The organism is Flagellimonas sp. 389 (genome assembly GCF_018449435.1).
Classification (GTDB): Bacteria; Bacteroidota; Bacteroidia; order Flavobacteriales; family Flavobacteriaceae; genus Flagellimonas.
This window is the reverse complement of record NZ_JAHCMU010000024.1, coordinates 1-57,671: the sequence shown is the minus strand read 5'-3', so window position 1 is coordinate 57,671 and position 57,671 is coordinate 1. Positions and strand designations below refer to the sequence as shown.

At 38.5% G+C, this 57,671-nt stretch carries 52 protein-coding genes (1 of these 52 running past the window's edge); 15 read left to right on the top strand and 37 right to left on the bottom strand.

The window, feature by feature from the left end:
* The 12 genes from KIM67_RS17710 to KIM67_RS17655 all read right to left on the bottom strand — a co-directional run.
* Nucleotides 1–725: the beginning of a serine hydrolase gene (locus KIM67_RS17710; RefSeq protein WP_213832890.1), read on the bottom strand. It extends 994 nt beyond the left edge of the window; 725 of the gene's 1,719 nt are visible here — the first part of the coding sequence; it begins with the start codon at nucleotides 723–725; the stop codon falls past the left edge of the window.
* Nucleotides 722–1,141, bottom strand: coding sequence for a nuclear transport factor 2 family protein (locus KIM67_RS17705; RefSeq protein WP_250149314.1), 420 nt, complete (start codon nucleotides 1,139–1,141; stop codon nucleotides 722–724). The genes KIM67_RS17710 and KIM67_RS17705 overlap by 4 nt, the downstream gene beginning before the upstream one ends.
* Nucleotides 1,138–1,944 carry a type 1 glutamine amidotransferase domain-containing protein gene (locus tag KIM67_RS17700; RefSeq protein ID WP_213832889.1) on the bottom strand — a complete coding sequence of 269 codons (807 nt, stop codon included), beginning with the start codon at nucleotides 1,942–1,944 and terminating at the stop codon, nucleotides 1,138–1,140. The genes KIM67_RS17705 and KIM67_RS17700 overlap by 4 nt, the downstream gene beginning before the upstream one ends.
* A gap of 84 nt (nucleotides 1,945–2,028) precedes the next feature.
* Complete coding sequence (locus tag KIM67_RS17695; RefSeq protein ID WP_213832888.1) at nucleotides 2,029–3,075, bottom strand: AraC family transcriptional regulator; 1,047 nt, start codon at nucleotides 3,073–3,075, stop codon at nucleotides 2,029–2,031.
* Nucleotides 3,076–3,170: 95 nt separating this feature from the next.
* The gene (locus KIM67_RS17690; protein WP_213832887.1) at nucleotides 3,171–3,950 is read right to left on the bottom strand and encodes a leishmanolysin-related zinc metalloendopeptidase; all 780 of its coding nucleotides are present in this window, start codon (nucleotides 3,948–3,950) and stop codon (nucleotides 3,171–3,173) included.
* A 415-nt stretch (nucleotides 3,951–4,365) separates the two neighbouring features.
* Nucleotides 4,366–5,229, bottom strand: a complete 864-nt coding sequence (locus tag KIM67_RS17685; RefSeq protein ID WP_097046264.1) for an RNA polymerase sigma factor RpoD/SigA — start codon at nucleotides 5,227–5,229, stop codon at nucleotides 4,366–4,368.
* Nucleotides 5,230–5,396: 167 nt separating this feature from the next.
* Nucleotides 5,397–7,619, bottom strand: a complete 2,223-nt coding sequence (locus KIM67_RS17680; RefSeq protein ID WP_213832886.1) for a polyribonucleotide nucleotidyltransferase — start codon at nucleotides 7,617–7,619, stop codon at nucleotides 5,397–5,399.
* 219 nt (nucleotides 7,620–7,838) lie between these two features.
* Complete coding sequence (rpsO, locus tag KIM67_RS17675; RefSeq protein ID WP_213832885.1) at nucleotides 7,839–8,108, bottom strand: 30S ribosomal protein S15; 270 nt, start codon at nucleotides 8,106–8,108, stop codon at nucleotides 7,839–7,841.
* Nucleotides 8,109–8,225: 117 nt separating this feature from the next.
* Nucleotides 8,226–8,714, bottom strand: a complete 489-nt coding sequence (locus KIM67_RS17670; RefSeq protein WP_213832884.1) for a hypothetical protein — start codon at nucleotides 8,712–8,714, stop codon at nucleotides 8,226–8,228.
* An 8-nt stretch (nucleotides 8,715–8,722) separates the two neighbouring features.
* Nucleotides 8,723–9,583 (bottom strand): acetyl-CoA carboxylase, carboxyltransferase subunit beta, encoded by an 861-nt coding sequence (gene accD / locus KIM67_RS17665; RefSeq protein ID WP_213832883.1) that lies wholly within the window; start codon nucleotides 9,581–9,583, stop codon nucleotides 8,723–8,725.
* Nucleotides 9,584–9,619: 36 nt separating this feature from the next.
* A complete protein-coding gene (gene fbaA / locus KIM67_RS17660; protein ID WP_213832882.1) occupies nucleotides 9,620–10,687 on the bottom strand; it encodes a class II fructose-bisphosphate aldolase in 1,068 nt (355 codons plus the stop codon).
* A gap of 55 nt (nucleotides 10,688–10,742) precedes the next feature.
* Entirely contained in the window at nucleotides 10,743–13,271 is a 2,529-nt protein-coding gene (locus KIM67_RS17655; protein WP_250149313.1) for a BamA/TamA family outer membrane protein, read from the bottom strand.
* A gap of 81 nt (nucleotides 13,272–13,352) precedes the next feature.
* Here KIM67_RS17655 and KIM67_RS17650 point away from each other — a divergent pair, with 81 nt between their 5' ends.
* Nucleotides 13,353–14,072, top strand: coding sequence for an RNA methyltransferase (locus KIM67_RS17650; RefSeq protein WP_213832880.1), 720 nt, complete (start codon nucleotides 13,353–13,355; stop codon nucleotides 14,070–14,072).
* 42 nt (nucleotides 14,073–14,114) lie between these two features.
* Here the strand turns inward: KIM67_RS17650 and KIM67_RS17645 are convergent, their stop codons facing one another.
* Together KIM67_RS17645 and ubiE are read right to left on the bottom strand one after the other, a co-directional pair.
* Nucleotides 14,115–14,813, bottom strand: coding sequence for a porin family protein (locus KIM67_RS17645; RefSeq protein WP_213832879.1), 699 nt, complete (start codon nucleotides 14,811–14,813; stop codon nucleotides 14,115–14,117).
* Nucleotides 14,814–14,817: 4 nt separating this feature from the next.
* Nucleotides 14,818–15,546: a bifunctional demethylmenaquinone methyltransferase/2-methoxy-6-polyprenyl-1,4-benzoquinol methylase UbiE gene (gene ubiE / locus KIM67_RS17640; protein WP_213832878.1), complete on the bottom strand. Its 729-nt coding sequence runs from the start codon at nucleotides 15,544–15,546 to the stop codon at nucleotides 14,818–14,820.
* 196 nt (nucleotides 15,547–15,742) lie between these two features.
* Here ubiE and trkA point away from each other — a divergent pair, with 196 nt between their 5' ends.
* Both trkA and KIM67_RS17630 read left to right on the top strand, forming a co-directional pair.
* On the top strand, nucleotides 15,743–17,092 hold the full coding sequence (trkA, locus tag KIM67_RS17635) for a Trk system potassium transporter TrkA (protein WP_213832877.1): 1,350 nt from the start codon (nucleotides 15,743–15,745) through the stop codon (nucleotides 17,090–17,092).
* Nucleotides 17,092–18,582, top strand: a complete 1,491-nt coding sequence (locus KIM67_RS17630) for a TrkH family potassium uptake protein (RefSeq protein WP_213832876.1) — start codon at nucleotides 17,092–17,094, stop codon at nucleotides 18,580–18,582. The genes trkA and KIM67_RS17630 overlap by 1 nt, the downstream gene beginning before the upstream one ends.
* A gap of 55 nt (nucleotides 18,583–18,637) precedes the next feature.
* Here the strand turns inward: KIM67_RS17630 and KIM67_RS17625 are convergent, their stop codons facing one another.
* Nucleotides 18,638–19,828, bottom strand: a complete 1,191-nt coding sequence (locus KIM67_RS17625; protein ID WP_213832875.1) for a pyridoxal phosphate-dependent aminotransferase — start codon at nucleotides 19,826–19,828, stop codon at nucleotides 18,638–18,640.
* A gap of 13 nt (nucleotides 19,829–19,841) precedes the next feature.
* Entirely contained in the window at nucleotides 19,842–20,945 is a 1,104-nt protein-coding gene (locus KIM67_RS17620) for an acyl-CoA desaturase (protein WP_213832874.1), read from the bottom strand.
* 114 nt (nucleotides 20,946–21,059) lie between these two features.
* Between KIM67_RS17620 and rsmG the strand changes: the two genes are divergently transcribed.
* Nucleotides 21,060–21,686 (top strand): 16S rRNA (guanine(527)-N(7))-methyltransferase RsmG, encoded by a 627-nt coding sequence (gene rsmG / locus KIM67_RS17615; protein WP_213832873.1) that lies wholly within the window; start codon nucleotides 21,060–21,062, stop codon nucleotides 21,684–21,686.
* Between the two features lie 35 nt (nucleotides 21,687–21,721).
* Here rsmG and KIM67_RS17610 read toward each other — a convergent pair whose 3' ends face one another.
* The 4 genes from KIM67_RS17610 to KIM67_RS17595 are packed head-to-tail and all read right to left on the bottom strand — an operon-like array spanning nucleotide 21,722 to nucleotide 28,940.
* Nucleotides 21,722–23,176, bottom strand: coding sequence for an alpha-amylase (locus KIM67_RS17610; protein WP_213832872.1), 1,455 nt, complete (start codon nucleotides 23,174–23,176; stop codon nucleotides 21,722–21,724).
* Nucleotides 23,177–23,183: 7 nt separating this feature from the next.
* On the bottom strand, nucleotides 23,184–24,332 hold the full coding sequence (locus KIM67_RS17605; protein ID WP_213832871.1) for a SusE domain-containing protein: 1,149 nt from the start codon (nucleotides 24,330–24,332) through the stop codon (nucleotides 23,184–23,186).
* Nucleotides 24,333–24,350: 18 nt separating this feature from the next.
* Nucleotides 24,351–25,964 (bottom strand): RagB/SusD family nutrient uptake outer membrane protein, encoded by a 1,614-nt coding sequence (locus KIM67_RS17600; protein WP_213832870.1) that lies wholly within the window; start codon nucleotides 25,962–25,964, stop codon nucleotides 24,351–24,353.
* 18 nt (nucleotides 25,965–25,982) lie between these two features.
* A complete protein-coding gene (locus KIM67_RS17595; protein WP_213832869.1) occupies nucleotides 25,983–28,940 on the bottom strand; it encodes a SusC/RagA family TonB-linked outer membrane protein in 2,958 nt (985 codons plus the stop codon).
* A gap of 224 nt (nucleotides 28,941–29,164) precedes the next feature.
* Between KIM67_RS17595 and KIM67_RS17590 the strand changes: the two genes are divergently transcribed.
* Together KIM67_RS17590 and KIM67_RS17585 are read left to right on the top strand one after the other, a co-directional pair.
* Nucleotides 29,165–30,214: a LacI family DNA-binding transcriptional regulator gene (locus KIM67_RS17590; protein WP_213832868.1), complete on the top strand. Its 1,050-nt coding sequence runs from the start codon at nucleotides 29,165–29,167 to the stop codon at nucleotides 30,212–30,214.
* 56 nt (nucleotides 30,215–30,270) lie between these two features.
* Nucleotides 30,271–32,109: a glycoside hydrolase family 13 protein gene (locus KIM67_RS17585; RefSeq protein WP_213832867.1), complete on the top strand. Its 1,839-nt coding sequence runs from the start codon at nucleotides 30,271–30,273 to the stop codon at nucleotides 32,107–32,109.
* A gap of 383 nt (nucleotides 32,110–32,492) precedes the next feature.
* Here KIM67_RS17585 and KIM67_RS17580 read toward each other — a convergent pair whose 3' ends face one another.
* From KIM67_RS17580 to KIM67_RS17555, 6 genes are all read right to left on the bottom strand, one after another.
* Entirely contained in the window at nucleotides 32,493–33,539 is a 1,047-nt protein-coding gene (locus KIM67_RS17580; protein ID WP_213832866.1) for a DJ-1/PfpI family protein, read from the bottom strand.
* Between the two features lie 83 nt (nucleotides 33,540–33,622).
* Nucleotides 33,623–34,612 (bottom strand): GlxA family transcriptional regulator, encoded by a 990-nt coding sequence (locus tag KIM67_RS17575; protein ID WP_213832865.1) that lies wholly within the window; start codon nucleotides 34,610–34,612, stop codon nucleotides 33,623–33,625.
* Nucleotides 34,613–34,681: 69 nt separating this feature from the next.
* On the bottom strand, nucleotides 34,682–36,310 hold the full coding sequence (gene pruA, locus KIM67_RS17570) for an L-glutamate gamma-semialdehyde dehydrogenase (RefSeq protein WP_213832864.1): 1,629 nt from the start codon (nucleotides 36,308–36,310) through the stop codon (nucleotides 34,682–34,684).
* Nucleotides 36,311–36,382: 72 nt separating this feature from the next.
* The gene (apaG, locus tag KIM67_RS17565) at nucleotides 36,383–36,769 is read right to left on the bottom strand and encodes a Co2+/Mg2+ efflux protein ApaG (protein ID WP_213832863.1); all 387 of its coding nucleotides are present in this window, start codon (nucleotides 36,767–36,769) and stop codon (nucleotides 36,383–36,385) included.
* Nucleotides 36,770–36,772: 3 nt separating this feature from the next.
* Entirely contained in the window at nucleotides 36,773–37,960 is a 1,188-nt protein-coding gene (locus tag KIM67_RS17560) for a DUF3667 domain-containing protein (protein WP_213832862.1), read from the bottom strand.
* A 29-nt stretch (nucleotides 37,961–37,989) separates the two neighbouring features.
* Nucleotides 37,990–39,234, bottom strand: a complete 1,245-nt coding sequence (locus tag KIM67_RS17555) for a DUF5103 domain-containing protein (RefSeq protein WP_213832861.1) — start codon at nucleotides 39,232–39,234, stop codon at nucleotides 37,990–37,992.
* Nucleotides 39,235–39,383: 149 nt separating this feature from the next.
* On the opposite strand from KIM67_RS17555, the gene KIM67_RS17550 reads away from it, so the two are divergent.
* The 8 genes from KIM67_RS17550 to KIM67_RS17515 all read left to right on the top strand — a co-directional run bounded on the left by KIM67_RS17550 (nucleotide 39,384) and on the right by KIM67_RS17515 (nucleotide 46,924).
* On the top strand, nucleotides 39,384–40,736 hold the full coding sequence (locus tag KIM67_RS17550; RefSeq protein WP_213832860.1) for a Na(+)-translocating NADH-quinone reductase subunit A: 1,353 nt from the start codon (nucleotides 39,384–39,386) through the stop codon (nucleotides 40,734–40,736).
* A gap of 2 nt (nucleotides 40,737–40,738) precedes the next feature.
* Nucleotides 40,739–41,998, top strand: a complete 1,260-nt coding sequence (locus KIM67_RS17545; protein WP_213832859.1) for an NADH:ubiquinone reductase (Na(+)-transporting) subunit B — start codon at nucleotides 40,739–40,741, stop codon at nucleotides 41,996–41,998.
* Nucleotide 41,999: 1 nt separating this feature from the next.
* Nucleotides 42,000–42,752, top strand: a complete 753-nt coding sequence (locus KIM67_RS17540) for a Na(+)-translocating NADH-quinone reductase subunit C (RefSeq protein WP_213832858.1) — start codon at nucleotides 42,000–42,002, stop codon at nucleotides 42,750–42,752.
* A 1-nt stretch (nucleotide 42,753) separates the two neighbouring features.
* Nucleotides 42,754–43,401 carry an NADH:ubiquinone reductase (Na(+)-transporting) subunit D gene (locus KIM67_RS17535; protein ID WP_163416274.1) on the top strand — a complete coding sequence of 216 codons (648 nt, stop codon included), beginning with the start codon at nucleotides 42,754–42,756 and terminating at the stop codon, nucleotides 43,399–43,401.
* Between the two features lie 12 nt (nucleotides 43,402–43,413).
* Nucleotides 43,414–44,154 carry an NADH:ubiquinone reductase (Na(+)-transporting) subunit E gene (gene nqrE, locus KIM67_RS17530; protein WP_213832857.1) on the top strand — a complete coding sequence of 247 codons (741 nt, stop codon included), beginning with the start codon at nucleotides 43,414–43,416 and terminating at the stop codon, nucleotides 44,152–44,154.
* Nucleotides 44,155–44,156: 2 nt separating this feature from the next.
* Nucleotides 44,157–45,464 carry an NADH:ubiquinone reductase (Na(+)-transporting) subunit F gene (gene nqrF / locus KIM67_RS17525; protein WP_213832897.1) on the top strand — a complete coding sequence of 436 codons (1,308 nt, stop codon included), beginning with the start codon at nucleotides 44,157–44,159 and terminating at the stop codon, nucleotides 45,462–45,464.
* Nucleotides 45,465–45,554: 90 nt separating this feature from the next.
* Complete coding sequence (locus tag KIM67_RS17520) at nucleotides 45,555–45,914, top strand: Na(+)-translocating NADH-quinone reductase subunit F (protein WP_213832856.1); 360 nt, start codon at nucleotides 45,555–45,557, stop codon at nucleotides 45,912–45,914.
* The gene (locus KIM67_RS17515; RefSeq protein WP_213832855.1) at nucleotides 45,914–46,924 is read left to right on the top strand and encodes an FAD:protein FMN transferase; all 1,011 of its coding nucleotides are present in this window, start codon (nucleotides 45,914–45,916) and stop codon (nucleotides 46,922–46,924) included. Before KIM67_RS17520 ends, KIM67_RS17515 begins: the two co-directional genes overlap by 1 nt.
* Here KIM67_RS17515 and KIM67_RS17510 read toward each other — a convergent pair whose 3' ends face one another.
* Genes KIM67_RS17510 through gpmI form a run of 5 tightly spaced genes read right to left on the bottom strand, consistent with a single transcriptional unit; the run spans nucleotide 46,925 to nucleotide 52,637 of the window.
* A complete protein-coding gene (locus KIM67_RS17510; protein ID WP_213832854.1) occupies nucleotides 46,925–47,689 on the bottom strand; it encodes a class I SAM-dependent methyltransferase in 765 nt (254 codons plus the stop codon).
* A 24-nt stretch (nucleotides 47,690–47,713) separates the two neighbouring features.
* The gene (locus tag KIM67_RS17505; RefSeq protein WP_213832853.1) at nucleotides 47,714–48,091 is read right to left on the bottom strand and encodes a GxxExxY protein; all 378 of its coding nucleotides are present in this window, start codon (nucleotides 48,089–48,091) and stop codon (nucleotides 47,714–47,716) included.
* Nucleotides 48,092–48,102: 11 nt separating this feature from the next.
* Nucleotides 48,103–48,918, bottom strand: a complete 816-nt coding sequence (gene map / locus KIM67_RS17500) for a type I methionyl aminopeptidase (protein WP_213832852.1) — start codon at nucleotides 48,916–48,918, stop codon at nucleotides 48,103–48,105.
* A 57-nt stretch (nucleotides 48,919–48,975) separates the two neighbouring features.
* Nucleotides 48,976–51,108, bottom strand: a complete 2,133-nt coding sequence (locus KIM67_RS17495) for a glycoside hydrolase family 97 protein (RefSeq protein WP_213832851.1) — start codon at nucleotides 51,106–51,108, stop codon at nucleotides 48,976–48,978.
* 11 nt (nucleotides 51,109–51,119) lie between these two features.
* Complete coding sequence (gpmI, locus tag KIM67_RS17490; RefSeq protein WP_213832850.1) at nucleotides 51,120–52,637, bottom strand: 2,3-bisphosphoglycerate-independent phosphoglycerate mutase; 1,518 nt, start codon at nucleotides 52,635–52,637, stop codon at nucleotides 51,120–51,122.
* 210 nt (nucleotides 52,638–52,847) lie between these two features.
* On the opposite strand from gpmI, the gene KIM67_RS17485 reads away from it, so the two are divergent.
* Nucleotides 52,848–53,240 carry an ankyrin repeat domain-containing protein gene (locus KIM67_RS17485; protein ID WP_213832849.1) on the top strand — a complete coding sequence of 131 codons (393 nt, stop codon included), beginning with the start codon at nucleotides 52,848–52,850 and terminating at the stop codon, nucleotides 53,238–53,240.
* A gap of 96 nt (nucleotides 53,241–53,336) precedes the next feature.
* On the opposite strand, the gene KIM67_RS17480 is transcribed toward KIM67_RS17485, so the two are convergent.
* The 6 genes from KIM67_RS17480 to KIM67_RS17455 form a co-directional block, all read right to left on the bottom strand.
* Nucleotides 53,337–53,504, bottom strand: a complete 168-nt coding sequence (locus KIM67_RS17480) for a DUF6747 family protein (protein ID WP_213832848.1) — start codon at nucleotides 53,502–53,504, stop codon at nucleotides 53,337–53,339.
* A gap of 115 nt (nucleotides 53,505–53,619) precedes the next feature.
* Entirely contained in the window at nucleotides 53,620–54,384 is a 765-nt protein-coding gene (locus KIM67_RS17475; protein ID WP_213832847.1) for a M48 family metalloprotease, read from the bottom strand.
* Between the two features lie 41 nt (nucleotides 54,385–54,425).
* Entirely contained in the window at nucleotides 54,426–55,160 is a 735-nt protein-coding gene (locus KIM67_RS17470; protein ID WP_213832846.1) for a M15 family metallopeptidase, read from the bottom strand.
* 78 nt (nucleotides 55,161–55,238) lie between these two features.
* Nucleotides 55,239–56,411, bottom strand: a complete 1,173-nt coding sequence (locus KIM67_RS17465) for a gliding motility-associated C-terminal domain-containing protein (protein ID WP_250149310.1) — start codon at nucleotides 56,409–56,411, stop codon at nucleotides 55,239–55,241.
* A gap of 3 nt (nucleotides 56,412–56,414) precedes the next feature.
* Nucleotides 56,415–57,065 (bottom strand): hypothetical protein, encoded by a 651-nt coding sequence (locus KIM67_RS17460; protein ID WP_213832845.1) that lies wholly within the window; start codon nucleotides 57,063–57,065, stop codon nucleotides 56,415–56,417.
* A 9-nt stretch (nucleotides 57,066–57,074) separates the two neighbouring features.
* Nucleotides 57,075–57,671: hypothetical protein (locus KIM67_RS17455; protein WP_213832844.1), on the bottom strand; the 597-nt coding region annotated here is incomplete at its 5' end.

The window sequence follows — 57,671 nt, the reverse complement described above, 5'->3', positions numbered from 1 at the left end:
TTTTTGAGGGTATCTCCATCGGTTTGATACGAATGCGCTAAATTGGGTATAATGCTATTGTAATCTTCAACAAATTTGCTATTGTTCATTTGTAAAGGGTCGAAGATGTGCTTTTTGGAAAAGACTGTCAACGATTCACCCGAAGCTTTGGCAATAACTTCAGCTAAGAGCGTGAGTTCTGTTTTGGAAGTTAGGTATGAGAATTTTTTGCCGGGTTTAAAGTTTAGCGTTTTTTGGGTACTTATCAGGTGCATTGCATCCTTATGGGTAAAAACATCGTCTTCTTCTTTGCCTAAAAGTAATTTTAATACTTCATAATCATTTAAGCCGCTGGAATGGTTTACCAAGTGACCAATGGTAAGTTCGTGCTGGTACTTTGGTAGCGTAGGTATGTATTTTTGAATGGGGTCATCCATCTTTAACTTTTCCATTTTTTCTAGCAGAAGAATGGATAGCACCGTAAATTGTCTGGATAGATGATCAATTTGAAACTTGGTTTTGGGGTCGATAACCCTATTGGTTTCTATGTCTGCAATTCCGAAACCTTTTAAGTACTGTATTTCGTTTCCATAGATCAATCCTGCGGACATTCCAGGTTTGTTGGGATTGTCCCATTCATTGAAAATACCGTCAATGCTTTGTTCGTCTATTGAGGACAGTTGTGCAGACCCCGTAACTATGCTTAGGATAAAGAATAGTATATTAAGTGTTTTTTGAAGCTTCATTCTGGATAGTTTTTAAAAGTGAACGACTTATGTATTATTTTCCATTTGCCCTGTATTTTCAGTAACATTAGATAATCGGTATAAATTCGTTTTGGACCGGGCATTAAGATTTCAATTTTTGCCACTGCAGCATTTCCTTCGTAATCAATAGAGAGCACTTTACCAATTCGATTACTTTTTTTGCCGGGTTTAATATTGCCTATATATTGCTTTCCAGACCAGATTTGGAGGGAGTCATTTTTAATAAAATACAGATTAAAATCTTTGTCAAAAGCGCTTCGTAATCTATCTGGCTCTCCGTTTTCGGTACCTTCAATATAGTCGTATAGCACCTTATTTATGTCTTCAATCTCAGATTGGGAATAGGTAAAAAACATTCCTGTTAATAACAGGATTATTGTGATGGCTTTTTTCATTTTACATTGTTTTTTAAAGCGTTAACTATTTTTTTGGCTACGGATGCTGTAGCTGTAGGATCTTGTCCAGTGATCAATCTGCTATCAGCAATCGAATAATTATCCCAGCCTTCTTTAGAATACATGAAATCACCTCCTCTTTTTTTTATCATCTGCTCAATGGAAAAAGGAAATTGCTTGTAGTATGCAGCATCCATATTCTCGAACGAATCGGGGAAACCGTTAACTTTCTTTCCCTCATAAATGAACTTTCCATCAGAGGTTTTTAGATTTACAAGTCCTGCCGTACCGTGGCAAATAGCAGAGACTATTCCATTATTTTTCTCATAGATTTCCAATGTAATTTTTTGAATTGCTTCGTTCTCCGGTACACCAAACATGGCAGCTCCACCACCGCCATAATAAACGGCCACATAGTCAGAAGCTTCTATTTCATTCGGTTTTTTTGTGTGCTTCAAAAGTTTCATAAATTCAAAGTCATACAGGTATTTCTTTTGGATGGAGTCCGAAGTATTAAGGTAGCCTATTGGAATTGCCCCTCCTTCCGGACTCAGAAAATCTATACCATATCCTTCCTTCTTTAGAACATCGAAGGCCAAGACTATTTCTGCAAAATGATTCGATGCGTTTATATCGGTATCCCCATAGGTATGTTGATTGGACACTATGAATAATATGCTATCCTTTTGTAAGGTTATATTTTGAACCTCCTCTGTGTCTGAAGATTTTTCCTCTTTGGCAACTTTTGAATTACAACCAATTACAACTGCTAAGAGGTAGATGAACAAAAAAGTATTTTTCATTGCCGATTTATTTTTCAGCAAATTGCACGCACTTTTTCAAAAACTGATTTTACATTATAAAATAGGAGTTCGGATTTATAAATGTTAACCCTGCAATTGCGCTTTGTACTTGGCGGGCGTGGTACCCATTATTTTTTTAAAGGAAGTGTAAAATGTTGATTTTGAATTAAATCCGCATTCGTATCCAATGCTTTCCAGCGTTAAGTGCTCGCTCTCAGTTAACATCTGCAGAGCTTTTTCAATACGATATTCATTTATGAAAAGGGGAAAGCTTTTTCCGGCATTATCATTTAAAAGTTGGGATAATTGATGAACGGAGATTTGTAGTTTTTGGGCAACATCGGAAGATTTTAAGTTGGCGTTTTTGTAGAGCTCATTTTCTGCCATAAGGGTATCCAACCTTTCAAATAGATTCTCCGCTTGCGAGGCTTCAATTTTTTTATCTACATATTTTTGAGGTTGTATAAAAAAGACAGTATTCTTTTTTCGATTTAAAAATAGGAGTAGTGAGAGTAAATAAAAAAGAAAGGAGAATGTAAGTGCACCAGCTAAATAATGTGTAAAACTTGTAAAATAATATGCTGAACAAATAATAATGTTGCCTCCAAAAACGCTTAAAACCCATATTTCAAATGAGCTAGCTTTACTTGGATTATTTATTACGGTTTTTAAAGTGTTCCTCAATACCCAACCAGAGGCAACTATATAAATAAACCATTGCGTGTATATGCTATAGATTATATAAGGCCTCCAAAGATCTATATTCGTCTTAAAAGGATACAAATAACCTACAATACCAATTAGTGGTAAAAGAATTAAAATATGATACTTCCAGGTTTTGGCAATATGGCTATTGACTTCTATTACTGATTTTGTATAAAAAAAAAGAAAAGGGCCGATAAAGAAACAGGCTGAGAGTCCTAATTGCAGATAGATGAAAGCCAAATCTGGTTTAAAATAGAATACAACGGATTTTCCAATCCGAACGCTCATCATCAACAATAAAAAACCCAAGAACTTGGTTGCAATACGTTTTGGTTTGGCAAACCAAATAAAATACATGCTCAAAACCAAGCCATTGAATGCCCCTAATGCGCTAAAAAAGAAAAGAAGGGTATTGCTTAACTCCATAGCTTATTTGATTATTCTTCCTAAAAATAAACAATTTAGATAAAGCCATAGAGCAATGCCGGCAACGTTATTGATTAATCCAAACGAATTAGAAGTTAGTTGATAAAAGCTGTCTCCGGTAGTATGATAGGGTCACATCTTAAAATAGTATGGCTACACATTTTACATTGATTATTTTCACTTAATTCCTTTAATGTCAATTGTGTGGGGTCTGGTAACGAATACTCGTCAGCGGAGCTATATGCTACAGTATATCCCATATCCTCGAAAGCAGCTATGGACATTCTGCTTATGGGGTTGACTCCATCATTAATAAAACCGGTCATAAGCTCATTGTCGAATGTTCGTTCTCTCCAGTGCCCGTCCCTTGTTCCTTGTCCACCAGTATTTGCAACAGGTACCGAATCTAGACTATCATCGCCAATCAAAGTTCTATATTCCCGAATGGCGTTTGTTCCCGTAAACGTTGGGTCTTCTGAACCTTCTCCTGAAATTAGGTTTAAAAACTGTGATGACCAAAGTGTACCAAAACCAAGTACATGACCCATTTCATGAATAATAACATCCTCTAAACTATTTTCGGCTTCTAAACGTGCCAAATCGGCAGTATCAAATCGCATGATTCCTGTTGCAGGCAAAAAACTCCCAGATCTTAGTTGCGTTGGTCCTGCTTGACCTAATATTCCAGAGGTCCCATCTATATTAGTGCCCTGCGCATCAATACGTACATTCTCAATAACATCACCATTGGCAAGCTGTACGGGCTGTAAATCTCCTGTAATCATTTCTGCCCATCGTTTGGCAGCATCATCAAAAATAGTCTGTTGACTTTCGGTCAAACCTCCTAAAAATCGTACTTCTATGTTAAAACTCATATCCCTTATCTTTAAATTATTATGCAACGCTTATACTATGTACGCAAGAAATTGATGGTTGGACAGAAGTTTGAAAAACTTTAACAAGAACGACTTTAGAGTGTAAAGTTTTTATACAACTTGTCAATGGAAATGGCTCAAGTATTTGGTTAAAAGAAAACATTTCATGAAAATTAGATTAAAAACCTATTGGATTTAATGCTTTCTGTTCTTTCAATTATAATCTAAATATACTGATAAACAGGTGTTTAATAAATATTATAAATGAAAAAACTCCGGTAATCAGCCGGAGTTTATTCATCAATCAAAAAACGAACAGTCATGATAAACTGTTGTAGGATTACAAATTACAACTTTCTTGCCAAAAAACAAATTTAAGGTTTGTTTAACTGTAATTTGTGAGATAATATTAGGGTTATCCCAAGTAAGTTTTTAATATTTTACTTCTAGAAGTGTGTTTTAGCCTTCTGATTGCTTTTTCCTTAATTTGACGAACTCGTTCTCTTGTTAGATCAAAAGTCTCACCAATTTCTTCCAAAGTCATCGAATGCTGTCCTGCCAATCCGAAATACAAGCGAATAACATCCGCTTCTCTTGGTGTTAAGGTTTCTAAAGCGCGCTCAATCTCTGTTCGCAAAGACTCGTGCAATAAATCTTTATCTGGGTTTGGAGATTCTCCACTACGTAATACATCATATAAGTTGGAATCCTCACCGTCAATAAGAGGCGCATCCATGGATACGTGACGCCCCGAGTTTTTTAACGATTGCTTTACGTCCTCAACGGTCATATCCAACTCTTTGGCAATTTCTTCTGCGGATGGGATACGCTCGTGTGCTTGCTCTAGAAAAGCAAAAGTTTTGTTTATTTTATTGATAGAACCAATCTTGTTCAACGGCAACCTAACAATACGGGATTGCTCTGCCAATGCCTGAAGTATGGATTGACGAATCCACCAAACGGCATAGGATATAAACTTAAATCCACGGGTCTCGTCAAAACGTTGTGCTGCCTTGATCAAACCTAGGTTTCCTTCATTAATTAAATCTGGAAGTGTTAGTCCTTGGTTTTGATATTGCTTTGCTACAGAAACCACGAACCTGAGGTTGGCTTTAGTTAATTTTTCCAAGGCTACTTGGTCTCCCGCTTTAATTCGCTGTGCCAATTCTACTTCTTCATCGGCAGTGATTAAATCTACTTTACCAATTTCCTGTAAATATTTGTCCAACGAAGCGGTTTCCCTATTGGTAACCTGTTTTGTAATTTTTAACTGTCTCATCTAAATTTTCCCTTCTTTTTTTATTTGTGAACCGAAGCTCATTAGATTATACGTAGGAAAATGTAAAAAGTTACAATTTGATAAAATTTATTTGGATTTTTTTGTAAAACAAAAAACCTCAGAGAAAAATCCCTGAGGCTTTTAGGTAATCAGTAAACTACTGTAGATTAGTCCCTTCTTGGTTTTCTATCACGATTTCCACCACGACGATCACCACCACCTCTGCGGTCACCTTTATCATTTCTTGGTGGACGTTCAACATAGCCTTCAGGTTTTGGAAGCAAAGCTTTTCTAGAAACCTTTTCTTTTCTTGTTCTTGGGTCAAGTCCAAAGTACTTCACATCAAAAACATCACCCATATTGACTACGTCGGAAACTTTTTCGGTACGTTCCCATGCTAGTTCGGATACATGAAGCAACACTTCATTACCAGGTGCTTCAACATACTCAACTACAGCACCGAAGTCTAGCATCTTGATAACTTTAACTTCGTAAACGCTACCAACTTCTGGTTTGAACATTAAGGCTTCTATTTTGGCGATAACCGCATCAATGCCTTCTTGTCCCGTACCCAAAATTTCCACGATACCTTCTTCAGTGTCAGGATCTTCGTTGATTACAATAGTAGTGTTAGTTTCTTTTTGCAATTCTTGAATCACTTTTCCACCAGAACCAATTACGGCACCAATATATTCTCCTGGAATAACTTTAGTGACAATTTTTGGGGCATAAGACTTAACATCTTCTCTTGGTGCTTCAATAGTATCTGTCAACTTTTCAAGGATATGCAGTCTACCATCTTTAGCTTGCATTAAGGCTTTGACCAAAATTTCATAGGAAAGTCCTTTTACCTTGATGTCCATTTGACAAGCAGTAATTCCATCAGCTGTACCGGTTACTTTAAAATCCATATCCCCTAAGTGATCTTCATCACCCAAAATATCGGATAGGACCGCATACTTTCCAGAATCGGTATCAGTAATCAATCCCATGGCTATACCAGAGACTGGTTTTTTCAATTGAACACCGGCATCCATCAAAGCCATTGTACCAGAACATACTGTTGCCATTGAAGAAGAACCGTTGGATTCCAATACTTCGGAGACAACTCTTACAGTATATGGACAATCTTCAGGAATCATTCCCTTTAAGGCGCGTTGTGCCAAGTTTCCGTGACCTACTTCTCTACGGGATGTACCACGAATTGGTCTAGCTTCACCAGTTGAAAAAGGAGGGAAGTTATAGTGTAGATAGAAAGTTTCTTCGCCCTCATAAGATGGCATATCTATTTGATTGGCCTCTCTTGATGTACCTAAAGTAACCGTAGCCAATGCCTGAGTTTCTCCTCTTGTAAAGATTGAAGAACCGTGAACCGAAGGTAAATAATCGATCTCGCACCAAATTGGTCGAATCTCATCCGTTTTTCTACCATCTAATCGAAGTCCTTCGTTGAGGGTTAAATCCCTAACGGCAGCTTTTTCCGCTTTGTAGAAGTATTTGGATACTAAATCTCCAAAATCTTCCAATTCCTCTTCAGAAAATGTGGCTTTTATTTCTTCTTTAATAGCATCAAAAGCAGCGCTACGCTCATGTTTGGCAGAACCTGCTTTTGCAACTGCATAAACTTTATCATACGTAAGGTCATATACCTTTTTGGCAAGATCTTCATCTTCACGCTCTGGATCATACTCTCGAACATCTTTCTTCCCAAAAGCCTCGGCCAATCGTATTTGGGCAGCACATTGTACTTTAATGGCTTCGTGTGCAAATTTGATGGCCTCTGTCATTTCTTCTTCTGAGATTTCATCCATCTCTCCTTCAACCATCATCACAGAATCTGCAGAAGCACCGATCATCATGTCAATGTCGGATTCTTTTAGCTGTGCTCTGGTTGGATTGATGACAAATTCGCCATTTACACGACCAACTCTAGCTTCAGAAATTGCGCATTCAAATGGAAAATCTGAAAGTTGAATAGCTGCAGAGGCGGCCAAACCAGCCATTGCATCGGGCATTACATCTTCATCGTGCGACATTAATTGAATCATCACCTGTGTTTCAGAATGATAATCCTTTGGGAAAAGTGGACGAAGAACACGGTCGACCAAACGCATGGTCAATACTTCACCATCACTTGGTCTTGCTTCTCGCTTAAAAAAACCGCCGGGATAACGCCCAGCAGCAGCAAATTTTTCTCGGTAATCTACCGTTAATGGTAAAAAATCCACATCTGCTTGTTTGTAGTTGGATACAACTGTACATAATAACATACACTTGCCAGATTGGACAACAACAGAGCCATGGGCCTGTTTTGCCAATTTTCCGGTTTCGATAGAAATCTCTCTACCGTCACCGAGGTCTATGACCTCTTTAAAAGTTTTTGGAATCATAAAAAATATCTTACCCGTTCATAGTTTGCACGGGTTATTAAACATTTGGTCTACCGCCATCCGGACGGTCGGGTTGTGTTGTTGTTGTGTGTGCCTTTGGCACTGACCAATGAAAAACTGTAGGCAGCTTTTTGTATTTACCTAATACATTAGGGTTTTGCAATTGCTAAAACAAGTTTAGCCAAAATAAAAGGGGAAGCCAAAGCCTCCCCTAGTTTTTTATTTTCTGATACCTAGTTCTTTAATCAAAGAACGGTATTTTTCAATATCTTTTTTCTTTAGGTAATCTAAGAGAGCACGTCTTTTACCTACCATTTTTACCAAAGAACGTTCTGTATTGTAGTCCTTGTGGTTTCTTTTTAAATGTGTTGTTAAATGGTTGATGCGGTGTGTAAACAATGCCACCTGACCCTCTGTGGAACCTGTGTTGTTCTCGGAGCCTCCGTGTTTCTTAAAGATGTCGGCTTTTACTTCTTTCGTTAAATACATTCCAATATTTATTTAAATGATTTTTATGTATGCGATTGTCTTTCAATCAGCGTGCAAAGATAAGTCTTTTTTTAAAATAATTTTTCTAAAATTAAATTAGAGCGAATCGGCTATATCTTAAAAAGCACAACCAGTTGGAAGAGGCTCTATTTTATCTAAGTCTTCGGCGAATATTCCAAGTTCAAATTCTTTAAACCCTTCTTTTACCGAGCCCTTCATGACATTTTTACCATATCCTGAGTTGTTCATGTGAGCCCGTACATAGACCGTTATATTATCTAGGATTGCAACTGCACTGCCAGAACGTGAAAAAGGTTGTTCGTTTACATGGCTATGGGCCAGAATTCTGCGATAAATTAGATTTCCATCCAAATCAACAACTTCCCACCAATCTGCATATTGGTTACATCCTTTATCTGGACTTGAAATGGTGACACTGAATGTGTAGTCATTTTCATTTCCAGTAACATTGACTTCAGTTACAAGTGCAACGTCTTCATTAGTTGAATCGCTTGAAGTTTCTTCTGATTCCGGATTACTGTTATTGGACGAACAACAGAAAAAAAGAATACAAATGAGTGTTAACTGAATTGAAAAGAATCTCATCTTTTTAACTAAGATCTCACAGGTAGGTTCTGAATCAAATCAATATATAAATTGACGTTCTTTTTTAAATCCCTACGATGGGTTATAAAATCTAAAAATCCATGTTCTTTTACAAACTCTGATGTTTGGAAACCATCTGGCAAATCTTTTCCCACCGTGTCCTTTACAACCCTTGGCCCGGCAAAACCTATCAATGCACCAGGTTCAGAAATATTAATATCTCCTAGCATAGCATAAGAAGCAGTGGTTCCTCCCGTTGTTGGATCTGTACATAAGGAAATGTAAGGTACTTTGGCTTCGGCCAATTGTGCTAATTTGGCAGAGGTCTTTGCCAATTGCATAAGGGATAAAGCAGCTTCCATCATACGGGCTCCACCCGATTTTGAAATCATTAAAAAAGGAGCTTTTTTCTTTTTGGCATAATCAATGGCTCTAGCAATCTTTTCACCAACGACACTGCCCATAGAACCTCCGATAAAGCTGAAATCCATGCAAGCAATAACAATTTCTTTTCCCATGGATTTTCCCACTGCAGTTCTGATAGCATCTTTTAATCCTGTTTTCTGCTGTGCAGCTTTCAAACGTTCGGAATATTTTTTTGTATCTACAAATTTCAAAGGGTCCTTGGATGATAATTTCTCATCAAGTTCCCTAAATTTGTTATTGTCAAAAAGGATTTCAAAATATTCTTTACTGCCAATGCGAACATGGTAATCATCTTCTGGGCTTACATAGAAGTTTTTGGCTAAATCTTCAGATTCAACAATTTTTCCTGTGGGGGATTTGTACCATAACCCCTTTGGGGTGTCTTTTTTCTCCTCCGTAGCTGTTTGTATTCCTTTTTCTTTTCTTTTAAACCAAGACGACATAAAATCAAATTTAAGTTAAACGGCTTTTTCGGAAGCTTATAGGGTGTTTATGTTATTTAAATCTTCAAATGCCTTTTTCAAGCGCGCAACAAATGCCTGCTCCCCAGAGCGCAACCATACTCTTGGGTCATAAAACTTTTTATTAGGTTGGTCATCTCCATCTGGATTGCCTATTTGTGCTTGAAGGTATGCAGACTTATCCTGAACGTAATCCCTAACTCCTGAAAGGAATGCGTATTGGAGGTCGGTATCGATATTCATTTTAATAACGCCATACCCAATGGCCTCACGGATTTCTTCAACCGTTGAACCTGACCCGCCATGAAATACAAAATCAATATGATTATGCGCTACTCCATATTTATTGGAGATAAATTCTTGTGAATTCTTAAGGATTTTTGGTGTCAGTTTCACATTCCCTGGTTTGTAAACACCATGTACATTTCCAAATGCTGCGGCTACGGTAAATCTTGGACTTACTTTTGAAAGCTCTTCATACGCATAAGCTACTTCTTCTGGTTGGGTATATAATTTGGAATCATCAACATCTGTATTATCAACACCATCTTCTTCACCTCCTGTTACACCAAGCTCAATTTCGAGGGTCATACCCATCTTGCTCATGCGTTCCAAATAGCCTTTACAGATTTCTATATTTTCCTCAATGGGCTCTTCGGAAAGATCAATCATATGGGAACTGAACAATGACTTGCCCGTTGCTGCATAATGTGCTTCACTGGCGTCCAAAAGGCCATCAATCCAAGGCAGTAATTTTTTAGCACAATGATCGGTATGTAATATTACTGTTGCACCATAAGCTTCTGCCAGTTGATGAACATGTTTTGCTCCCGCAACTGCTCCCAAAACAGCTGCTCTTTGGTTTTCGTTGGATAATCCTTTACCGGCATTGAACTGCGCACCTCCGTTAGAAAATTGAACTATTACAGGAGAGTTGAGTTCCGCTGCGGTTTCCAATACGGAATTTATAGTGTTAGAGCCTATTACATTGACCGCGGGCAGGGCATAACCATTTTCTTTGGCATGGTTGAAAATTGCTTGTACCTCATCTCCGGTGGCAACGCCTGGCTTTATATTGTGGGACATAATTTTTTCGTTAGTTAGGGTTAAATTAAGCTACAAAAGTAATAAAATATTTCCGCTAGAAAGGATAATTAATACCTATATTATAGACTGCATTCCCAAGGTTATAACCTTTGAACCAACGTCTTGACCATTCTTCTGCTGGATTGTAGGTTTTGAACCCGACATCTAACCTAAAAACAAAATAAGTAAAGTCATAACGAAGGCCTAAACCTGTGCCCAAGGCAATATCGGCCAGAGATGTAACATCTGTAAAAACCGCATCTGGATTATCCTCGTTATCAAAAACGTTCCAAATATTACCGGCATCAGCAAATAATGCTCCTTTTACATCTCCCGCTATAGGGAAACGGTATTCCAAATTAAAGGCAATCTTTAAATTTGCTTCATTAAAATCATTGATATTGCTTGTACTGCCCGGACCTAGTTCGTAGGCATTCCAAGCTCTATTGTCATTGGAGCCACCAGCAAAATAACTTCTTAAAAAAGGAATACTTTCTGAGTTTCCATATGGAACCGCGAGACCAAAGAAACTTCTAAAGGCCAATACCTTGGAGTCATCAATATCCCAGTGTTTAATAAAGTCGAATTCGGTTTTAAAATACTGGGAAAACGGAACGCCAAAAACTAAGAGCTGGTCATTATCATTTTTATTATAAGGGACTATATCTTCCAAAAGTGATAGTAGGTTGCCAGCACTCTCAAGCTTTACTCTTAATTGATAAAAATTATTATCATTTATATCAGTTTTACTGTTTTTGGTAAAGGAATAATTACTGGCAAAGATTAAATTGTTTTCGGTTAACCTTTGTCGGCGTTCACCGATGCTATTTACCTCACTGAGCTGTTCAGCAGTGGTGGGAATTTCATTGTTCAATACTGCTTCAACAAAACTATTTGCACCATTTGGAATACTAAGCTGCAGTGGGTCATTAATATCATTGGATTCTTCATAAAATGAGGCATATTGAGGGTCATCTTGAAACTCGTCCGCTATTTCATCTAGGTTACTGAAGGTATTTTGATATACATTGTAAAAGTTATCTGGATTTACATTTCGTATAAACTCTACATTCAATAGTTCTATGTTGTGCTTTAAACTATTTGTGGGCGACCAATTGTAAGAGAGAATCGAGTTAAGGGATTGCTTGTCCAACCCAATGTTTCTCTGAAAATTGGTACCTACGGATAGTCGGCTCTGGGGCAACATGTAGTAGGGAATTATTTTTTTGGTCTTTAAGGGAAACCATATTCTTGGAAAAGTGATGTTGATATCTCCTCCCAGTTCCGAAGTAAAGGTCTCATCTGATAAAGAGGCATCACTCAATAGGCCAATGGACCCCCTTGCCGAAATACTTAGGGTTTCTGCTCCTCCAAAAACGTTTCTTGAGGTTAATGATGAACTAAATGCAGTCCCTACTCGCTGTATGTTGGAATGGGTTACATCAAAATCAAAGCTCAAAGAAAACTTGGGTCTTGGTGCCAGATAAATGTTGGTGGTCAATTGTGATTTCGTAGAATCGGGTATAAACTCAATATTTGGATATTTGAACGTATTCAAATTCGTAATCTGCCTGTAAGTTCTTATTCTATCCAAGTCCCTATAAACACTATCTTTTTCAAAAAAAACAGCATCGGTCAATGCCTTAGGTTTGTATCTTAATTTATTAGCGTAGTATATGGTGTAGTTCTCATAGGTCGTGAACTTGAGTGAATCTGTCGCTCCACCGATTAAATAGTCGGCATAAATATTAATGTTTTTGAGCCTATGAACCCGGTAGGTCTCAGTACTGTCCGTATCATTTGCGCCTCTTGGTTTCTGAATATTTAATTGTACATCCATTAACTGATCGTCCGCCAGCAGCGAAGTATCCCTTAAAATATTATAATTGATGGAACTTTCTTGAAAATTATACACACCAGAGTTTCTAAAAAGTGTGGTCAAACGTTCCCTTTCCAAGTTGAAGTTTCCCAAATCAAATTGTTCTCCTTTTTTAACAAACGATTCTTCTGGGGCTATTTGATAAATGGAATCCAGTTCTGGAGATGTAATATTTTTGATAATAGTATCTATCAAAAAAGGTTTTTCCAAGGAAATCTTATAATCAACTTCGGCTCTTTTTTTCCTTTTTCCCTCGACAATGTCATAGCTTGCCGAGTTATTGAAATATCCCTTACTGTCATAGTAAGCCTCTAAACGTTCCGTAGTTTTTTTTGTTAAGGATGTATCTATGGTAACAGGAGGCTCTCCAATTCTTTTTAAAAAATCACTGGCCCCTTTTACAACAAAGGATTCCATTAATCGGTTTACTTGTTTTTTAGAAAGTAGGCGGTTTAACCTTTTTTCCCGTTTTTCTTTTCTGTGCAGCCAATTTTGAAAAGAGGAATCGGGATTTTCCTTGGCAAGATTATAGAGGTTCAATCGTAGGGGATAGCCTAATAGATCGCTATTTGGCTTTTGCGCAACAAGGCTTCTAATATCATCGTCACTAACTTTTTCTTCATCGGCATAAATGGAGTTTTTAGTCAGTAGCAGTTCATCGTCGCCAACTTTTTTAAGGGTATTACAACCAATGACGGTAAACATAAACAACAATAACCCTATTTTTGCCCAGTTACACAATGGACCAAAAAAAATCCTCATAGAAGCCAAAAATACACGATTTAGATGGTTACCAAAAACCAAATTAAACTAGTTGCTAGCTTACAGCAAAAAAAGTACCGAAGTCAGCATAAATTGTTCGTAGTTGAGGGGGCAAAGACAGTGACCGAGCTTTTAGACGCAGGTTTTGAGCCTTTCAAGTTATTTGCTGAAGATTCACAAAATATAAAAAGCTTGGGGCCTGTTGAGATGGTTTCAAAAACCGTTTTAAAACAGATGAGCAGTTTGGTCAATCCAAATGGTATATTGGGCGTGTTCCATATTCCAGATGGCAGACAGATTGATACAGATGATTGGACAGTTGCTCTGGATACTGTTCGTGACCCAGGAAATTTAGGGACTATTATTCGGTTATGCGACTGGTTTGGTATAAGGCAGCTCATATGTTCTTTGGATACAGTGGATTGCTACAATCCCAAAGTGCTGCAAGCTACTATGGGTTCCATTGCAAGAGTTGAGATTGCTTATTTGGATTTGCCCAAATTTTTAAATGAAACAATGCTTCCTGTATATGGAACATTTATGGATGGTGAAGCCATTTATACTAAACAGCTACCACCGAAAGGGATTTTGGTTATGGGAAATGAAGGGAATGGAATTTCAGAGGAAATCAACGCTATTATAAAGGAAAGAATTACAATACCTCAATTTGGGGAAAACACTACCGAAAGTTTAAATGTTGCCACTGCAACCGCTATTTTTTTAAATGAAATAAGGAGAAGTTAATTCAATAAAAACATAAGAGTGATTGCCACTTTATTATTGGGATTACTCGAACGTGAAATTGATGAAGATGCCTCGAGTGCGCATGGCATCTATGTTTCCTGTCCACGGACTGTTGGGGTCATTGTCCGGCACAAGTTCATCTGAAAGTGCAAATACTCCGCGTATGGACGGTGAAAATTTAAAATACTCAGTATAAATATCGATTCCAAAACCAAGTTCGTATCCGTATACATTTTGCTTCATTCTAAATTCACCACTGCTATTATCATCTAAACTATCCTCTTTGCTTCCCAGGTTCATTGAGGTGTAAACACCACCAATCACAAAAGGTTTCCAGTTCCCAAATCGCTTTGCACTGACCTTTAATAGCAATGGAAATCTAATATAGGTGGATTTAACTTCACGAATTGCATCTGCTTCGGAAGTGAATCCGGGAAAACCCAAGTTTCTGCCAGTGTAAAGTAGGCCTGGTTCAAAACGGACATCTAAAAACTCATTTATTCGCATTTCACCGATTAGTCCAACATTAAATCCAAGACTTTTATCGACCAAAACATCTTGGCCTATGTCGTTCTGGAATTCAAATTGAAAATCATACTGATTGAAACCTAAATAGTACCCCCAGTTTAGAAATTTTAAATCTTCGTTTTGAAGATTAAGAATGGGGTCTTTATTAAATTGTGCGTTGGCATTGTTGCACATTAATACAAGTAGGCCTAATAGAATGAGGACGTTTTTCATCAAATTATTTTGTAGCGACATATATAGATGCCACCCCAAATGTCTGGGGTCTGTTCTCTATACCTATAAACCCAATTTTAGCCAAAATATTGTTGAACTCTTGTCCATGAGGGAAAACAGATGCTGATTCGCTCAAATAGTCATAAGCGGACCTATCCCTAGAGAAGAGTCTTCCTATGCCCGTAAGGATATATTTTGAGTAGAGACCATATCCTTGCTTAAAGGGAGTTCTCGTTGGAACAGAGGTTTCTAGAATGACCAAACTACCTTCAGGTTTTAATACTCTATAGATTTCTGACAATCCCCGTTCAAGATTTTCAAAATTGCGTACCCCAAAAGCTACCGTAACGGCATCAAACGAGTTATCTTCAAAAGAAAGGTTTTCACTGTCACCGACCACCATTTCCACAATGTCCTTAAGCTTTTTTTTCGCTACCTTATGCTTGCCTACTTCCAACATTCCGGGAGAAATATCCAAACCGACTATTCTTTCGGCACCCGTAGCTTTCATGGCGATTGCCAAATCACCGGTTCCTGTTGCAATGTCCAAAATAGTCTTTGGAGCTTTATCTTTCAAAATGGCTACTACCCGTTTTCTCCATTTAAGGTCAATCCCCAAAGATATTACTCGATTAAGGCCATCATAATTTTTGGAAATAGCATCGAACATCTTCTTTACCTGTTCCTTCTTTCCAAGCTCAGAATCTTTATAGGGCGTAACTTTTTCGGACATGCACTTAATTTGCTGGCAAATATACAACTTAGGTATATTGGAGATGTACAAAAATAATTATGTAATTTTACCAAATATCACAGGAAAGCTTTTCCGTATTATGCTATGTATTCGTCTTTTAGGACAAGGTCACTATTCTTTTGTACCATCTGAACACTACAAATTGAATTTATTTAGAAACATCTTATTTTAATCAATGAAGATTATAATTGCTGGAGCAGGTGAGGTAGGTTTTCATTTGGCGAAGCTTCTGTCGTATGAAGCGCAAGAGATTACTTTGATAGATACCGATAAGGAAAGTCTTTCCTATGCGGACAATCATTTGGATATAAAGGTATTGCGAGGAGATGCAACCTCTATTGAGGTCTTGCGCGATGCCAAGGTGGAGACCTCTAGTTTGGTCATTGGTGTTACAGCGTCCGAAACGACCAATCTAACGCTATGTTTGTTGGCAAAACAGTTGGGAAGTAAAAAAACCATCGCCAGAATTTCCAATACCGAATTCATGGATAACCGGGAACTCATTAAGTTTGATGAATTGGGTATAGATGAGTTGATTTCTCCTGAAGAATTGGCAGCAACAGAAATACAACTATTGTTGAACCAGTCTGCTTTTAATGATACTTATGAATTTGAGAATGGTCTATTGACCATGGTTGGGGTATTCTTGCCAAAATCGGCACCGTTTGTTGGCAAAATGGTAAAAGAAGCTGCCAAAATTTTTCCCGAGCTTCATTTTATGCCCATAGCATTGCAGCGAATGGGGACTCAGTATACCTTAATTCCAAGGGGAGATACCGTTTTTAAAGAAGGAGATCAAGTGTATTTTATCACCTCGGCAGGAGGTGTGGATGAACTCTACAAGCTTACGGGGATGGAAAAGAAGGATATCAAGAATGTCATGATCCTTGGTGGGAGTAAGGTAGGTTTCAAAACGGCCCGTGACCTTTGCAGTAAAAAATTCAACGTCAAACTCATAGAAAAGAATAAAGAGAAAGCATTCGATATAGCAGATGAGCTTCCATACGCTTTGGTCATTAACGGTGATGGACGAAATGTTGAGCTTTTGGAAGAAGAAAGTTTAGAGTCCATGGATGCCTTTATAGCAGTTACGGGAAATTCCGAAACCAATATCATGTCCTGTCTTGTAGCTAAATCCAAGAATATAAAAAAGACCATAGCGTTAGTGGAGAATATGGACTATTTTCAACTTTCCCACTCTATTGGGGTTGATACACTTATTAATAAAAAACTACTGGCCGCAAATAATATATTTAGATACATAAGAAGAGGTCAGGTACTGGCATTGACACGATTAAGTAATCTGAATGCAGAGATACTAGAGTTCGAAGTTAATGCTACCTCCTTGGTGAACGGAGAGATTATCCGTGAACTTGATTTTCCTAGGGAAGCAAGCATTGGCGGTGTAATTAGGGATGGAAAAGGAATTATTGCACTAGGTGATTTTAAAATTATGAAAGGTGATCGCGTGGTTGTCTGCTGTCTTCCAAAAGCCATTCCACGTATCGAAAAGCTATTCTTATAATGCGACTTAATACCCGAATTATTGTTCATATTATGGGGTTGTTGATGCTTTGCAATGGCTCCTTTATGTTATTGGCGGCTTTTGTAAGTGGCATTTATAAAGACGGTGCAACATTGGACATTACTCTTGCTGCGGTAGTGACTATGCTAGTTGGCGTCATGGCCATGTTCTATACCAGAGACCATAAAAAAGAGGTCAAGCGAAAAGAAGGGTATATCGTAGTGACTTTTGGATGGATAATTATGTCCATTTCTGGAGCGTTACCTTATCTTTTTTCAGGTACCATTCCTTCGGTAACCGATGCATTTTTTGAAACTATATCTGGTTATACTACAACAGGGGCATCCATATTAGATGATATTGAGGCCATGCCAGAGGGCATTCTTTTATGGCGAAGCCTTACCCATTGGATCGGGGGAATGGGTATTATCGTTTTGGCCATCGCCATTCTCCCGCTTTTAGGAATTGGAGGTATGCAGTTGTTTTCTGCTGAAGCGCCAGGACCTGGAGGGGATAAATTGCACCCAAGAATTACAGATACTGCAAAACGGTTATGGCTTATTTATTTTGGGTACACCGTAGCCGAAACTATTCTGTTAAAGTTGGCCGGTATGTCCTTTTTTGATGCTATAAACCACTCATTGGCCACACTGTCCACTGGTGGGTTTTCTACAAAAAATACCAGTTTGGCTTATTGGAACGATCAACCTATGGTCCAGTACATAACAATCTTATTTATGTTCTTGGCAGGAAGTAATTTTGTCCTTAGTTATTTTGCCTTCACGGGAAAAGTACAGCGAATCATCAAGGATGAAGAGTTTAAGTACTATGCCGGTTTTATCATATTATTCACGATTATTGCTGCCGTGGTTGTATATTTTAAGGCCAATGTTCCGGTATCTGATTTTCATCCGATGGTTTTTGGGCCAGCAGAAAGTGCATTTAGGCATGCGCTTTTTCAAGTTATTGCGGTAGTTACGACCACAGGATTTGTTACGGCTGATTTTACCAGTTGGACACCTTTTTTAACCATTTTTTTCTTTGGATTAATGTTTTTGGGAGGTTCCGCGGGTTCCACTGCAGGTGGGATAAAAGTGATGCGACATTTACTGATTATAAAAAATGGCCTCTTGGAGTTCAAGAGAACCCTCCACACGAACGCAATTATACCTGTACGTTATAATGAGAAGACAGTTTCGGAACATATTGTGTACAACATTATTGCATTTTTTGTACTCTACATGTTACTTTTTATCATTGGGTCTTTAATATTAGGTTCTATGGGTCTGGATTTTGTATCTGCAATAGGAGGCTCTGCCTCTTCCTTGGGCAATGTAGGCCCAGCTTTGGGGACCTTAAACCCGGTAAGTAATTATAACAGTCTGCCCGATGCCGGTAAATGGTGGTGTGGATTTTTAATGCTGCTAGGTAGGTTGGAACTTTTTACCGTACTAATTATTTTAACACCATACTTTTGGAAAAAGGTGTAAAAAAATAACCCTTCAATTAAAACTTAACTGAAGGGTATTCTACTTTTTTATAATCTTATTCTACTGAATCGGAAATTCTAGAAATAGCTTCCCTAATATGTTCTTCGCTTGCTGCATAGGAAATACGAATACTGTTGCCATTACCAAAGGCATCACCGGTGACCGTTGCTACATTGGCTTCTTCCAATAAATACATGGCAAAGTCAGATGCATTGTTTATTGTTTTGCCATTAAATGTTTTTCCAAAGAAAGCGGTAACATCGGGGTAAACGTAAAAAGCACCTTCCGGTTCATTGCATTTAAAACCGTCTATATTGTTCAACAATTCTAAAATAAGTTTTCTGCGATTTTTAAACTCATCCACCATATATTGAACACGACTTGGAGATTCCAATAGCGCAGTGATTACGGCACGTTGCGCAATACAATTGGCACCGCTTGTAACTTGACCTTGTAACTTGTTACATGCTCTTGCTATATAGCTGGGAGCTCCAATATAACCTATTCGCCATCCGGTCATCGCGAAAGCTTTTGCAACACCATTTATGGTAACGGTACGGTCGTACATATCTTCAAAAGCAGCCATAGATGCATGTGTAGTTACACCGTAATTGATGTGCTCATAGATCTCATCACTGACCACTATAATTTTAGGATATTTTTTCAGGACATCGGCCAAACCTCTCAATTCTTCTTTGCTATAGATAGAGCCGCTTGGGTTGCATGGTGAACTGTACCACAGCATTTTGGTTTTTGGTGTGATTGCCGCCTCCAATTGCTCAGGTGTCATTTTAAAGTTATTGTCGATGGACGTTTTAACTTCAATGGGAACACCGTCGGAAAGTTTAACGATATCGCTGTAGCTTACCCAGTATGGACAGGGCAAAATTACTTCATCCCCTTGATTTAAGCAGGCCTGTGCTACATTGTACAGCGCTTGCTTTGCGCCAGTGGAAACAACGATTTGTGCGCGTTCATAATTTAGACCATTATCTCTTTTGAACTTTGTGATAATGGCATCCTTCAACTCCACATAACCATCTACGGGAGTGTAAGAGTTGTAACCATCTTTTACGGCTTGTATTGCAGCGTCCTTTATATAATCAGGAGTATTAAAGTCAGGCTCGCCTAGACTTAGGCCAATAATATCTTTTCCAGATGCTCTAAGTTCTCTGGCTTTTGCAGCCATTTCAAGGGTTGCTGAAGGAACAAGGTTATTTATTCTTTCAGAAAGTTGGTCGCTCATTGGTTTTGCTGTTTTATTGGTATTGTAGTGCTGGGTTTTTGCCTAGTTCCTTTAAATGTTTGAAGTGTGAAATGATGGCCTTTCTGGTAGTTTTGTACTCGTGGTACGGCAAATTAAACTCCTTGGCAGTCTGCTTTACAATCTTGGAAATATTGGTATAGTGAATATGACTGATATTAGGGAAAATATGATGCTCTACTTGATGGTTCAAACCACCTGTGAACCAATTCACAATCCTATTTTTAGTGCCAAAATTTACCGTTGTTGCCAATTGATGAATGGCCCACGTATTTTTCATGGTTCCGTGTTCATCAGGTAGGGGAGTCTCTGCATGGTCAACAATATGTGCCAACTGAAATACAACACTCAATATGACACCAGCAACATAATGCATAATGAAAAACCCAAGTAATACTTGCCACCAAGCAATATCTACAAATATGAGTGGCAGTACGATCCAAACGGTAATGTAAATTACTTTTGTAATAACCAGCGTACTCCAATTTATAACCGGGTTGGGAAGTTTTCCGTAGGATAGCTTTCTTTTCATATACCGATACATTTGTTGAAAATCGGTTGTGATGGCCCAATTAAAGGTCAATAGCCCATAAAGGAATATGGAATAAAAGTGCTGGAATTTATGGTGTTTTTGCCATTCTGCATGCTTGGAGAAACGCAGTATTCTACCCGCTTCCATGTCTTCGTCATGTTCATGGATATTCGTGTACGTATGGTGCAGTACGTTATGCTGCACCTGCCAGTTGTAGACATTGCCCGCCAAAATATAAATACTGCCTCCCATTAATTTGTTGACCCATTTTTTGTTGGAATATGACCCGTGATTGCCATCGTGCATTACATTCATTCCAACACCGGCCATACCTACGCCCATAGTGATGGACAATAATAAATAACCCCAAAAAGGAAGGTTCAAGGTCAACATTAAGAAGTATGGAGCTAAGAAAACGGCGAACATCACGATAGTTTTAAGGTGAAGTTTCCAATTTCCTGTTTTCTTTATCTTATTATCACTAAAATACTGGTTTACTCTCTTGTTAAGTGTTCTAAAAAATTGTGCTGAATCTTTTCTTGAAAATCGGATGGTATCCTTTTCCATATTTTAATTTTTTACAAAGGTAGTTAAATACATTTCTCAAGTTGGTCTCCTTACCCTGAAAACGATGTTAAGGTCACTAAAAGTATTAATTTTGTTGAAATTAACAACTTGTACATGAATGTAGATTTGGTCTTCAATTATTTTACGAGCCTCACCAATGTCCAAAAAGAGCATTTAATTGGTTTAGAGGCTTTATATCAAGATTGGAACAAAAAAATAAATGTAGTATCAAGAAAAGATATTGATGAATTGTATCTACGGCATGTATTGCATTCCTTGGGTATCGCAAAAATTCAACAGTTTAACGAAGGTGCTTCAGTTTTGGATGTAGGTACCGGGGGAGGTTTTCCGGGAATTCCTTTGGCGATTCTATTTCCCGAAACCCAATTTACGCTAGTAGATGCCATAGGGAAAAAAATAAAAGTAGTACAGGAGGTTATAGATGGTCTCCAACTTAAAAATGTTACGGCAATCCACACACGGGTCGAGGATTTGGACGGTAAGTTCGATTTTATTGTGAGCAGGGCGGTTGCGGCCATGCCAACTTTTGTACGTTGGACAAAAGGGAAGATAAAAAAAGAGTCTGCCCATGAACGGAAAAACGGGATCCTTTATTTAAAGGGTGGGGATTTGACCGAAGAGTTAAAGGATTACCGAACCGTACAGGTTTTTGATTTGAACGAGTATTTTAAAGAGGATTTCTTTGAAACAAAAAAAGTAGTGTACTTGCCCTTAAAATAAGGACAAGTACGTTCCACTCCTAAGCTAACTCAAACTTATTTTATAGACCAGACGGCATAACCGTTTGCTGGGGCTTTTAAGGTAGCCACACCATCGATATCAACCGATACAGAGGTCGTAACACCTCCTGTGTAATCATGCAATTCAGTATCAAGCCAATGTGTTGGGACCTGCCTGTTCAATTCAAGTCCATTTGTATTAATGTACAATACCAGTCCAGGATTGTCACCGTTTCCTTTTCTTGATGCTATATACTCATCTTCATCTGCATAAAGTACCTCAACATCGCCTGTGGCGATACTACGGTTTATCAAGATAAGTTGTTGTAGTTTCTGCTTGAATTCCTCATTCTCATAATCCAGATAAAAAATTGTAGGATACCCTGGATGGGTAAGAATGTAAGAATATGCGTAAAGTTTGTATTCTTCTTCTATAACTGGCTCCCTATCCGTGTCGTGATTGGCTACGAATGTTACCGCATCTTCCGGATTCGTTTTCCAAAGCATATCGCCATTTTGTAAAATGGTAAGATCGTTTTGGCTGAAGGCATCCCGCATTTGGAAAAGGCATGGAAAATCGAATGCGTTCACTCCCGCTGCTGCGACCCATTCTCTTACCAAGTTGGCATTTCCATCGAAAAATTCCCCTACGGACCATCCGCCAACTTCGCTTACCCAAGCGTCTACGTATTCCGCGCTAAAACTTTTTACGTAGTCAAAACGCCAGCCGTCAAAACCAACGGTGTTTTTGTAGTACTTGGCTACGGAATTATCAAATTTCCATAACCAGTTTTGTACATTTTCCCGAACATGGGATAAATCCTGTTCTTCAAAAAATAGTGCTTCTTCATCGCTTTCACGAACACTATTTGGATGGAAATCCTCATAGTTTCTATTGAACAGTCCAGAGGCATTTCCGTTCTCTTCGTTAAAAAGTGTATAGGTATCCTTATCCCTGTATGGATTGTATTCCAGACCACCACCGCTATTATGACCCATAACGATATCGGCAATTACTTCGATATCGTTCTCATGCGCTTTTGCAATGAGATTGTCTAACTCTTCACGGGAACCAAACCTAGTCTCTAGCGTTCCATGTTGAAAGTACTCGCCTAAGTCGTAATAATCGGATGGATCATACCCCATAGAAAATTCGCCAGCTTGTCCTTTAGATACTGGGGGCAACCAGATTCTGTCAATACCTGCGGCAGCCCACTCATCTGTTTTATCGGCAATAAGGTCCCACCATTCAAAACGTGGTTCCACATCCCAATAAAACGCTTGCATCATAACACCATTTCCATTAAGGAAGGCCGTTAAGTCCTGACCTTCTGACACCTCTTCATTATTGTTTACTGCTTCATCTACCAACCCATTAGGTTGATCGAACGAATCTGAACATGAAAACAATAAAACACAGTATGCAGTTAGAATCCCTTTAATAAAAATATGCGTTCGAGAACCAAAAAAAGAATTTATTGGATTTTTCATTTTAATCTTAATTTGGTGTTACTGAATAGGTGTACTGTCTTGAATTGCTAAGATCTAGTACTACTCTATAACTTCCCCCAGCATCAATACTAAAGTTGTCACCACCAAAGTCCAAAGAACCATCACCATTATTATCTGCTCCAATATTTAGGTCCCAAGCATCGTTTGCCCTAAACTTGAACTCACCAGGTACTAAGTTTACATCTATGAACCACGTTTTGGTCGCTGGGTCGTAAGTCATATCCTGATCTGCCGTTCCTACAGGGTCGTTGTCATCATCTGGCCATCCATTAGGCGTAGCTTCTCCTGTAACTGCCCAAGAGGTTTTTTCTAAAGAATAGGTCAAGCCTTCTATGTCCATGCGGATAAGATAATAGCCTCCCGTACCATCTGGTGTGCCACAGTTTACCTCTCCATCTTGCTCTAAGGTACCAGAGAATGATCCATCAGTGTCACCGGTGTCGCCATAATCGCCATCAAAATTCTCGTTGGTCGGTAAGAACTTAAATTGCGAACCATCATCAGGCATATACACAAATCCTTCAAAATTCACTTCATCTTCCTGGGTTGCTACAATCTGTACGCCATCGGGTGCGTTCCAATCAATCCCGTAACCACCTGCTGCAAGAAAGCTTCCTACTACAAAAAAGTCTTCTAATGGTGGTGGTACGCTCAATTCAAAAGGTACGACGCTAAACGTAATAACATCAGATTCCATTTCCAGACTTCCAAGTGAAGCTACTACTTTAGCTTCCATCTGTGCAGGGATGATATTGTCATCAGCATCTCTCATTACCGTTTGGTTAAAGATATCAGGGTCAGCTAGCAGATTGTTAAAATCACCAGCGGTTATGGATACAAAGGTATTGCTTGTAGTCCCAAAGCTATGTTGGGTAGCAAATTCATTACCGGCCATGCCCATCAAAAGTTCATAATTTTCTACAGTAGTAACGTCAAAATCTGCAGGTGACCAAGTGAAGGTAACCGCAATATTATTTGAAGTTGCTTCAGTCAATACAACCGTACTTCCATTTAATTCGGAAGAAATGGTTGGCGGTGCAACCGCGGATGCTATTATTGTTGGATCGTCATCATCACATCCAATGAAGGAAAAAACTAAAACTAATGTCAAAAATTTTGCTAAATATTTCATCATCAAAAACAATTTTTAGGATTAATAATTTGGATTTTGGTCTAGATTGGGGTTTGCATTTAAATCTCCCGCTGGTAGTGGAAAAATATCAAAGTGAGCCGGTATGGATGTACCGTTTTCCAATCCGCCTTTCCAGTCCCATAAATAGGTGTTGCCCGTAAACTGTCCAAAGCGAACCAAATCTGTTCTTCGGTAACCTTCCCATCCAAGTTCCCTGCCTCTTTCATCAAGAATAAATTGAAGGTCCAAAGAAGCTACATTCCCAGAAGTGTCTCCATACGCTCTTTGTCTTATTTCGTTTACGTATGTTAACGCTGTACTTTGATCTCCACCGCCGCCTCTAAGCACTGCTTCTGCGTACATAAGGTATACATCTGCCAGACGGAAGTAAGGCATATCGATATCTGGATAGCTGTTGTCCTGTCCTGGAACTCCGGTTGAACTTATGTTTCTAAATTTTGTGTAACCAAATCCTTCTTGAAAATCACTTCCGGTAGGTGGTGAGGTCAACTCTAGAGAATGTCCATCCTTAAAAAAGAATGAGGCTCTTATGTCTGGACTATCCTGAAATGGATCATCACCTGGAAACTCAAATAAGCGAACAAAACTTTCCTTGCAAGTTAGTCCGGCAAATCCACCAGTATTGGCACCAAAATCACCTGAAGCATTGATATTTGCATCCAAGGTGCCATTGACCATAATAAACATGTATCCAAAGGATTGTGTCTCGATTCCGTCATTCGTCACTGGAAAGATGATTCCTTCAGCCGTGTGATTGTCAGCCAAGAAAAGTTCGTTGTAATTGGGTTCCAGTGAATATCCGGCACCTATTATTCTTTCACAAAAACTGATACAGTCACTATATCTGTTTTGATCAATATACGCTTCCGCATTTAAGTATAATCTCGCCAATAAGGTCCATGCCGCAGCTTGATCCGCTCTGCCATAATCATTTTGTCTCGCGGGTACCAAGAGATCTGCGATTTCAATTAATTCAGATTCAATGTAATTGAATAGGTCAACCGCATTGGTCTGCTCTGGAAAAAAGGCCCCGGGTAGATTTTCTTCTGTAACAAAAGGAATGTTTCCGCCAAAAAGTTCCAATCCATGGTAATAGCTTAAAGCTCTTAGGAATCTGGCTTCAGCACGATAGAATCCTATTTCGGTCTGAATATCTGCAGGAACGTTTCTGCTATCCAAAACGGATTGTTCGGTCTGTCTCAAAAATTCGTTGGCTTGGGTGACCTGGAAAATTAACCTATTGTATACAACAGAGATTACGTCATTGTCCGCAGTCCATTCGTTTACCAACAATTCAGCAAGGCCTGCATCATCATACCGCCATTTTACGGCATCTGCGGTAACTTCGTTTAAATAGAAGTACGTGCGCATGTATTGCGAGTTACCTTCGTCAAAACCAATTAAATCTCCTTGGCCCGAAGGTCCTTGTTGGCCTGTGACCGATAGGCCAGCGTAGATTTTGGATAAAAATTGTAAATAACTTGCTGGGTCATCAAAAGCATTTTCAGAATTGATGTTGATTGTGTTGATATTGTCCAAATCATCGGTACAACTATTTATAGCGGTAGCCATGATAAGGATAAAAAATAATCGATATATATTATTGATTTTCATGTTCTTCATGTTTTTTTATTAAAAGTCCAATGATAATCCAACTTGTACCGTAAAAGGTCTAGGGTAAACATTGTTATCTATACCATTTGTGATTTCTGGGTCAAGTCCATCATAGTCCGTTATGACAAATACATTCTGTAGGGTGCTGAATATTCGCATCCGAGTGTTTTCTTTCCATAGTTTGTCTACAGTGTATCCTAATGTCATATTGTCCATGCGTATGAATGAAGCATCCTGCACATAATAGTCAGAGAAGGTTATCTCATCTCTGGTTCCTTCAAAATTTGAGCGCAGAACCGAAGTTGCCACGTTCCTCAAGTCTTGTCCTATATTAAGGTTTCTGAAATTTCCTCTATTAAGGTCAATACCATTGTAATTATAATTTCCGTAATTGGCACGCGCGGAAAAGCTAAAGTCCCATTGTTTGTAATTGAACCTACTGTTCAGTCCCAGCGTGACCAATGGTGCTGATTGTTTGTAAGCTCTTCTGTCCAAATCGTTGATTTGCCCATCATTGTTCAAATCTCTTACGACTCCTTCCAAGGGGATACCATTCTCATCGTAAACTTGTTCAAAAACAAAGTAACTTCTGGTGGGCTGTCCAACGATATGCCATTGCGCTCCATCATCTCCACCAATTCCAATAAGCGATGTTCCGGAAACGGGTATGCCAGTTCCAGGTTCGTTTCCAGTTTGGAACAAGCGGTCAACTTCATTTTCATTGTATGCAAGGTTGAATCCAAGATTCCAAGAAAAGTCTTCGGTCTCGAATACAGCAGCATTTACGAAGAATTCTGCACCCCTGTTGGTAAGACTTCCTATGTTTGTTGGTAGGCGGTTGGTGAGGTTACTACCTGCCGCTACGTTTACGGTACTTAGTAAATCTTCTGTTTCCCTGTAATATAATTCTATGGCACCTGTGATTCGGTCATTGAACAGACCATAATCCAACCCAACATTATAAGTTGTCGTCTCTTCCCATTTTATGTTTGCATCGAACGGTTGTGCACGTAAAGTGGTCACAAAACCACCCAATTGCCCTGAAGCTCCATTTTGACTTGGTGAGAATTGTGGAAGATAAGGTTGTGTGTCCGTTCCTTGCAATACATCTTGTTGCCCGGTAATACCCCAGCCCAATCTTAGTTTTAAGTTGGATAGTGTTTTGGAATCTTTTAAGAAATTTTCGTCACTTACATTCCAAGCAAAGGCAGCTGCAGGGAAGTTACCCCAACGATTGTCCCCACCAAATCTTGATGAACCATCCCTTCTATAGGTTAGGGTAAGCAGGTATTTGTCTTTAAACGTGTAGTTAAAACGACCAAAAAACGATTGTATATTACTCTCCAGAATTGTTTTTATGACCAAAGGTCCTCCAATACCATCACCTCTTAAGTCTACACTCATACGGTCTTCATAAAAATTTTGATAGGAGTAACCTGCGGTAAGATCTAAGCGTGAGTCTATCTTATCCAGATTCTTGGCATATTTGAAGTACAAATCCATTAATTTGTTTTCCTCATCTTGCTCAAAGTTTCGTGTTCTACCACCTTCCAATAATTGTGAGGATATGGTAGGTGGTTGAAAGTCGGTACCATCACCTATAGACTTGTCAATACCTAAATTCAATGTGGCTGTAATATCTGGGAAGAAATGCAAGTTGTAATCAAACTTGGCATTACCCACGAATCTTCTTGCTATGGCTTGGTTGTCCCTAAGTGTCAACTGTGCCACTGGGTTTGTTATGGTATTCGTGGTAGCCGATCCATCCTCTTCATAGTAGTCAAAAAGACCTGCTGGTAGCGAAGAATCAAACACAGGTTGAGTTGGGTCAAACTCTAAGGCACTATTTATAGCACCAGTATCTGCAAAGTTATTTTCGGTATAGGCTCCCCTTGCATTTAATTCTATTTTCAACTTATCATCAAAAAGTCGTGGGGTTAGATTTATAGATGCAGTCGTACGTTCAAGAGCTTCCGACCTAAGGATACCGTCTTGTTGTGTATACCCGACCGAAGCTCTAAAAGGAATTCCCATAATACCACCAGATACGCTAAAATTAGTATCAGAACCCAAGGCTGTTTCAAAAATTTGTTCTTGCCAGTTTGTATTTGCAGAACCTAAGTCCGCTACTCGATTAGGAAAACGGTCCGCTATGATTTCACGATAATCCGCTGCGCTGAAAACCTCTATCGTATTGCTAAGCGTGTTTACCGAAGCTGAAGTATTAAGCGAGAATTTAAGCTCGCCCGTTTTACCTTTCTTAGTGGTAATGATGATAACACCATTCGATGCTCTTGATCCATAAATTGCAGTGGCTGATGCATCTTTCAAAATAGAGAACGAGCTAATATCGTTTGGGTTTACGAAATCAAAAACGTTTCTGGAACCCGAGTTTCGTTGTTCATCTAGACCTGGGCTATCCAGCGGCACCCCATCAATAATGATCAAAGGGTCATTGCTAGCATCCAAAGAGGAACCACCCCTTATACGAATCTGGCTACCGCTACCTGGAGCACCACCGTTGGTGGTAATATTTACACCCGCAGCTTTACCAATTAATAAATCTTGCGGTGATGCGATAAAACCTTGGTTAAGCTCTTTTTCGGTTACACCGACAACGGCACCGGTTGCATCCTTCTTAGTAGTGGTACCGTAACCGATAACCACGATTTCATCCAACATCTGTGTGTCTTCCGAAAGGGCGGCATCCAGCGTTGGTCCTTCTACGGTCAGTTCCAAAATACTGAAACCAACGTAAGAAAATTGTAGTACGTCACCTGTATTGGCGGTAATCTGGTAAAGTCCATCAAAATCTGTCGTAGTACCTGTTGAGGTTCCCTTGATCACCACACTTGCCCCAGGAAGGGGAAGTCCAGTTGTTTGGTCGATTACCGTACCAGATACAGAAATCTGAGCCAAAACACCTATGGGAAAACCAAATAAGAGTACTAGAAGAAACTTTTGTAGTATTTTCATAGAGTCATTGAGTTGTAGTTTATAAATAAATGTTAAAATACCTTGAAATATGTATCGAAAAGTATGTAAAATTTATCTTAAAAAACATGACAGACGTTGCCTGTGCTCACTTACAACGTTTTCTGGTTGATAACTTTCAATTTAAAGAATAGTTAAAATAACGTTTGGATAAAAATTGGTATGAAAATAATGCCTAGGTTAAATTATTAAATCCATAATTTTTCATGAAACCCAGAATGACCTTGAAGAAAATTGCCAGTGAACTGGGGGTATCTATTTCAACAGTTTCGAAGGCACTTCATAACAACAAAGAGATAAGCCAGGAGAATAGAGATAAAATTCAGGCTTTTGCCAAATTGTACAACTATAGGCCCAACAGTATCGCCCTTAACCTAAAGAACAATAAGAGCAAGACCATTGGTTTGATCATACCGGAAATTGTTCATTTCTTCTTCGCCAAGGTGATAAGTGGTATTGAAAAAGTGGCGAATTCCAGGGGATACAATGTAATTATAAGTGTCTCCAGTGAGTCTATGGAAAAAGAAATCATCAATATGGACCTTATGGTGGACGGTGGTATTGATGGCTTTATTATTTCGCTCTCAAAAGATACGTTGTTTCATCAAGAATACCATCATTTTCGTGAATCTATAAGCCAAGGAATACCTATTGTTATGTTCGATAGGGTTGCCAAAGGATTGGAATGTGACAAGGTTATTATCGATGATAAAAAGGCGGCCAAAACAGCTGTTGAGCATTTGTTAAGAACCGGATGTAATAACATACTTTTATTGACTACCCAGGACTACATCAATATTGGTAAATTGCGTACAGAGGGATATTTGGAGGTTTTGCGTGAACATGATATCCCAATTCGAGAAGAATTGATAGTAAAGGTTGATGATAGAGGAGGCATGGATGATTACCAAATTTTCTTGGATGAAGAAATTAGAAGAAAACTGGATGCTTTCCCCGAAATAGATGGTGTTTTTGCCGTTAACGAAATATATGCTATTACCGTGTTGAATGTTGCTAGAATGAGAAGCTTGGGGATTCCAGATGATCTTTCGGTAATTAGTTTTTCTGATGGGATTTTATCCAGGCACTCACGACCCAGCCTTACAACAATCAAACAAAATGGAATTCAGATGGGTGAAATGGCAGCTAAAATCTTGTTGGATAGTCTTGACTCAAAAGAAGATCAAACCCAATTTTCAACCTATCTTATTGATACCGAGTTGATAGAAAGAGATACGACGAAAGTCATTGTTTAGTAACTTTCCATGTACTAGTTTTGACCCAAATTCATTCAATTTTAAAGCAAGACACCATGAGATTTACAACCCTATTACTTCTTTTTTTGATTAGCTCTGGGTTATTTTCCCAAGTTGAAAAAGTTGAACCGCCCTTTTGGTGGAGTGGTATGAACAATACTTCATTACAATTAATGCTTTATGGAAAGAATATCGCAGATTACGATGTTAATGTTCCAAAAGATATTACTATTACAGGGGTAATCAAGACGGAGAACCCTAACTATGTTTTTGTTACTATTGACACAAAAGGGTTACCGGCAGGAACTTTTGATATTGAGCTTGCAAAAAAAGGGAAAACTGTTTTTAAGCATGCTTATGAGTTAAAGTCACGTAGGGAAGATTCTGTCCTACGAAAAGGGTTTGATTCCAGTGATGTAATGTACCTGATTATGCCAGATCGCTTTGCCAATGGAAATCCTTCAAATGATTCCCATAAAGAAATGCAGGAAAAAGCCAATAGAGCCTTGGAAGGAGGTCGTCATGGTGGGGATATTCAAGGAATTATAGACCATCTTGATTATATCAAGGAGCTAGGGGCTACTGCAATATGGAGTACACCTTTGCTTGAAGATGATGATGAGAAATATTCCTACCATACCTATGCGCAAAGTGATTATTACCGAATTGATCCACGCTTTGGTACCAATGCTGACTATCAACGTTTAGGAAATGAACTTCATAAACGTGATATGAAATTGATCATGGATTACGTGACCAATCACTGGGGAGCCGAACATTGGATGATGGATGATCTTCCCACTTATGATTGGATTCATCAATGGCCGGGATACAGGAATACCTCTTACAGAATGACAACCCAATATGACCCAAATGCTTCCGCCGCGGATGCCAAGCTGTGCATGGATGGATGGTTCGTAGAGTCCATGCCAGATTTAAACCAGAGCAATCCATTGGTATTGAATTACCTTACCCAGAATGCAATCTGGTGGGCAGAGTTTGCAAATCTTGATGGCTTTAGAGTAGATACCTACTCCTATAATGATAAAAAAGGTATTGCCAAATGGACCAAGGCGATAATGGAAGAATATCCAAACTTCAATATAGTCGGGGAGGTTTGGTTGCATAATCAAGCACAGATAGCTTACTGGCAGAAGGATAGTCAAATAGGTGCACTTCAAAGTTATAACTCCAATTGTCCAAGTATGATGGATTTCACCTTGCACGATGCATTGATGGAGGTTTTTAGCGAAGAAGAATCCAGATGGGACAAAGGTGTCATAAAAATCTATGATAATATGGTCAATGACTTTCTCTATCCCAGTATTAACAATCTCTTGGTGTTTGCCGAAAATCACGATACGCCCAGAATCAATGAGATTTATCCAGATATTGAAGATTATAAGCTTATTATGACCCTGATAGCAACAATTCGAGGCATACCTCAGATTTATTATGGTAGTGAGATAGGTATGAAAGGGAAAAAAGATTTTGGGGATGGCGATATTCGAAGGGACTTCCCTGGTGGTTGGGAAGGTGACAAGAACAATGCGTTCACCAAGGAAGGTCGTACCGATTTACAGAATGACTATTTCAACTTTACCAAAAAGGTGTTCAATTGGAGAAAAGATAAATCGGTTATCCATAACGGGAAAACCATGCAGTTTGTTCCGGAAGATAATGTGTATGTCTTTTTTAGGTATACCGAATCCGAAAAAATCATGACCATAATCAATAACAACCCAAAATCGGTGATGTTGGATTTATCCAGATTTGATGAAATGTTACAGGAAGTTGATAGTGGATTTGAAGTAATTTCAAGTCAGAAAGTTGGGCTTGGCAAAGAACTCGTTGTAGAAGGCAAAACCTCAATGATTATTGAGCAAATAGAGTGATTGTTTGGAAATAGTCAGGTAAGGACATTTTATATATTGCGCATATTGTGATAAACCACTCTACATTTTCTAGAATACGCTTTTGCATAATTCCAGAGTGCATAATATCTGTCTAAAAATTGCCATTTCCATTGTAAAAAACGTTGCCTCATAATTTTAAATACATTTAATTTACAATTAATTAACGTTAAATTTACATAAAATATTTTAAACTGTTCGGGTAGCCTTGGCTAAATACCTGTTTGATTGAGTGATATGTTAGATTTAGATTGATTTTACACCATCACTAGAAAGTCAGATGATGTCTTTTAAATAGTATTGAAATTTTTTCTTGCGAGGGATATCTTTAAGTAGATGATTTTTACTCGGATGCTAAAGGATTACTAATTTTCACTAGTCAGTTTTTTGAAAAGTTTTCCATTTTCAGAAAGTAAATAGCCAATGACTTTATTTGAATCATTTCTTTCAAAGTAGATAGGGTCACTATTGATGTCTGAAAAAACGTTTCCTTCTTCATGAAAAATAGGATAGGGAGTGTCATTGATAATGGCGTATAGGTCTTCTTTGCCTGTATTGAACACAATTTGTATTTGACCGTCCTCAAATTCGTACATACCCTCAAATTCTTTTAAAAAGGATATGGGTGTTTTTTCTTCATAAGGACTGTCATTGGATAAAATTAACCCGTCACCTGGTTTCCAATTGTCATATTCCATATTATGGGCTACTCTCTTTGCAGATTTTAATCCTTGGAGTTTAGCAACCAAATGAAGTGCGCCATCGATACCTGCCGAAATACCCGCTGTGGTAATCACTGTACCATTATCTACAAAGCGCACATTTTTCTTGACATCAATTTTGGGATATGAATTTTGAAGGTTATCCAAAGACCTATGAAATGTAGTAGCAGTTTTTCCATCCAAGATTCCTGCTTCGGCCAAAACAAATGCTCCTGTGCAAACTGAAAAATAATAATCCACATTTTCTTGTTTTCTTACCCATTCAATAACTTTTGGATTCTGTGAAGCTGCTGAAGCATTACCACCAAAAAATGCCAGAATATCCGCTTTTGGTGCATTTTCAATACTATAATCTGGATTAACGCTCAATATCCCTTGTGATTTTATAGGGGCTTTGGTGGCGGAAACCGTAAAAACCTTAAAACCTGCATAGGATAACACTTCCATGGGTCCGGCAAAATCTAAAACCTCTACTCGGTCCTGTAAATAAAATGCAATGGTTTTTACTTTTTCTTTTTTCATTAAAGTCATATTGCAAGCAGCACATTTGCCAGGATTATCATATTCTTTAGTATCGCAAGGTAAGTCGCATGGAGGACAAACATAGATATCCGTAACGCTATTTACGCTTTGTGGGTAAGCAAAAGTAATTCCGAATATGAGTGCAAAAAATATCCTATAGCTGTTCATTTTATGATTGTTTGATGTGCTATCAAAACTAGAGCATCATACAAGTTTTTAAAAGGACAAAAGCACTCAGAATAAGGACAAATTTAGAGCTGTAATTTGTTCGGTAAGGGATACTTGTATTTTTTTAGAAGTGTGCGCAATTGATTGCTGCTAGATAAACCGCACATGAGGGCAACGGCATGTACTTTTTCTCCTTTGGATAATAATTGTGACGCTCTTTCAACTCTTAGTTTATCTTGATAATTGCCGATGGTTACTCCAGTGGTTTTTTTAAATAATCGGGTCAAGTTTCTTGGACTCATGCAGACCTGTTCTGCTAAATTTTCGATTTTTAGTTTCTTGTCAAGATTCTGGGCAAGTATATCCTGGACTTGATGGATACGGTTTTCTAAATGATTGCGGTATTGAAGAAAAATGCTGAGTTGAGGGTCATTCTCGGTTCTTCTTAGATATATTACCACTTCTTTAGCAACTTTTGCCGTAAAAACAGGGCCGTAAAGTTCTTCCAAGAGGAATAATGCCAAGTCTATTCCTGATGAAACCCCAGCACTTGAATATAGATTGCCGTCTTTAACCAGTAATCTATCCGATAGTAATCTGACTTTAGGAAACCTCGATTTAAGATCGTCAAAATACTTCCAATGTGTTGTACAGTTTTTTTCATCTAAAAGCCCTGCAAAGGCAAGTATGTATGTGCCCGTGCATACGGAACAGATTTTAGCGCCTTGATTGCGTTGGGTACGTAACCATTCAAAAAAATCATGGTACTTAAGTTTAAAATCTTCAGCATAGAACAGATGGGATTCCATTCCGGGAATAAAAAGTATGTCTGTTTCACAAAGTGAAAAATCTGAAAATGTTTCAAGATTTCCTAGGGCCAAACCTGCACTTGAAAATGCTTTTGCCTTGTTTTCCATACTCAGGTAATGGGCTCTTATTTCCGCTCCATATTCTTTTGCTTCGTAAAACAAATGCGCAGGTCCTGTAATATCCAGTAATTGTACTTCTGGTGGCACAAGAAAAAAAGCTCGATGTACAATAGGATTTGTCATATCAGTCAGAAGAAATTCCATATAAAAATAGCCGTTATTGCTTGTATATAAGAATAACGGCTAGTATAAACTTTAAGCTAAAGCTTTGTACTATCCCAAAAACGGATATCTATAATCTTCTGGCGTTACAAAAGTTTCCTTGATCAGTCTTGGTGATACCCAACGTAAAAGGTTTTGGGCGGAACCTGCCTTATCATTGGTTCCAGAAGCTCTTGCTCCCCCAAAAGGCTGTTGACCTACCACGGCACCTGTTGGCTTGTCGTTAATATAAAAGTTACCTGCGCAATTCTGCAACGCTTTTGTGGCTTCATCGATTGCATACCTATCAGTAGCTAAAATAGCTCCAGTCAATGCATATTCAGATGTTCCATCAACAAGTTCTAAGGTTTTGGCCCAATCTGCATCTTCATAGACATAAATAGTGACTACGGGTCCAAAAAGTTCAGTACACATTGTGGTGTATTTTGGGTCTTTCGTTAGGATAACCGTAGGCTCAATAAAGTAACCAACGGATTTGTCGTAGGTACCCCCTGCAATAATCTCCACATCGGCATCTTTTTTGGCCTGGTCAATATACTTTGCAAGTTTATCAAATGAACCCTCATGGATTACGGCAGTTACAAAATTCTCCATATCTGCGGGAGAACCTGCCTTGTTAATGGATTTTAGGTCTGTTTTTACCAAATCCAGAATTTCATCAGCAGTCGACTTTGGCAAATACACCCTTGAAGCTGCACTACATTTTTGTCCTTGAAATTCAAAAGCACCCCTTACTATAGCAGTAGCTACTTGTTGTGGCTTTGCAGTGGGATGTGCTAAAATGAAGTCCTTCCCACCGGTTTCACCTACGATTCTTGGATAGGTTTTGTAGTTATGGATATTGTTCCCTATCTGTTTCCAAAGTTCCTTAAAAACGTATGTAGAACCTGTAAAGTGAAGTCCTGAAAAATCTGGACTTGAAAGAACTGTATCCGTAATCATCACTGGGTCCCCAAATACAACGTTAATAACACCATCTGGCAATCCAGCTTCCTTGAACACATCTATAATAACCTTTGCTGAGAAAACTTGACTATCGCTAGGCTTCCAGATAACTGTATTTCCCATCATTGCAGCACTTGCGGGCAAGTTTCCGGCGATGGCGGTAAAGTTGAAAGGAGTTATGGCATATACAAAACCTTCGAGAGGTCGATATTCCACACGGTTCCAGATGCCTTCCGCAGATTCTGGTTGTTCCGTATAAATCTGAGTCATGTACTCCACGTTGAAACGTAAAAAATCGATAAACTCACAAGCAGCATCTATTTCGGCTTGGTGGATGGTTTTTGATTGTGCCATCATGGTGGCTGCATTGATTTTAGCTCTATATGGACCTGCAATCAATTCAGCAGCTTTTAAGAAAATGGCAGCACGTTGTTCCCAAGTCAAATTTGCCCATGCCTCACGTGATTCCAGACAGCTCGAGATAGCTTGTTCTACATGTTTTTTTTCGGCTAGATGAAACTTTCCAACAACATGTTTGTGTTCGTGTGGGGGTGACATGGATTGTGTATTTCCCGTTCTAATTTCTTCTGAACCTATATATAGCGGGACCTCAACGGTTCCTTTGTAGTATTCATTGTATTGTGCTAGTACTTCCTCGCGTTCCGGGGTGCCCGGAGCATAACTTTTTATAGGCTCGTTATATGCAGTTGGAACTTGAAAAAAACCTTTTCCCATTATGGTGGATTTAATGTGTTAAAATTCCATCAAAGGTAGTAAAAGGAAAATCGATTCTAAAATGATTTCTAACTAGTTTACGGCGAAAGGGGCGGCAAATTTAAAGGTGGGAATATCCACTTCAAACTCTTCGGATGAAGTTAGGTTTACCATGTGATAATATCCTTGCATGGCACCTATGGGAGATGCAAGCAAACAACCAGAACTGTATGTATGCGACTTACCTGGTTTGATAACTGGCTTTTTGCCAATAACGCCTTCACCATCAACAGCTTCCGTTTCTTTTAGTGCATCGAAAATATCCCAGTGTCTAGCTGTAAGTTGCACCGAATCTTTACTTTGATTTTCTATGGTAACGGTATAACCAAAGGCATAGTGCATTTTATAATTTTTAAAAAATGTACCCTCGAAAGTAGTCTGTACAGAAACCTTTATCCCTTTTGTTATTTGAGTAAACATAAGCTAATACGTAAAAGCACTTCCTGTCAATAATATTAACACCACAAATACTGCTAAAAAGGTGAATATCGTATTCAGAAAAATGTATTTGACAATTGTTTTAAATCTTCCTTGCCCATAAAACTTCCGCATCGACTTATATAGGTAAATACCGAAAATCAGTAAAAACATACCTGAGCTGGCCGTATCAAAAATTGAATCTATTACTAAGCTAAGGATGAGCAAGATAAATAATAAAGACTGGTTGTGGAAGCTAAAGATAAGATGATCGGTGTAGGTATAATTTTTTCTGATGTATACCACCCAAATAAAAATAGTGAACACAGGTAAAAAGAAAAATATCACAAACGGTAACTTGGAAATGGTGGCATTTAAAAAGCTTCCCGGCTCTCGAATAGCCTTTAATAAACTGTTGGAAGAATTAAAAGCTAGTTTATCTTCAAAGTTGTTCCCAATTCCATATCTGGCTTCGACATCAGAAAAATTTCTTAAGGTATCTTGCCTTATTTTTTTGGTGAAGAATTCCATTTTCGAGAATACATCGCTCCATCCGGTACTATCGTTTATACTTTTAAAATAGGTCCTTGGATTTGCTTTAATGAGCGAATCTTTTCTTTTGGACTTCTTTTCCAAATCAAAAATGTCAATGGAATCCAATAGTTTCAGTTGTTCTGATATATTGGTTTCGGGAATCTCTATAGAATCTAATCGTGAAAGGACTTTTTCAGTTTCTTTTCGTACTACTAGGCTATCCTCAGGGGTTAAATCAAGGGACATTACCTCCGCTTGTTCAAGCTTTTCATCAAAACCTTCAAAAGCCTTGTCTACTGCTGAAAACCGATTGTTGTAAGTGAATATCAAAAAGTAAAGAAATGCCAAGCTAAGTAAAAATCTAAAGGGATTTGTGTAGGCAACACGTTTTCCGTTAATGTAATCCTTGGTTATGGTACCGGGTTTGATTAAAAGTGCATAAAGGGTTTGCAGCAGTTTAGAATCATAGTTGACCAGGTTAGAGAAAAACTCATCAAAAAAATCTTTAAGAACAAGTTTCTTGGTGCTGTTAGCCTGAGAACAGTTTGGGCAATATCTATCACTAATATCTAAAAGGTGACCGCAATTTAGACAATTGGTTCCTCTAAACTTGAGTTGGTAGCGGCCTTTGGTTATTTGGTTTGGTTTGGTTTTTCCCATTCTTTTTCAAGGATTTGGGACTAAGATAATTAATTACTTATAGTTCTGGAGTTTGTTGAACCTATGCCTATGATATCATCGTGGAGCTCCCCAAAATCCCTGTAGTACACTAGTATGAGGTAGTTATTTTCGGTAAAATGAAAATTTCCACTTACGTAGTTCATGTCTATTGTTCCATCTTCACGCTCGATAACGTATTTATAGTTGTGAAACCCCTGCTTCATGGTCATCATGAGTTCCATTTTACCATTGTCGGAATTAAAGGTCATTTTGTTTTCTTCACCTAGCTCATAATTATTGAACTTTCCAAAAACATAGACATTGTCCAATCCAATTTCGTTGGTGTAGGGGAGACTAAAGTGAACTTGGGAATATTCTGCTTCTCGTGAAACATCATCTCCCTGTAGTGTCCTTATAAAAAAATCTCCATTGATATCGGGGAAATAAGTATACTCTTGGTCGTATCGATAATCATTGGTAAACAAATAGTGGTGGTACAATTCTTTGAACTCAATTTTGGATATGGCAAAGGTGGGCGATCTTAAATCCTTGGTGTCAAAGTTCAAAAACTCGTTACCGCCAAAAAAGCTTGTCTCTTGGTCATAACGGTAGACCAATTCGGTGCCGATAGTAAATTGAGGCTTTATATTGTAAAGTGCAGTTGGCCAAAAATGATTTTGTAAAATAGCAACTTTTACCTCCTTCTTAGGATTCACTACTGGAAAACCTGAGGTGTTTATGGTAAACTGAACAACTTGCTTTTCATTCAGGAAATTAAAGTCCCGAGAACGTTTTACGACACCGCCTACAGTTACTAAATCTTTGTACACGATAAACCTTCGCGAAAACTGCAAATCGCCGTAGCTGTTGTAAATTTCGATTAAATAATTGCCGCTTACTTTTAAGCGTATGTTCTCGTTGGGCAGGGTCAACCTATAATTTGAATAGGGTTGAAGGGTATTATAACTGTTCTCGTAGTCGATGATACGTTGGTTGTCCATTCCAACCAAATACTGGGATTTTAAAAGCTGCGAAGGGGTCCAGTCGTAATCACAGTGGACTATCTTATAATAATAATCTTGTTCATTGGCCGTAAGGTCATCAAATTCCAGGGTCATGGACTCTCCCAATTTTATAACGGGGAATTGATCTTCGGTAGGACCGGTAAAGACAATGGTCTTTATGTTAGAGGGGGGATTTATTTCTTCTTGTACCTGGGCAAAAATTCCAGAAACAAAAAAACATAAAAATATTTGTTTGATCTCAAAGCGCATTTAGGGCGTAATTTTGGGGTAAAGGTAAACAAAAAGTATGCCCAACAAATTTAGCCCGATGTAATCCCAAAATTCTAGTTAATATTTGTATTTTATGTGCTTTTAGTAGTAAATTTGCGACCAATTTTGTTAACCAAAGGCACACTAACATGTCCAAAGACATCCGTATTAAAAAGGGTTTAAATATCAATCTTGTTGGAGCTGCTGAGCAAACCACATCTAAAGCTCCATCGAGCAATGTTTATGCGCTCAACCTCGATGATTTTCATAGCATAACCCCCAAGATGTTGTTAAAACAGGGAGCTGAAGTGAAAGCTGGAGAGCCATTGTTTTACAATAAGAACAATGAGGACATGCTCTTTGTTTCTCCCGTAAGTGGAGAGCTGGTCGAAATCGTAAGAGGTGCGCGCAGGAGAATCTTGACTATTAAGATTTTAGCCGATAAAGAACAAAGTTATCATTCGGCGCAAGTTGCTGATTTGAATGCTATGGATGGGGAATCCATTAGAAAAACACTTTTAAATTCAGGTTGTTGGCCTTTTATAAAACAACGACCCTATGATATCGTAGCTGACCCTGACTCCACTCCCAAAGCTATTTTTATTTCTGCTTACACTACAGCACCTTTAGCGGCTGATGCAGATTACGTGTTAAAGGGAAAAGAAGCAGAGCTGCAGGCAGCGATTACTGCTTTGGGCAAAATGACACCTGGAGCTATTCATGTTTCTGTTGGTAATACGTCTACATCACCATTTGCCAATATTAATGGAATTACCATACATAAGGTTTCTGGGCCTCACCCTGCAGGACTTGTTGGAACACAAATCAACAAAATTGACCCTGTAAACAAAGGTGAGGTTGTCTGGACAGTAGCTCCACAAGATCTTGTTATCATAGGGGAATATCTTTTGACAGGCAAATTCAATGCACAGCGCATTGTGGCATTATCTGGATCTTCAGTAAAAACACCAAAATATTATACTACAAAAATAGGTGCTGAGATATCTACTTTTCTATATGCCAGTGGTGTGAACCAAGATAAATTTAGATTGATAAACGGAGATGTTCTTACAGGTTCAAAAACCACCCCTGAAGGCCATCTTGGATTTTATAATAATACGGTAACGGCCATTCCCGAAGGAGACGACTATGAATTCTTTGGCTGGAACAAGCCTGTTTTTAATAAAATTTCTTCCACTAGGGCACTCACTTTCTCATGGATGCAGCCTAAGAAACAATATGACTTGGACACAAATACGAATGGAGAACATAGAGCGTTTGTTGTTACGGGGCGTTATGAGGAAGTTTTTCCATTGGACATTTATCCATTACAATTGTTAAAGGCCTGCATGGTCAAGGATTTGGATGAAATGGAACAATTGGGAATGTATGAAGTAGCTCCAGAGGATTTTGCCTTAACGGAGTTTATTTGTATTTCGAAACAACCGCACCAACAGATAATTAGGGAAGGACTCGATTTAATGTATCAAGAAATTGGATAATCATGGGTATGAAAGATAAATTACACCAAATAAAGTTAAAGTATCAGGGCAAGAAAATGGCTCCGGCTTTCAATGCGATTCACACTTTTTTATACACACCGAACGAAACAACCCATTCAGGTGGCCACGTTAGGGCGGTCGATGATTTAAAACGTACAATGAATACCGTAATCTTGGCCTTGGTGCCATGTTTGTTGTTCGGTATTTTCAATGCGGGCTATCAGCACTATTCTGCTGTTAATGGATTTCCTGCTGATTTTTCTGTTCTTGAGCACTTTATTACTTGGGACAACTTTTGGTTGGGTGCCATTACAGTATTGCCCTTGGTTATTGTTTCCTATGGGGTTGGTTTGGCCGTTGAGTTTGTATTTGCGGTTATTAAGGGACATGAAGTTGAAGAAGGCTATTTGGTCACAGGGATGTTGGTTCCATTGATCGTACCAATCGATACTCCGCTTTGGATGTTGGCTGTCGCCGTAATCTTTGGAGTTGTAATAGGTAAAGAAGTATTTGGTGGAACAGGTATGAACATTTTAAATCCTGCACTTACCATTCGTGCCTTTCTGTTTTTTGCATATCCAACGTGGATGAGCGGTGACAAAGTTTGGGTTCATGAAGGGGTTGAACGTGCTGGAACTGCTGATGCTATTTCTGGTGAAACCATTTTAGGGTATTTAGCTCAAGGCAATACATCTGAGTTTTCATACTCACTTTCAGATATGTTTTTCGGTTTTATTCCGGGATCTGTAGGTGAAACATCTACTTTTTTGATTCTTCTTGGAGGATTGTTCTTGATTTTCACCAAGATTGCAAGCTGGAGAATCATGGTAAGTGCTGTTGCAGGTTCCCTAGCTATGGGATTGATTTTTAACGGAATTGTTGATGCGGGATGGATTCCAGAATACAGCAAGTTTTATGGTTTGATGCAATTCGATTTCTGGAAACACCTTATAGTTGGTGGTTTGGCTTTTGGAATTGTCTATATGGCCACTGACCCAGTAACAGGTTCCCAAACCAATAAAGGAAAATGGATTTATGGGTTTTTGATAGGTTTTTTGTCGGTAATGATACGTGTATTCAATCCAGGATATCCTGAAGGTGTATTCTTGGCAATATTACTGATGAACGTCTTTGCACCTACCATAGACCATTATGTTGTTAGGGGTAATGTTAAGGGAAGAATGAAGAGGATGAAAAATGCAACTATTTTACCAAAACCTAGTGATGGTAAGGCCGAAGAATTAAAAGTAGAAACAGTATAGTATGGCAATCAATACCGATAAAAACGGATATACCGTAATTTTTGCTTCAATAATGGTGGTTGTTGTGGGAGCGATTTTAGCATCTTTTGCATCTGGATTACGACCAAGAATCGATGAAAATGAGCGGTTCGCAAAGCAACAAAATATCCTTTACGCTATGGGCGTAAATGAAAATACAGAAGACAGTGGTGTAAATTTTATTCCCACAAATGCCGTAGAAGCAGAGTTTTCAAAATATATTAAAGAGCAATATGTTCTGGATAATAATGGAGAGGTAAAACCTAAAGAAGAAGCTTATCTTCTAGATGTGAAAAAACAAATTGCAGCAATGAAAAGTGGAAAAGATGCAGAGCTTCCTTTTTTCATTGGAGAAAAAGATGGGAAGAAATCTTACATATTGCCCATGTATGGTAAAGGACTTTGGGATGCCATATGGGGATTCGTTTCTCTGGATGAAAACATGGTAATTCAAGGGGTTTATTTTGATCACAAAGGTGAAACTGCAGGATTGGGAGCAAACATCAAACTCCGCTATTTCATGGATGACTTTAACGGTGAATACGTTATGGACGGAAATCAATTTAAGGGTGTTACGGTAGCGAAGGGTAACAACGATCCTTTGAATGAAAACAAGCAAGATTATGAGGTAGATGCATTGGCAGGCGCTACAATTACAGGTAATGGAGTTAGTGCCATGATCAAAGAGAGTCTTTCCCTATATAAGCCTTATTTACAAACAGTCATAAATAATTAAGATGGCAATACTTTCAAAAAAAGATACAAATCTAATATTAGATCCTTTAGCGGATAATAACCCCATTACAATTCAAGTATTGGGTATTTGTTCAGCTTTAGCGATTACCGCTGAGCTACAGGCTTCAGTAGTTATGGCTATCTCAGTAATTTTTGTAATGGGTGTTGGTAACGTAGTAATTTCTTTATTGCGAAATGTAATTCCATCAAAAATTAGAATCATTGTGCAGCTAGTAGTGGTTGCCACATTGGTAATCATGGTGGACCAAGTACTAAAGGCCTTCGCATACGAGCTGAGCAAGACCCTTGGTGCTTTCATTGGTTTGATTATTACAAACTGTATTATTATGGGTCGATTTGAAGCTTTTGCTTTGGGTAATGGACCCTGGAGATCATTCTTGGATGGTATAGGTAACGCACTCGGTTATGGGGTGATATTAATTATGGTTGGTTTTTTCCGTGAATTATTGGGTTCAGGTACTCTTTTTGGAATGCCTGTACTTGGAGATCCTATCGCTAAAACTGGTTTATATGCGATTGGGTACGAAAACAATGGTTTTATGATTATACCACCGGCAGCATTGATAGTAGTTGGAATTATAATTTGGGTGCAACGTTCCAGAAATAAAGCGTTGATTGAAGAAGCATAAAAGAATTAAACTATGTTAGAGCATTTAGAATTATTTTTCAAATCTATTTTCATTGATAACATGGTTTTTGCCGTGTTCTTGGGAATGTGTTCCTATTTGGCAGTATCCAAAAAAGTTGCTACCGCAGTAGGATTGGGAGCCGCTGTAATCTTTGTTTTGGCGGTGACAGTACCATTGAATTGGTTGTTGGACCAATACTTATTGCAGGATGGGGCCTTAGCTTGGTTAGGGCCTGAATATGCAGACTACAACTTAAGTTTTTTATCTTTCATTCTTTTTATCGCAACTATAGCCACAATGGTGCAATTGGTTGAGATTATCGTAGAGAAATTCTCTCCTTCGTTATATAATTCTTTAGGAATCTTTTTACCGTTAATAGCTGTAAACTGTGCAATTCTTGGAGGATCACTTTTCATGCAAGCTCGTGAAATACCTACTCTAGGATTAGCTTTAAACTATGGTATAAGCTCAGGTATAGGTTGGTTTTTAGCTATTTTGGCAATAGCTGCTATTCGAGAAAAAATAAGATATTCCAATGTGCCTGCCCCATTACGTGGGTTGGGTATTACATTCATCATAACAGGATTAATGGGTATCGGCTTTCAGAGTTTTGGTGGCATGTTGACAGGTGACAACGATCCACCTGAACAAACAGCACCTAACACTGCTGAAAAGATTAAGGAAAAAGAAATTGAAAAAGGGATTGAAGATGAGGAAAAAGCAGTCTCTTATAACGATGTAATAAACGAATAATGATCATATTAGCTACAAGTACAGGAGGTACTATTTTAATCACGGTAGTTTCATTTCTGATTTTATTATTGCTTTTAGTAGCAGTCTTGCTGTTTACAAAGGAGAAATTATCTCCATCTGGTCCAGTTACATTGACCATTAATGGTGAAAAGAAAATTGAAGTTGCTTCTGGGAGTACGTTACTGACTACCTTGGGAAACCAAAAAGTATTTTTACCATCTGCATGTGGTGGTGGTGGAACCTGTATTCAGTGTGAGTGTCACGTCTTATCAGGGGGCGGGGAAGCACTGCCTACGGAAACACCTCATTTCTCTAGAAAAGAATTGCAACATGGTGCTCGATTGGCATGTCAAGTGAAAGTAAAGCAAGACATGGAAATCAGTATTCCAGAAGAAGTATTTGGAATTAAGAAATGGGACGCAAAAGTTGTCCGTAATTATAATGTGGCTTCTTTCATCAAAGAATTTGTAGTAGAGATTCCAGAAGAGATGAACTATAAAGCTGGTGGGTATATCCAGATTGAAATTCCACCATGCGAAGTCAAATATGCAGATATCGATATAACTGCCCATCCCGAAGAACATGATACACCAGATAAGTTTAAGGCCGAGTGGGACAAATTTAATCTATGGCCTTTGGTCATGAAAAACCCGGAGACGGTCGAACGTGCCTATTCTATGGCCTCTTATCCTGCAGAAGGAAGGGAAATCATGTTGAATGTACGTATTGCGACTCCGCCGTGGGATCGTTCTAAAAACGGATGGATGGATGTGAATCCCGGTGTGGCTTCCTCTTATATTTTTGGATTGAAAGAAGGTGACCCTGTAACCATATCTGGACCTTTTGGTGAATTTTTCATCAATGAGTCAGAATCAGAAATGCTTTATGTAGGTGGTGGAGCTGGAATGGCACCAATGCGTTCTCATTTGTATCACTTGTTCAAAACGTTAAAGACGAATAGGAAAGTTACCTATTGGTATGGAGGTCGTTCCAAAAGAGAACTATTTTACATAGACCACTTCAAGCAATTGGAAGAGGAATTTCCAAATTTCAAGTTCTATATGGCACTTTCGGAGCCTATGGAAGAAGATAATTGGAAGGTTAAAGAGGATATAGATGCCCCTGGAGATGGTTTTACAGGTTTTATTCATAATTGTGTGATAGATAATTATTTAAATCACCACGAATCACCAGAAGATATTGAGCTTTACTTCTGTGGGCCACCATTGATGAACAAGGCAGTCCAAAAAATGGGTGAAGATTTCGGAATTCCTGATGAGCATATTAGGTTTGATGACTTTGGTGGATAGAATTTTTAAAACAAATCTTATCTCGAGTGTAACCGAGAGGTGTTAAATACTATAAACCGATGCATTTTTGTGTCGGTTTTTTTAATTGCAATGAGAAGAATACTAACGGAGCAAGAGCTTCATAATTTAGCAATGAATATTGTTGGAAGGCAATTGGAAACTGATGGCTTTGAATTTATGGCCATTAACAGTAAACCTAAAAAGAATCCACAATATGTCTGTCTTAAGGATAAAGACCTTCATTTTATAGTGGTTCGCAATGTGGAATATCCGAATGATCCCAAAACTTTTGATGTTGAGTTAATGGAAAAGGTAAAGAACCACGCGGTCAAATTTGAGGCCAAAACCTATTTTGCAGGAGTTGGTCTTTCCAATGCTTCCGATCAAACGCTGCCTGTGTATTTGAATGAAGAATATATTGTTGATTATAACGGATTAATAGAAATATAATGTTGAAGCGTTTTTCTCTTTTCGCCAGTGTTGCGTTAATCATTTTTAGTTGTGAAAAGAATATCACTTTCGTAAAAAATCAAAACATAGGCGATGCATTGGGTACCACATATTCCATTATTTACATTGCCCAAGAGAAATTGGATTTTCAAAAAGAAATAGATTCTGTCTTTCAGGTTTTCAATAAATCCATGTCAACCTATTTGCCAGATTCCGATATATCCAAAATAAACGATGGAGATTCAACACTTGTAATCGATCAGATGCTACTAGATGTTTTTATGCAGAGCAAAGCCGTGCATTATGAGACCGATGGCTATTTTGACCCTACCATTGGAGTTTTAGCAGATGCATGGGGTTTTGGCCCTGGAGAGCAAATAGAGCTGGATAGCACAAAGGTCGATAGTTTAATGCAGTATGTAGGGTTTCAAAGAATTGGACTTACCCATGATTATAGAATAGTGAAAACCAAACAAGAAATAAGGTTTGATTTTAATGCTATTGCCAAAGGTTATGCTATTGACCGGTTAGGAAGAATGTTAGAGGAAAATGAGATCGATAATTACTTGATCGAGGTTGGTGGAGAAATATTGGCAAAAGGTACCAATGTTCTCAATGGAAAATCTTGGAAAGTAGCTATCGACGACCCCAATGATTTGACAAATAGGGGAGGTGCGGCTGTAATAGAGCTAAAAGATGCAGCTATGGCTTCATCCGGTAATTACAGAAAATTTAGGATAGACCCTGTAACAAAGGAAAAATATGTACATACGATAGACCCTAAAACGGGCTACACCAAAAACTCGAATATATTATCTGCAACAGTAATAGCGGAATATTGCATACAGGCTGATGCCTATGCTACCGCATTTATGGCAATGGATTTAGACGCTACTCTTGAATTGTTGGATAGGCATAAAGAACTAGAGGCTTTTATTATTTATGTGGATGATGAAGGCAATACAACCAACTTCATGACAAAGGGCTTTCAGGAAATCGTTGTTAAATAACTATTTCTTGACCAAAGGAATGATCTCTCCTTTTGCCAACCGATATTTTTCAACCTCTTCTTTTGATAGTTGTTCTGTATAATCGACCTCTTCTACTATAAAGCCTATACTTCTCAACTTATCAAAATAGTCCCTGCCGTAAATGCGAACATGGTCGTACTGCCCAAAAATTCGAGCTCTTTCTTTTCGGTCAGTAATCGAATCATCCGTAAATGTCTTTTCTATATTTAAATCTTGGGGTATTTGAAAAATGCCCCAACCTCCAGGTTTCATTACTCTGTACAACTCTTGTATTGCTTTGGTGTCATCGGGAATATGTTCCAAAACATGGTTACAAAGAATTACATCGAAAGAATTTTCATCGAAAGGAAGGTTACAGATATCCGCTTTTACTTCCGCCAAAGGCGAATTCAAATCCGTTGTGGTATAATCAAGGTGCGACAATTGCTTGAATCTTTTATGGTATGCCTGTTCGGGAGCAAAGTGCAATACCTTTAATGGTTTTGTAAAGAAATCTGTTTCATTTTTTAGGAACAACCATAAGAGCCTATGTCTTTCCAAGGAAAGGGTAGAGGGAGCGAGAACATTCTCTCTCGGATTTTCATAACCATATGGGAGGAATGTTCTAAAGCTTTTACCGTCAATGGGATCCGTGTATTTTTTTCCTTTTAATAGTATAGCGATGACCGGACGTACCCAATAGCTGATTTTAATGAGCCATGGTCTTGGAATCAGGTTTAGAAAATATTTGAATATGTTAGACACGGATTTCACTAATTTCACCAATCTTTATAGCAACACTCTTTTATACGCTAGACTATCTTCTCCAAAATTTACAATTAAGCCAAGTTTCATTTTTGAAGCAGCTAAATAATTTAGTGTTTGCTTTATGTGTCCGCTTGAAATTCTTTCTACAGCTTTAAGTTCCAAGATTATTTTATTATCGATTACAAAATCAGCATAATACTGATGCTTTAATACTTTTCCTTTATAATTGATGCTGTACTTCACTTCTTTTTTATAGGGCACTCCGTTGGTAGTCAGTTCAATTTCTAGAGCATCTCCATAAACCGATTCACTAAAACCTTTTCCCAATACATTATGAACATCCATGCATAAACCTATTACGAAATAAGATTCATCTTTATAGATAAGTTTGTCAGACAAGATTCGGGAAATTAGTGAAATTCGTGTCTTCTAAACTCCTCCTCTTCATTGCTGGTAATTCCCAAGGCATCATAAATGTACTGGAAGGTTGAAAGTAGTTCTGGTTTTCCATCTACAAGCGCTACATCATGTTCAAAGTGTGCACTTGGTTTACCATCTGCTGTTAAAATAGTCCATCCATCTTTAAGCTGCTTTATTCTTCTGGTGCCCATATTGACCATAGGTTCTATAGCGACCACCATTCCATTGACGAACTTCTTTCCACGGCCTCGTTTTCCGTAGTTTGGCATTTGTGGGTCTTCGTGCAGTTCTTTTCCAAGCCCATGACCAACCAGTTCACGAACGATTCCATAGTCATGATTTTCGCAATAATTTTGAATGGCATAACCTACATCGCCTACACGATTTCCATCTTTAAATTCCTTAATTCCGATATAAAGGGATTCCTTTGTTATTCTAAGTAACTTCTTGGTTTCCTCCGCCACTTCCCCTACCTCAAAAGTATAGGCATGGTCCCCGTAGAATCCGTTTTTAACAGCACCACAATCTACCGAGACAATATCTCCATCTTTTAAGGGTTCGTTACCTGGAATGCCATGAACAACCTGTGCGTTCGGACTCCAATTGAGTGTATTTGGAAAATCGTACATGCCCAAAAAACCAGGTGTTGCACCTTGCTCCCGTATAAAATCCTCGGCCATTTTATCCAATTTTAACGGATTTGCACCAGGCTTTATTTCCGAAGCCAACATACCCAAGGTTTTAGAAACGACCAATGCACTTTCACGCATTAATTCGATTTCTTCAGAAGTTTTAATTTTTACCATGGATGCAAAGATACATGGAAATCAAAAATCTACCCATCTTCAAAAACGATATGAATATTATAAACGTTTCAAACCTTTAAGCTGACTTTTATCGGTTACTTCAAAAATACTTATGGCATAACCACCACCGGGAGCACAGTATTGAGACAATTTCGACTTATGATTAACCCTATATTTTTTGATTTCGTACGCTTTAGGATTTTCCTTATAATGTGCATCTTTAGTATCACCGTAAATTGTGGCAATATAAGTTTTGTCAGCATCTAAAAAGTCAAATGAAATTGAAGAATTCCTAGGTTCCTCATCATTGGTGCGACCCACAAACCAATTATTGGTTCCTTTTGCTTTGCGGGCATAGGTAATAAAATCACCTGGTTCAGCTTCTAGCACCAAAGACGTATCCCAATCCAAAGCAACATCTTTTATAAACTGAAAAGCATCAAGGTGTTGGTTATAGGTTTCGGGCAAATCAGCAGCCATTTGCAATGGGCTGTACATTGTAACATACAGTGCTAATTGACGTGCAATTGTCGTATTGACCCAAGATTTGTTATTCGGGTTGTATTTACTCACATCGGGTTCAAAAATACCAGGTGTATAGTCCATTGGACCACCTACAAGTCTCGTAAAAGGTATAATTGTGGTATGGTCGGGATTACTTCCACCAAATGCTTCGTACTCTGTTCCCCGAGCGGATTCGTTTCCAATTAGGTTTGGATAGGTTCTGCTCAATCCTGTAGGCCTTACCGCTTCGTGTGCATTGACCATAACTTTGTATTCAGCCGCTTTTTCTATGGCATATTGGTAGTGATTTACAGCCCATTGCCCATAATGATATTCACCTCTGGGAATGATATCCCCTACATAACCACTTTTAACGGAATTGTAGTTATTATCTACCATAAATTGATAGGCTTTGTCCATAAATCGCTCGTAGTTGCGAATAGAACCAGAAGTTTCATGGTGCATCATCAATTTTACGTTTTTCGACTTTGCATAGTTGCGCAGTCCTTCGACATCAAAATCTGGATAAGGAGTCAAAAAATCAAATACAAAATCTTTGGACTTTCCAAACCAGTCTTCCCAACCTTCGTTCCATCCTTCGACCAAAACTTGGTCAAAACCATGTTCAGCAGCAAAATCAATATACATTTTCACATGTTCGGTATTAGCTGCGTGACGTCCATTTGGTGTGGTTTTTGAAAAATCCGTTTCGCCCAATTTTACGCTTGGGATATCTGTATAGGCCCAAGAACTTTTTCCAGTGATCATTTCCCACCAAACCCCTACATACTTTACGGGTTGTATCCACGAAGTATCCTCATATGCCGTTGGTTCGTTCAAATTCAAGGTGATATTGGAAAGTAGTATGTCACCAGCGTTCTTGCTTGCTATGACGGTACGCCAGGGTGTAGTTCTGGGTGCTTGCATATACCCCTTGTTCCCTATAGCATCTGGAGTTAAATGGGATTCAAGGATATAGTTCGTTTCATCTATCTCTAAATGCATACAAGCATATTCAACAAGTGCAGCCTCGTGGATATTGATATAAATACTATCAGCTGTTTTCATCAACAATGCTGTTTGAACTCCAGTTTTGGAGAAGGATGTCTGCGAAGCATTGGGCGTGATAGCCTTATCCATCAAACCGGAAATTTCGGATAATTTTGATGTGGTATAATCATATTCTTGGGTGTCATAATCACCGGGAATCCAGAATGTTTTGTGGTCTCCCATCAACTTAAACTGTGTTTTCTCTTCAGTAATGACAAAATGATTAAGATTGGGTTGCTGCGGAAATTCATATCGAAACCCCAATCCATCATCAAACAATCGGAAATGAATATTCAGGAATCTATCGGTCGAAGCCTGCTCTAGCTTAACAATCAACTCGTTATAGTTATTCCTGATGGATTTTGTTTCGCCCCAAACAGGTTGCCATGTTTCATCGAACGACGTACGTTCGTCGTCCTTCAACTCGAAACCATCAAGAAAATCGGGAATATCCTTTAAATCGAAGCCAAGACTACTTTTGTCAACAATGGTTTTCCCGTTCATTAGCAATTGATACGTAGGAACACCATTTTCAATTTGAAAGTTCAACTCAAAATTTCCTTTAGGTGATTTTAGTTGTTGGGCCATCATAACAAATGGGAATATACAAGCGAGCAATAGCATATTTGTTCTCATAGTTTACGCTTTTAGACCAACGATTTTTGCGTCATCAAATCTGGTTGTTGTACACCCATCATGTGGAGAATGGTCGGAGCCAGATCGCCTAATACACCATCTTGGATTTCTGTAATTTCCGTATCCACTAAAATCAGCGGAACAGGGTTTGTAGTATGTGCCGTGTTTGGACTACCATCGGGGTTTACCATGGTGTCACAGTTTCCATGATCGGCAATGACAATAGTGGAATATCCATGTTCTAAACCGGCGGTAATGACATACTTGGCACATTCGTCTACAGTTTCACAAGCTTTTATTGCCGCTTCCATAATGCCGGTATGCCCTACCATGTCTGGGTTGGCAAAGTTTAAGCAAACAAAATTGGCTTCCTCTTTTTCTAATTGGGGAATAATTTTATCACGAATTTCGTAGGCGCTCATTTCTGGTTTTAAATCATACGTGGCGACTTTTGGGGATGGACAAAGTATACGGCTTTCCCCATCAAAAGGTTCTTCCCGTCCACCGTTGAAAAAGAATGTTACATGCGGATATTTCTCGGTTTCGGCAATACGTATTTGTTTTTTTCCTTGTTTGGCCAAAACTTCTCCCAAGGTATCCTTAATGTTTTCTTTGTCATACACTACCTTGATTCCTTTGAACGAATCGTCATAATTGGTCATGGTCACATAGTACAAGTCCAGTTTTTGCATGCTTTGTTCAGGAAAATCCTCTTGGCTCAGCACTTGGGTAAGTTCTCGTCCGCGATCTGTTCTGAAATTAAAAAAGACGATAACATCATCTTTTTCAACTTTCCCCAAAGCGTTATTTTCGGCATCTGTTAAAATCAAGGGTTTAATAAACTCATCGGTGATGCCATCATCATAGCTTTTTTGCATGGCTTGCGAAATATCCTGTGTTCTTTCTCCTATACTGTTCACCAAAACATCATATGCCAATTTTACCCGCTCCCATCTTTTATCCCGGTCCATGGCATAATACCTGCCAATGACGGTTGCCAGTTTTGTGTTTTTATTGGAACAGAAATTTGTGAGGTCTTCCAAAAATATTTTACCACTTTTTGGATCAACATCCCTACCATCTGTAAATGCGTGAATATAGGATTTAGTTACACCATTGATTTCACTTGCCTCAATAAGTGCTTTTAAATGATCAATATGGCTGTGTACACCACCATTACTGACCAAGCCCAAAAAGTGTACAGCTTTGTTGTTGGATTTGGCATATTCAAAGGCCTTTTTTAGAACCGGTTCGTCTTTTAGTGTGTTTTCTTTGACCGCTTTATTGATTTTTGCTAAATCTTGGTATACAATTCTTCCGGCACCAAGGTTCATGTGTCCTACTTCACTATTTCCCATCTGTCCTTCAGGAAGTCCAACGTTCATTCCATCTGTCAATAAATTGGCGTTGGGGTATTTGGTGTAAAGTGAGTCAATAAATGGAGTATTTGCTTGATCTACTGCGGAAATTTTGGGGTCTGGAGATTTCCCCCAGCCATCCAAAATCATTAGGATTACCTTTTTGTTCATTGTGTATTGGTTTCTATCTCAAAAGTAAAATGATTCGGTTTGATGCCCTAGTTTTTTTGATATTTTCTACCCAATTGATTTGTTAATTAATTGAATTCAAAAAAGCGGAATCGTTAAAATTTTGTTATGAAAATGATAATCCTGTAACATTTTGAAAAAATTACAGTCTTGTTAGTGTAATTTAATTCATAAATCAAAAAATTATTCATCATGAAAAAAACAATCGTAACAGTAGCCGCAGCATGTTTGTTTGTGGTTGCAGGCGTTAGTGCCAATTCATCAACATCAACTCCAGAACCTATTTTTGTTTCTTCAATTGCTTCTGTAAACCTTAGCTCTTTTTGTAAAGCTATAGTGCAAGGTGATTTGGATACAGTAAAAAAATTAATTGAGCTAGGAGAGGATGTTAATCAAAAATCTTTGGGAATGGCACCTATCCATTATGCAGCCCGTTACAACAAACCTGAAATTATGGAACTATTGATTTCCAACGGAGCAAATTTAAAGAAGCGTTGTGATAAAGGATACTCTGTCAAGAAACACGCAGAATTGTCAAGTGCTACAGAAGTTTTGGAAGTACTTAAATTAGCTATGAAAAAATAAAAGGGAGTTTATTCTTCAAGCAAAAAGCCCATCTAATGATGGGCTTTTTTGTTCATCTACTTTAATAGTGTTCATGTAAAAGAGTAAACAAATTCTTTAAAACTCAAATCCTGTAAATGCCCTATATAAAAATGCATATACTGCCATAGCTAATAATATTGCACAAAATATAGCGTATCCTTTGAGCAGGACGACTACAAAGCTCGGCTTGCAGTCATCGAACGCTTCTGCGTACAGACTTTTAAAATGTAATAGTGTTCCCATGTGTTCTTCTCGTTAGCTAACACAAATGGGTCAAGAAAAGGTATTTTGATTTGGGGTCACCCAAAGGTAATCAAAACTGGCGAATACGAAGTTATTATCGATGAACGTACCAAATCTATCGACCGGAATATTTTTCGATGGCTTCTTTGATTTTCTCAATCCTATTCTCAGGGTCTGGATGGGTACTTTGAAACTCTGGGGTTCTGTTAGGACCACCTGCAGCTTTTAATATATCCATGACCTTTATCATTTCATTTGGGTCATAACCAGCTTGAATCATAAATAAGACACCAAGTTCGTCACTTTCCAGCTCATCTCCCCTTCCATTTTTTAACAAGGTATTTTGGCCTATTCCACTTACCAGAGCTCCCATATCACCACCAACAGAGGCCCCTGTGGCCAAGGTTTGCCAAAAGTTGCTCTCAGCAATACGTTCGGCCGAATGTCTTCCTATCACATGACCGATTTCATGTCCAAGCACGCCAGCTAACTGTGCTTCTGTCAACTGTGAAAACAAGGCATAGGTTATAAAACACTGGCCTCCTGGTAAGGCAAAGGCATTTATTGTTCTGTCATCCGCTAAAAGATGGAAGTCGTACGCATAGGGTGTTTCTCGAGCGATACTATTGTTAACCAATTTTTTACCAACGGCGTCTACCAAGGATTGCATTCGTTCATCAGGGTATAGTCCGCCGTGTTGCTGTGCCATTTGAGGGGCACTTTCCAGCCCTATGGCAATTTCTTGATCAGCGGTCATATTTATATTCTGTATCCGACCCGTGTATGGATTTTCCTGTTTGTTATTGCATCGCTTAAAAAAAGCAAAGGCAACTATGACAAGTCCAATGAATATGCGAATTTTCCAACTTCCTCTTCTCATGGTAGAATTATTCTTGGAAATGGAAGATACAAAAAATTGACCTACAATAGATTGCGGTTGATATCGAGAATGTTATTTTGTATGTAGGTTCGTAGAAACCCGGTCGTAAAATGTTCAGCTCCGTAAAACTCTTCTGTTTGAAGCAATTTCATAATGTTTACTTTTCTGAAAGCTTTCAACATGGATATGGAAATTGGCGCATAACTGTAGTGCCATGGCTCATATTTAAAACCTCTACGTTTTGGCTCATCCGTATAGACAAGATGAAAATCGTATTTTTCCGAATTTTCGTCCAACCATAGTTTAAAATCTTCAAAAGGCCCTCCTGCTTCAAACTTTTCAGGAACAAGAACATCGCCGGTATTCTTGGCATTTCCATCAATAATATCAATATCTGTTCCCCAATGGTGTCTGCTGGTTCCAGGTATAGTGGAATATTCTATAATCTTATCAATGGCATCCATGGGTTGCATTCCATCATCTTCCGTGTAGCGTAAATACTTTCGTTCCCATATACCTTCTTGCCTATAAAAATCTCGGTAGCTGGAGACCATTTTAATATCGAATCCAGCGGTAAAAGCTGCACGCTTCATTTTAGTAAAAGCCTCAAACGCCGCTTCTCTCAAATTAATCCCTTGACCAAAAAGCTGGATTTTTTCCTTTCCCATCAATTCCAATGTAGAATACTCCTTATCTTGAAACATAGGCATAATGGTTGGTAACGTGCATGCCAAGGACGAAATCGATGTTTTTTTAATGAAACTTCTTCTATTCATGGAATTGATTTGATTGACAATTTAAGGAGTTTTTTTATTCTATTGGGATGCCGAGCTATGGTTTTTTATGTGGAACACTTATTCCGAAATGTACATGTAGCCTTGGTATTTTTGTTTCGTATCGGTAACGGTGAGAATATAGAAATAGATTCCCGATGCTAAACTGGCATCTCTTCGTATAACCGTGTTTTGGTTGGAAATACCATTAAATTCATTGAAATAATTCAATTTTGAATACACCAAAATACCGTATCGGTTATAGATTTTCAGATAATTGTTTGGAAAATTTTCAATACCCTCTATCTCTAGAAAATCATTGATACCATCATTGTTTGGTGTTAAAAAATAGTTGTCGAGCTCTAATACACTGAAGGGCTCAAGCAATTCGTTTCCGCCCAATGTAATTATTTCATAATCATCGGGGACAAAGGTTTCAGAAGAAATAATACCTGTAGTTAAATTTCCGGTAACTCCGGTATTTCCAAGACTTTCCCATCGATTTTCAGTACTGTTCCATCCCACGACAATCAAATCTTCTGTAGAATCTGCGAATGATGGGGCGTTACTATTACTGTCCCAAGCCAAAGTAACAACAGAGGGTTGATTGCTTTCCAACTTCCAAAATTCAAAATTACTTACTTGTAAGTCTTCAAATTCCTTGTTTTCTGTATTGAACTGTCCTGTCAAGGATGATGGGTTGTTAGGGTCTTCAAAAAAATAGGCACATTTTGCCAAATCATTAATAGCACTAGAGGTAAGGGTAAGATGCCTTACCCGTTGCCCATCGCCAACAGGAAACGTAATCAACTCTTTATTAGTGGCTCCTGCATATCCGTTAACGTGGGTTTCATTCCCTGTGCCGGTAAAGAAAGCGGTATCAATAAAATTTAAATACGTACCAGAATCGGTTTTGGAGGTAATAACATCCCCTACAATAAAATTTGCGTTGTTGGTAATTCCTATCCAGGTATTCAATACCAATCCATTTTCAGTCACAATCTCAACATCATTGAAAATGGGGTTTGAAGTTCCAGAAACAGTAAGTTGATTCGGACTGTAGAAACCGGTAAGGCCTAAGTTTTGGTCAAAAGTACCATTATCGATAAGGTCAATATGAAAACCTACCGAAGCGGTGTTGTGAAACTGAAGATTCCCAAAATTTTGAACTGCATCTTGCCCCAAAGCAATGTTGGTCAAAATCAGAACCAATCCAAAGACGTGATATTTTGTATGTTGATATTTTTCAATCATCTTTTATCTATAAGCTTGAAATAAAACTACGATACCATCAGCAAAACTATCCGTGTTTACGGTAAACCCATCTGTATTAAAACTGGTAACGCTAGCAGAAGTTATCCCTAAATTATCTCCATTTTGATTTCCATACCGCAAACCAATGCAGTGCGAATTTGATGCATATCTTGAAATATCATTAATGGAGTTTCCACTTCCACCGACATAGATTACCTGTTCGGTGATACTGCCGTTATCGTTTCTGGCAAAGCCGTTCATCGAGCCGAAAGAGTTTGCGATACCACCATTATTGTTGCCTACTGCATTATCTGAGTTTAAATTGAAGCTTTCCACATTGGCATTTGCCGAAAATGTTATACTGCTTGGTTCAAAGGGTAGGCCATTTATAACTTGATTGCCTGTGCCCGTTATTTGAAAAGCACCTACGTAAACGTTGGCCACATTGGGGATTTCTACCCAAACTGCATTACTATAAAAATGCATACTTCTTGTGGTTGTATTGAAAACCATGGAACCTTCTATAGGGTTGGCAATTGAATTCATCTCTAAGGTTGTAACATTGTGTATGCCAACCAGATCACCTGCGGTTGGTGTTTGTGCTACCGCCGTAAGAAACGAAAACAATGAAATTGCAATACTAATTCTTTTCATCTGGTTGGATTATAGATCTAAAACAGTAAACATAAATTCTGAGTTGAAACGATTTCTATCAGAACCTCCATTGTCATTATCACCTATAATGACTTCAAAACTTGAAGCAGTTTGATTTCGGTATGAAATACCAGGGTCGTCATTGCCCAAGCCGTCTCGGCTTGGTTGCGCCAATTGAATGATATAGTCCGCACCTCCTACCAATCCAGCAGGAAGATTCACTCTATAATACCCATTTCCACTCAATTTGGTTACAGTGACTCCGGTAGTTCCATTAACAAGGCCTCCGCCCGATGATACCTTTCCAAAAGCTTTGATTGGGCTTACATAGAACGCTCCACCATTTGCCCCAACAGAGATTTGATTGTTCGCTTCAGTACCAACAGTGTTCGCTGTTTGATCTGTAGCTTCTTCGTTGGTATAGGTGATAGTTCCCGTTGTGAGGTCTTGGACTAAGTTGGTGGTGGTATTGTCATCGCCATCGTCAAGTCCTGCTGGTACATCGGTAAGGTCGTTGAAGCTTCCGGAGAAGTCATCGGTAGCATCGGTATCGAGGTTTGGGAACTCCGCGTTCACGGCCGTAGCCACCTGTGCATCGGTCAGCTG

Bases quoted from the DNA above. Each gene is read 5' to 3' on its own strand.
- fbaA (WP_213832882.1), bottom strand. From the start codon at position 10,687: ATGTCCCACAATATAAAGCCAGGCGTTGCCACCGGAGATGAGGTACAA.
- KIM67_RS17520 (WP_213832856.1), top strand. From the start codon at position 45,555: ATGAGAAGAATACTAACGGAGCAAGAGCTTCATAATTTAGCAATGAAT.
- KIM67_RS17465 (WP_250149310.1), bottom strand. From the start codon at position 56,411: ATGATTGAAAAATATCAACATACAAAATATCACGTCTTTGGATTGGTT.
- KIM67_RS17670 (WP_213832884.1), bottom strand. From the start codon at position 8,714: ATGAGATTCTTTTCAATTCAGTTAACACTCATTTGTATTCTTTTTTTC.
- gpmI (WP_213832850.1), bottom strand. From the start codon at position 52,637: ATGAACAAAAAGGTAATCCTAATGATTTTGGATGGCTGGGGGAAATCT.
- KIM67_RS17495 (WP_213832851.1), bottom strand. From the start codon at position 51,108: ATGAGAACAAATATGCTATTGCTCGCTTGTATATTCCCATTTGTTATG.
- KIM67_RS17460 (WP_213832845.1), bottom strand. From the start codon at position 57,065: ATGAAAAGAATTAGTATTGCAATTTCATTGTTTTCGTTTCTTACGGCG.
- KIM67_RS17645 (WP_213832879.1), bottom strand. From the start codon at position 14,813: ATGAAAAACGTCCTCATTCTATTAGGCCTACTTGTATTAATGTGCAAC.
- KIM67_RS17595 (WP_213832869.1), bottom strand. From the start codon at position 28,940: ATGAAAATACTACAAAAGTTTCTTCTAGTACTCTTATTTGGTTTTCCC.
- KIM67_RS17630 (WP_213832876.1), top strand. From the start codon at position 17,092: ATGCGACTTAATACCCGAATTATTGTTCATATTATGGGGTTGTTGATG.
- KIM67_RS17650 (WP_213832880.1), top strand. From the start codon at position 13,353: ATGGTTACCAAAAACCAAATTAAACTAGTTGCTAGCTTACAGCAAAAA.
- accD (WP_213832883.1), bottom strand. From the start codon at position 9,583: ATGTCGTCTTGGTTTAAAAGAAAAGAAAAAGGAATACAAACAGCTACG.
- KIM67_RS17475 (WP_213832847.1), bottom strand. From the start codon at position 54,384: ATGAGAAGAGGAAGTTGGAAAATTCGCATATTCATTGGACTTGTCATA.
- KIM67_RS17705 (WP_250149314.1), bottom strand. From the start codon at position 1,141: ATGAAAAAAGCCATCACAATAATCCTGTTATTAACAGGAATGTTTTTT.
- KIM67_RS17545 (WP_213832859.1), top strand. From the start codon at position 40,739: ATGGGTATGAAAGATAAATTACACCAAATAAAGTTAAAGTATCAGGGC.
- trkA (WP_213832877.1), top strand. From the start codon at position 15,743: ATGAAGATTATAATTGCTGGAGCAGGTGAGGTAGGTTTTCATTTGGCG.
- KIM67_RS17535 (WP_163416274.1), top strand. From the start codon at position 42,754: ATGGCAATACTTTCAAAAAAAGATACAAATCTAATATTAGATCCTTTA.
- KIM67_RS17685 (WP_097046264.1), bottom strand. From the start codon at position 5,229: ATGAGACAGTTAAAAATTACAAAACAGGTTACCAATAGGGAAACCGCT.
- KIM67_RS17485 (WP_213832849.1), top strand. From the start codon at position 52,848: ATGAAAAAAACAATCGTAACAGTAGCCGCAGCATGTTTGTTTGTGGTT.
- KIM67_RS17700 (WP_213832889.1), bottom strand. From the start codon at position 1,944: ATGAAAAATACTTTTTTGTTCATCTACCTCTTAGCAGTTGTAATTGGT.
- rpsO (WP_213832885.1), bottom strand. From the start codon at position 8,108: ATGTATTTAACGAAAGAAGTAAAAGCCGACATCTTTAAGAAACACGGA.
- rsmG (WP_213832873.1), top strand. From the start codon at position 21,060: ATGAATGTAGATTTGGTCTTCAATTATTTTACGAGCCTCACCAATGTC.
- KIM67_RS17580 (WP_213832866.1), bottom strand. From the start codon at position 33,539: ATGAACAGCTATAGGATATTTTTTGCACTCATATTCGGAATTACTTTT.
- KIM67_RS17515 (WP_213832855.1), top strand. From the start codon at position 45,914: ATGTTGAAGCGTTTTTCTCTTTTCGCCAGTGTTGCGTTAATCATTTTT.
- nqrE (WP_213832857.1), top strand. From the start codon at position 43,414: ATGTTAGAGCATTTAGAATTATTTTTCAAATCTATTTTCATTGATAAC.
- KIM67_RS17540 (WP_213832858.1), top strand. From the start codon at position 42,000: ATGGCAATCAATACCGATAAAAACGGATATACCGTAATTTTTGCTTCA.
- KIM67_RS17680 (WP_213832886.1), bottom strand. From the start codon at position 7,619: ATGATTCCAAAAACTTTTAAAGAGGTCATAGACCTCGGTGACGGTAGA.
- KIM67_RS17620 (WP_213832874.1), bottom strand. From the start codon at position 20,945: ATGGAAAAGGATACCATCCGATTTTCAAGAAAAGATTCAGCACAATTT.
- KIM67_RS17575 (WP_213832865.1), bottom strand. From the start codon at position 34,612: ATGGAATTTCTTCTGACTGATATGACAAATCCTATTGTACATCGAGCT.
- KIM67_RS17470 (WP_213832846.1), bottom strand. From the start codon at position 55,160: ATGAATAGAAGAAGTTTCATTAAAAAAACATCGATTTCGTCCTTGGCA.
- apaG (WP_213832863.1), bottom strand. From the start codon at position 36,769: ATGTTTACTCAAATAACAAAAGGGATAAAGGTTTCTGTACAGACTACT.
- KIM67_RS17560 (WP_213832862.1), bottom strand. From the start codon at position 37,960: ATGGGAAAAACCAAACCAAACCAAATAACCAAAGGCCGCTACCAACTC.
- KIM67_RS17695 (WP_213832888.1), bottom strand. From the start codon at position 3,075: ATGGAGTTAAGCAATACCCTTCTTTTCTTTTTTAGCGCATTAGGGGCA.
- KIM67_RS17550 (WP_213832860.1), top strand. From the start codon at position 39,384: ATGTCCAAAGACATCCGTATTAAAAAGGGTTTAAATATCAATCTTGTT.
- pruA (WP_213832864.1), bottom strand. From the start codon at position 36,310: ATGGGAAAAGGTTTTTTTCAAGTTCCAACTGCATATAACGAGCCTATA.
- KIM67_RS17585 (WP_213832867.1), top strand. From the start codon at position 30,271: ATGAGATTTACAACCCTATTACTTCTTTTTTTGATTAGCTCTGGGTTA.
- KIM67_RS17555 (WP_213832861.1), bottom strand. From the start codon at position 39,234: ATGCGCTTTGAGATCAAACAAATATTTTTATGTTTTTTTGTTTCTGGA.
- KIM67_RS17690 (WP_213832887.1), bottom strand. From the start codon at position 3,950: ATGAGTTTTAACATAGAAGTACGATTTTTAGGAGGTTTGACCGAAAGT.
- map (WP_213832852.1), bottom strand. From the start codon at position 48,918: ATGGTAAAAATTAAAACTTCTGAAGAAATCGAATTAATGCGTGAAAGT.
- KIM67_RS17610 (WP_213832872.1), bottom strand. From the start codon at position 23,176: ATGAAAAATCCAATAAATTCTTTTTTTGGTTCTCGAACGCATATTTTT.
- KIM67_RS17480 (WP_213832848.1), bottom strand. From the start codon at position 53,504: ATGGGAACACTATTACATTTTAAAAGTCTGTACGCAGAAGCGTTCGAT.
- KIM67_RS17590 (WP_213832868.1), top strand. From the start codon at position 29,165: ATGAAACCCAGAATGACCTTGAAGAAAATTGCCAGTGAACTGGGGGTA.
- KIM67_RS17655 (WP_250149313.1), bottom strand. From the start codon at position 13,271: ATGTTTACCGTCATTGGTTGTAATACCCTTAAAAAAGTTGGCGACGAT.
- ubiE (WP_213832878.1), bottom strand. From the start codon at position 15,546: ATGTCCGAAAAAGTTACGCCCTATAAAGATTCTGAGCTTGGAAAGAAG.
- KIM67_RS17600 (WP_213832870.1), bottom strand. From the start codon at position 25,964: ATGAAAATCAATAATATATATCGATTATTTTTTATCCTTATCATGGCT.
- KIM67_RS17625 (WP_213832875.1), bottom strand. From the start codon at position 19,828: ATGAGCGACCAACTTTCTGAAAGAATAAATAACCTTGTTCCTTCAGCA.
- KIM67_RS17605 (WP_213832871.1), bottom strand. From the start codon at position 24,332: ATGATGAAATATTTAGCAAAATTTTTGACATTAGTTTTAGTTTTTTCC.